Origin of the sequence: [Scytonema hofmanni] UTEX 2349 (genome assembly GCF_000582685.1) — a bacterium.
Taxonomy (GTDB): Bacteria; Cyanobacteriota; Cyanobacteriia; order Cyanobacteriales; family Nostocaceae; genus Hassallia; species Hassallia hofmanni.
The window spans coordinates 5349273-5395923 of sequence record NZ_KK073768.1 but is presented as its reverse complement, the minus strand read 5'-3'; the positions used below and the strand labels follow the sequence as shown (position 1 = coordinate 5395923).

At 41.8% G+C, this 46651-nt stretch carries 42 protein-coding genes and 1 pseudogene (1 of these 43 running past the window's edge); 21 read left to right on the top strand and 22 right to left on the bottom strand.

The window, feature by feature from the left end; all coding sequences use genetic code 11:
• Positions 1–359 (bottom strand): annotated as a pseudogene (locus TOL9009_RS47945) (tyrosine-type recombinase/integrase); the annotation flags it as partial.
• A 214-nt stretch (positions 360–573) separates the two neighbouring features.
• Here TOL9009_RS47945 and TOL9009_RS0129650 point away from each other — a divergent pair.
• Genes TOL9009_RS0129650 through TOL9009_RS0129600 form a run of 11 tightly spaced genes read left to right on the top strand, consistent with a single transcriptional unit; the run spans position 574 to position 8277 of the window.
• Positions 574–903 carry a hypothetical protein gene (locus TOL9009_RS0129650; RefSeq protein ID WP_029637036.1) on the top strand — a complete coding sequence of 110 codons (330 nt, stop codon included), beginning with the start codon at positions 574–576 and terminating at the stop codon, positions 901–903.
• A 2-nt stretch (positions 904–905) separates the two neighbouring features.
• Positions 906–1253: a hypothetical protein gene (locus TOL9009_RS0129645; RefSeq protein ID WP_029637035.1), complete on the top strand. Its 348-nt coding sequence runs from the start codon at positions 906–908 to the stop codon at positions 1251–1253.
• Positions 1240–1911 carry a hypothetical protein gene (locus TOL9009_RS0129640; RefSeq protein WP_029637034.1) on the top strand — a complete coding sequence of 224 codons (672 nt, stop codon included), beginning with the start codon at positions 1240–1242 and terminating at the stop codon, positions 1909–1911. The genes TOL9009_RS0129645 and TOL9009_RS0129640 overlap by 14 nt, the downstream gene beginning before the upstream one ends.
• A gap of 1 nt (position 1912) precedes the next feature.
• On the top strand, positions 1913–2533 hold the full coding sequence (locus TOL9009_RS0129635; protein ID WP_029637032.1) for a hypothetical protein: 621 nt from the start codon (positions 1913–1915) through the stop codon (positions 2531–2533).
• Positions 2526–5003: a collagen-like protein gene (locus TOL9009_RS42370; RefSeq protein ID WP_051503068.1), complete on the top strand. Its 2478-nt coding sequence runs from the start codon at positions 2526–2528 to the stop codon at positions 5001–5003. The genes TOL9009_RS0129635 and TOL9009_RS42370 overlap by 8 nt, the downstream gene beginning before the upstream one ends.
• Positions 5000–6040 (top strand): hypothetical protein, encoded by a 1041-nt coding sequence (locus TOL9009_RS0129625; RefSeq protein WP_029637031.1) that lies wholly within the window; start codon positions 5000–5002, stop codon positions 6038–6040. The genes TOL9009_RS42370 and TOL9009_RS0129625 overlap by 4 nt, the downstream gene beginning before the upstream one ends.
• Before the next feature lie 38 nt (positions 6041–6078).
• A complete protein-coding gene (locus tag TOL9009_RS0129620) occupies positions 6079–6513 on the top strand; it encodes a hypothetical protein (RefSeq protein ID WP_029637029.1) in 435 nt (144 codons plus the stop codon).
• Positions 6510–6944 (top strand): hypothetical protein, encoded by a 435-nt coding sequence (locus TOL9009_RS0129615; RefSeq protein WP_029637027.1) that lies wholly within the window; start codon positions 6510–6512, stop codon positions 6942–6944. The genes TOL9009_RS0129620 and TOL9009_RS0129615 overlap by 4 nt, the downstream gene beginning before the upstream one ends.
• Complete coding sequence (locus TOL9009_RS0129610) at positions 6931–7734, top strand: collagen-like triple helix repeat-containing protein (RefSeq protein ID WP_029637025.1); 804 nt, start codon at positions 6931–6933, stop codon at positions 7732–7734. The genes TOL9009_RS0129615 and TOL9009_RS0129610 overlap by 14 nt, the downstream gene beginning before the upstream one ends.
• Positions 7731–8096: a hypothetical protein gene (locus TOL9009_RS0129605; RefSeq protein ID WP_029637023.1), complete on the top strand. Its 366-nt coding sequence runs from the start codon at positions 7731–7733 to the stop codon at positions 8094–8096. The genes TOL9009_RS0129610 and TOL9009_RS0129605 overlap by 4 nt, the downstream gene beginning before the upstream one ends.
• Positions 8083–8277: a hypothetical protein gene (locus TOL9009_RS0129600; RefSeq protein WP_144238370.1), complete on the top strand. Its 195-nt coding sequence runs from the start codon at positions 8083–8085 to the stop codon at positions 8275–8277. Before TOL9009_RS0129605 ends, TOL9009_RS0129600 begins: the two co-directional genes overlap by 14 nt.
• A 157-nt stretch (positions 8278–8434) precedes the next feature.
• Here the strand turns inward: TOL9009_RS0129600 and TOL9009_RS47940 are convergent, their stop codons facing one another.
• The 6 genes from TOL9009_RS47940 to TOL9009_RS0129575 all read right to left on the bottom strand — a co-directional run bounded on the left by TOL9009_RS47940 (position 8435) and on the right by TOL9009_RS0129575 (position 14416).
• Entirely contained in the window at positions 8435–8575 is a 141-nt protein-coding gene (locus TOL9009_RS47940) for a hypothetical protein (RefSeq protein WP_186227679.1), read from the bottom strand.
• Positions 8576–8723: 148 nt separating this feature from the next.
• Positions 8724–9632 (bottom strand): hypothetical protein, encoded by a 909-nt coding sequence (locus tag TOL9009_RS0129595; protein WP_029637021.1) that lies wholly within the window; start codon positions 9630–9632, stop codon positions 8724–8726.
• A 420-nt stretch (positions 9633–10052) separates the two neighbouring features.
• The gene (gene psbA / locus TOL9009_RS0129590; RefSeq protein WP_029637019.1) at positions 10053–11135 is read right to left on the bottom strand and encodes a photosystem II q(b) protein; all 1083 of its coding nucleotides are present in this window, start codon (positions 11133–11135) and stop codon (positions 10053–10055) included.
• A gap of 972 nt (positions 11136–12107) precedes the next feature.
• Positions 12108–12953, bottom strand: coding sequence for a class I SAM-dependent methyltransferase (locus tag TOL9009_RS0129585; protein ID WP_051503067.1), 846 nt, complete (start codon positions 12951–12953; stop codon positions 12108–12110).
• A 202-nt stretch (positions 12954–13155) separates the two neighbouring features.
• Complete coding sequence (gene trxA, locus TOL9009_RS0129580) at positions 13156–13473, bottom strand: thioredoxin (RefSeq protein WP_029637016.1); 318 nt, start codon at positions 13471–13473, stop codon at positions 13156–13158.
• Between the two features lie 250 nt (positions 13474–13723).
• Positions 13724–14416, bottom strand: a complete 693-nt coding sequence (locus tag TOL9009_RS0129575) for a TIGR02117 family protein (RefSeq protein WP_029637015.1) — start codon at positions 14414–14416, stop codon at positions 13724–13726.
• Between the two features lie 90 nt (positions 14417–14506).
• Here TOL9009_RS0129575 and TOL9009_RS0129570 point away from each other — a divergent pair, with 90 nt between their 5' ends.
• Positions 14507–15391, top strand: coding sequence for a lipid kinase (locus TOL9009_RS0129570; protein WP_029637014.1), 885 nt, complete (start codon positions 14507–14509; stop codon positions 15389–15391).
• 188 nt (positions 15392–15579) lie between these two features.
• Complete coding sequence (locus TOL9009_RS0129565; protein ID WP_038296689.1) at positions 15580–16212, top strand: exopolysaccharide biosynthesis protein; 633 nt, start codon at positions 15580–15582, stop codon at positions 16210–16212.
• 337 nt (positions 16213–16549) lie between these two features.
• On the opposite strand, the gene TOL9009_RS0129560 is transcribed toward TOL9009_RS0129565, so the two are convergent.
• The 7 genes from TOL9009_RS0129560 to TOL9009_RS40895 all read right to left on the bottom strand — a co-directional run bounded on the left by TOL9009_RS0129560 (position 16550) and on the right by TOL9009_RS40895 (position 27779).
• Complete coding sequence (locus TOL9009_RS0129560; RefSeq protein ID WP_029637010.1) at positions 16550–16768, bottom strand: hypothetical protein; 219 nt, start codon at positions 16766–16768, stop codon at positions 16550–16552.
• 313 nt (positions 16769–17081) lie between these two features.
• Positions 17082–19940, bottom strand: a complete 2859-nt coding sequence (locus TOL9009_RS0129555) for a CHAT domain-containing protein (RefSeq protein WP_063628710.1) — start codon at positions 19938–19940, stop codon at positions 17082–17084.
• A gap of 369 nt (positions 19941–20309) precedes the next feature.
• Entirely contained in the window at positions 20310–22526 is a 2217-nt protein-coding gene (locus tag TOL9009_RS0129550; protein WP_029637006.1) for a xanthine dehydrogenase family protein molybdopterin-binding subunit, read from the bottom strand.
• On the bottom strand, positions 22523–23506 hold the full coding sequence (locus TOL9009_RS0129545) for an FAD binding domain-containing protein (protein WP_029637005.1): 984 nt from the start codon (positions 23504–23506) through the stop codon (positions 22523–22525). Before TOL9009_RS0129545 ends, TOL9009_RS0129550 begins: the two co-directional genes overlap by 4 nt.
• A 296-nt stretch (positions 23507–23802) precedes the next feature.
• The gene (locus tag TOL9009_RS0129535; protein ID WP_038296687.1) at positions 23803–24315 is read right to left on the bottom strand and encodes a (2Fe-2S)-binding protein; all 513 of its coding nucleotides are present in this window, start codon (positions 24313–24315) and stop codon (positions 23803–23805) included.
• A gap of 277 nt (positions 24316–24592) precedes the next feature.
• Entirely contained in the window at positions 24593–27019 is a 2427-nt protein-coding gene (locus TOL9009_RS0129530; RefSeq protein ID WP_029637001.1) for a two-partner secretion domain-containing protein, read from the bottom strand.
• Between the two features lie 451 nt (positions 27020–27470).
• Complete coding sequence (locus tag TOL9009_RS40895) at positions 27471–27779, bottom strand: hypothetical protein (protein WP_038296685.1); 309 nt, start codon at positions 27777–27779, stop codon at positions 27471–27473.
• Positions 27780–28019: 240 nt separating this feature from the next.
• Between TOL9009_RS40895 and TOL9009_RS47930 the strand changes: the two genes are divergently transcribed.
• Entirely contained in the window at positions 28020–28184 is a 165-nt protein-coding gene (locus tag TOL9009_RS47930; RefSeq protein ID WP_186227677.1) for a hypothetical protein, read from the top strand.
• Here TOL9009_RS47930 and TOL9009_RS0129520 read toward each other — a convergent pair.
• Positions 28152–30038, bottom strand: coding sequence for a GTPase family protein (locus TOL9009_RS0129520; RefSeq protein ID WP_029636999.1), 1887 nt, complete (start codon positions 30036–30038; stop codon positions 28152–28154). The two genes, TOL9009_RS47930 and TOL9009_RS0129520, sit on opposite strands and share 33 nt — an antisense overlap.
• Positions 30039–30115: 77 nt before the next feature.
• Here TOL9009_RS0129520 and TOL9009_RS0129515 point away from each other — a divergent pair, with 77 nt between their 5' ends.
• Positions 30116–30868, top strand: coding sequence for a thioesterase II family protein (locus tag TOL9009_RS0129515; RefSeq protein ID WP_029636997.1), 753 nt, complete (start codon positions 30116–30118; stop codon positions 30866–30868).
• Between the two features lie 722 nt (positions 30869–31590).
• Here the strand turns inward: TOL9009_RS0129515 and TOL9009_RS0129510 are convergent.
• Positions 31591–31995 carry an ExbD/TolR family protein gene (locus TOL9009_RS0129510; protein ID WP_029636995.1) on the bottom strand — a complete coding sequence of 135 codons (405 nt, stop codon included), beginning with the start codon at positions 31993–31995 and terminating at the stop codon, positions 31591–31593.
• Positions 31979–32632: a MotA/TolQ/ExbB proton channel family protein gene (locus TOL9009_RS0129505; RefSeq protein ID WP_029636993.1), complete on the bottom strand. Its 654-nt coding sequence runs from the start codon at positions 32630–32632 to the stop codon at positions 31979–31981. The genes TOL9009_RS0129510 and TOL9009_RS0129505 overlap by 17 nt, the downstream gene beginning before the upstream one ends.
• Positions 32633–32943: 311 nt before the next feature.
• Here TOL9009_RS0129505 and TOL9009_RS0129500 point away from each other — a divergent pair, with 311 nt between their 5' ends.
• Entirely contained in the window at positions 32944–34794 is a 1851-nt protein-coding gene (locus tag TOL9009_RS0129500) for a TonB family protein (protein WP_029636991.1), read from the top strand.
• A gap of 73 nt (positions 34795–34867) precedes the next feature.
• Here TOL9009_RS0129500 and TOL9009_RS40890 read toward each other — a convergent pair whose 3' ends face one another.
• Complete coding sequence (locus TOL9009_RS40890; RefSeq protein ID WP_260675991.1) at positions 34868–35185, bottom strand: type II toxin-antitoxin system RelE/ParE family toxin; 318 nt, start codon at positions 35183–35185, stop codon at positions 34868–34870.
• 176 nt (positions 35186–35361) lie between these two features.
• The gene (ggt, locus tag TOL9009_RS0129490; protein ID WP_029636990.1) at positions 35362–37230 is read right to left on the bottom strand and encodes a gamma-glutamyltransferase; all 1869 of its coding nucleotides are present in this window, start codon (positions 37228–37230) and stop codon (positions 35362–35364) included.
• Between the two features lie 286 nt (positions 37231–37516).
• Between ggt and TOL9009_RS46355 the strand changes: the two genes are divergently transcribed.
• Positions 37517–37738: a hypothetical protein gene (locus TOL9009_RS46355; RefSeq protein ID WP_144238369.1), complete on the top strand. Its 222-nt coding sequence runs from the start codon at positions 37517–37519 to the stop codon at positions 37736–37738.
• Between the two features lie 33 nt (positions 37739–37771).
• A complete protein-coding gene (gene grrM / locus TOL9009_RS0129485) occupies positions 37772–38899 on the top strand; it encodes a cyclophane-forming radical SAM/SPASM peptide maturase GrrM/OscB (RefSeq protein ID WP_029636989.1) in 1128 nt (375 codons plus the stop codon).
• Between the two features lie 46 nt (positions 38900–38945).
• Here grrM and TOL9009_RS0129480 read toward each other — a convergent pair whose 3' ends face one another.
• Positions 38946–39989: a DMT family transporter gene (locus TOL9009_RS0129480; protein ID WP_051503064.1), complete on the bottom strand. Its 1044-nt coding sequence runs from the start codon at positions 39987–39989 to the stop codon at positions 38946–38948.
• 1624 nt (positions 39990–41613) lie between these two features.
• Here TOL9009_RS0129480 and TOL9009_RS0129475 point away from each other — a divergent pair.
• The 3 genes from TOL9009_RS0129475 (at position 41614) to TOL9009_RS0129465 (ending at position 45429) form a co-directional block, all read left to right on the top strand.
• Positions 41614–43338, top strand: a complete 1725-nt coding sequence (locus tag TOL9009_RS0129475; protein WP_029636985.1) for an efflux RND transporter periplasmic adaptor subunit — start codon at positions 41614–41616, stop codon at positions 43336–43338.
• A gap of 24 nt (positions 43339–43362) precedes the next feature.
• Positions 43363–44634: an ABC transporter permease gene (locus tag TOL9009_RS0129470; protein ID WP_029636983.1), complete on the top strand. Its 1272-nt coding sequence runs from the start codon at positions 43363–43365 to the stop codon at positions 44632–44634.
• A gap of 123 nt (positions 44635–44757) precedes the next feature.
• Complete coding sequence (locus tag TOL9009_RS0129465) at positions 44758–45429, top strand: ABC transporter ATP-binding protein (protein WP_029636982.1); 672 nt, start codon at positions 44758–44760, stop codon at positions 45427–45429.
• Between the two features lie 148 nt (positions 45430–45577).
• On the opposite strand, the gene TOL9009_RS0129460 is transcribed toward TOL9009_RS0129465, so the two are convergent.
• Together TOL9009_RS0129460 and TOL9009_RS40885 are read right to left on the bottom strand one after the other, a co-directional pair.
• Positions 45578–46318 (bottom strand): phytochelatin synthase family protein, encoded by a 741-nt coding sequence (locus TOL9009_RS0129460; protein ID WP_029636980.1) that lies wholly within the window; start codon positions 46316–46318, stop codon positions 45578–45580.
• A 142-nt stretch (positions 46319–46460) separates the two neighbouring features.
• Positions 46461–46651: the 3' portion of a glycine betaine ABC transporter substrate-binding protein gene (locus tag TOL9009_RS40885; protein WP_051503063.1), read on the bottom strand. It continues 769 nt past the right edge of the window; only the last 191 of its 960 coding nucleotides appear in the window; its start codon lies off the right edge, out of view; it ends in the stop codon at positions 46461–46463.

Sequence of the window (46651 nt, the reverse complement as noted above, 5' to 3'; positions counted from 1 at the left end):
CTGAGGGTTATAGGCTTGTCCCCAGTGCGATCGGGAAACATATAAATCGATTCGCTGTCCGGGTTGTAAGCGCTTAACACCTCACTAAGCGTTTGATGTGTGGGGACTTGGCGCGTTTCATGCGTCCCGTCTGGGGATGCTTTGCGAGTTTCAGCAGCAAAGTTGATGTAAGCCTTTGGCTTTCCCTCAAAATAGCAATCACTTATTTTTAATTGCACCAGCGCCCCCCATCTTTCGCCGGTGTACCAAGCTAGGTCTAAAAGTAATTTATATTTTTGACTTTTGATATGACTACGAACTTTTGAATATTCTAAGTTCGACAAAATATATCCTTGTCCCTGCCGATTATTTTTAGCCATTCTTTTTAATGAAAGCGAGTTCCGGTTTTACCCCTCACACTGATAAAACCGGAACAATCGTGTAAATTGCTGTCAGTGAAAGCAGGCTCTAATCTAATCCCAGCAATTGTTGTAGCGCATCCGTAAATGTTCTGGTTTTACATATAACCGGAATATTGGCATTGTTTTAATTGCTGATTACAACTGATTTATTCACTTCAAGAAAATCAGTTTTATGGCGGAACCAACTTTAGTTCAAGTTTTTGGCGCCGGTGCTACTCAGACAGCAACCACAATCACAATTGCTAAAGCCGATTTACCAGGATTAACCGCATCAGCCACAAATAGAGCTGAAGCTTTGATTGCTGGAATTCTTCTAAAAGCTAAGGCAGCATTACTCAAAACAACCTTTGACGCAGAACTAGATCAAAGCGTTTACATTGAATCGGGCTATCCTACCTTCACTTTTCGCGGGGATAACAACGATTCCTATAGGGTAGATCAGCTAACTGTAAACTTTGCCAAAATAGACACTTCAGCAGTAATTGACCCTGACGACTACTAAAAATGGAATCGCTTTCTATTACTCAAATATTTGGGGCGGGGGCATTTCAAAATGAAAATAATTTAGTTATTCAAAAATCTTCATTACTGAAATTAACCCCAAAACTCAATAACACCGCTGAAAGTTTACTTATTGCCATACTGATTACTGCATCTCGCAACTTTCAAGGAACTGTCACAGATGAACTTAACCGGACAATTACAAATCAAAGTAATCAGTCTATCTTCTTTGATAACTCTGAAGCCTTTGAACTTATAAAGATGATTGAATGGAAACCTTTTAGAATTACGAGAAATAATATCCCCTACATCTGTCACCAAATCATTATTAAGAGCTATGCTCAAAATTAACGAATTTCCAGAATTAGCAACACTTGCAGATAATGACCTTTTACTAATTTGGGATACCAGTGCAAATATAACTGCTAAAGTGCAACTATCCACTTTAAAGGCTTTTTTAGGTACTACTGGAGGTACTACTGGAAATACTCCTACAACTACTAAAGAATTAACTTACGCTAGTAATGGCGACACTAACGGACTAGCTTATTTTATTGGAACCCAAGAGGGTACTGTAGCTTGGCAGAACCCCCACAACAACGGTTTAAGCATGTCTGCAAGCGATATTGCAGCAGGCACTATAGATTCTTTGGTTGATAGGCAACCCTCAGAATTTTACACATCAAGTATTGATAATAGCTGGGTTGAATTAATAATTTCTAGCGGTTCTTTGAAGTGCAACTACTATTCAATAAGAAATAGAAGTAATGTAGATCACTACTTAAGAAACTGGAAGTTCCAGGGTAGTAATGATGGTTCAGTTTGGGCTGATTTAGACGTTCGTACCAACAATATAACTTTAAGTAGTCCTTCTCAATGGTTATCTTTCCCCATAACTACAACTAATTTTTATACGCAATTCCGGCTACTGCAAAATGGCTTAAATAGTGCTGGTTACGCTTATCTCTGTTTAGGTGAGATTGAATTATACGGAACTTACACTTATTAATATGGCTTTTGAATGTAGCGGAACTGCTTATTGTCAAAATTCAGATAGTGCTGTGGTATCTATTAAGTTTCAAGGTAGTGAGCTAGAAACTTTGCGTTACGATAACGCTCCAATTTGTATTGTAATTGATGATTCTACAACACAAAATAAATGTTATAGATTCGCTGGTAAAGATATATATAATATTAACTTTTTTGAAATATTTTTATGTGGAACCAATCCCGGTTATGTCGCCGCTGCTGGTGGTGTTACACCTGCTTTTAATGGTGTTGCTGTTTTTGGAGGTGGCGAATATCGCTACTTATCTAGCACGGCATCCATTACACAAGTTACTGGTGAAATTAACCGTAACCCTAGCACTCCTTACTCAGCGGGTGATTGTGCTGGATGTTTGATTAGTGCCGAAACCGTCAAGGTAACGATAACTGATAAAAACAATAATAAATTGTATGAAAAATCAGGAGTATCACCACAAATTAAAGTTGCGTGTGATGGTTGCGCTCCAGGCGAAATAAAGTGCGCTTGTGAGGCTTACCCCGGTTATTGTTGTATTCCTTGTTCTGAAATTATCAGCGGAATTAAAAGCGTTAGAGCCACAGTTAGGAGTTTGAGCAATGGCTGATTGTTGTGCTGAAATTAGAGCGGAATTGGCTGGATTAAAGGCAGAAGTTGCACGTTTAAATCGCAGCAATAATAATGTTGATGAGTATGCTAGACAACTAGCCAAAGAAGCATTAAAAACTGCTTATCAAGCTGATTCTAGGGCGTATGAAGCTTTAGCAGGAGTTGAAAATGTTCGCGCTGAATTAAAGGAATTAAAAGCCATCCTTGTGGGGTTGGCTGCAATTGCAGCACTGGCAGCGGCGGCAATGGCAGCAGCTACAACAGCAGCAGCATCAGCGGCTACAGCAGTTTCTACCGCATCAAATGCGTTAAGCAAAATAGCGGGAGTTTTGGAGAAAGTTGATAAAGTATTGAGTGCAATTGACGCGCTTTTGTATCTTAAGCAATTAGTTGCAGAAATTCAATCTGGGCAATTATCTTTAGAAACTACTGTTAACGGGTTGCAAATGGCGGTAGGTGCATTGCGTGGGAAAATTGGCGAGGCGGGAAGACCGGGAAGGGATGGACAACCCGGAAGACCCGGACAGAATGGACAACCAGGAAGACGTGGCTTCGACGGACAACCAGGAAGACCCGGACGCGACGGAGGGCAAGGACAAAGGGGTTTACCCGGAGGGCAAGGACAACGCGGTTTACCCGGAGGGCAAGGACAGCGCGGTTTACCCGGAGGGCAAGGACAGCGCGGTTTACCCGGAGGACAAGGACAACGGGGTTTACCTGGAGGGCAAGGACAAAGGGGTTTACCCGGAGGGCAAGGACAGCGCGGTTTACCAGGTGGGACAGGTCAGACTGGTAGAAGCGGTACTGATGGTAGAAATGGCGTTAACGGTCGCGATGGCACTGTTGGCAGAAACGGTACTGATGGCAGAAGTGGCGTTAATGGTCGCGATGGCACTGTTGGCAGAAGCGGTACTGATGGCAGAAATGGCGTTAATGGTCGCGATGGCACTGTTGGTAGAAACGGCACTGATGGCAGAAACGGCGTTAACGGTCGCGATGGCACTGTTGGTAGAAACGGCACTGATGGCAGAAATGGCGTTAACGGTCGCGATGGCACTGTTGGTAGAAACGGCACTGATGGCAGGAATGGCGTTAATGGTCGCGATGGTGAATATAAAACCATTGAAGTTACGAAAGTTGAAACCATCATGCGAGAGGTTCAAGTTGCCGGTCCCGCGCCGATCGTCATTCATGGAAAAAATGGCACGGACGGTCGCAACGGTGTTGACGGTCGCAACGGTGTTGATGCGGTTTTAAAACCTTACCCAATTCCTAGAAACGGCACAGACGGGCGTAATGGCACAGACGGGCGTATCGGGCTAGCAGGTCGTGACGGACTTCGCGGTTTACCGGGAACTAACGGGCGTAACGGTACCGACGGACGGACTGGGTTAAACGGGCGCAACGGCACCGACGGACGGACTGGGTTAAACGGGCGTAACGGCACCGACGGACGGACTGGGTTAAACGGGCGTAACGGGGTTGATGGACGGACTGGGTTAAACGGGCGCAACGGCACCGACGGACGGACTGGGTTAAACGGGCGTAACGGGGTTGATGGACGGACTGGGTTAAACGGACGTAACGGCACCGACGGTCGAACTGGGTTAAACGGGCGTAACGGGGTTGATGGACGGACTGGGTTAAACGGGCGCAACGGCACCGACGGTCGAACTGGGTTAAACGGGCGTAACGGTACCGACGGTCGAACTGGGTTAAACGGGCGTAACGGCACCGACGGTCGAACTGGCGTTGACGGTCGCAACGGCGTTGATGGGAAAGAAGGAAAACAAGGTAAAGAAGGGGAGGACGCTGATGTGAAGTTTATATCAATTAAGGTTCCTGTTTGCCAATGCTCTCTAAATGCTAAGGGAGAATGGGAATCCAAAAAAGCATATGAAAATGTTAAAGCTATATCTAATAAAGCGGGTACAGCTAACAATTCTTTAACAATTATTGGGGAATATGAAGAACTTTATAAAGCAAATGCCGAACTGTGTTTAGCCAAAAACAAAGAAATGGAAGCTTATGTTTCTGTCCCTGACTATTGGCAAACCCGCAGCTTTCAAAAACCTCAACTGGCTATTCAATATGCTGAAAACTTGGGTAATGGAAAGATTGGGCGCAGTCGATGGACTTTAATAATCCCACACTATAGGTATGGGGAAACTCACAAGCCAAGCTTTCCAAGTTATCAAAAAGGCAGTTGTAGGGGTGTTCAAGTGCTAAATGATAATTCTAAAATTATTATTTGGTGTAAAACAGATACTGAGTGTTTACGGGTTTTAAATGCATTAAAACAATATGTTAACCCTGATTTTTTGAAAAATATTGAGCCGCCACAAACAACTAAAACAAATGGCTTTCTTAAAGAAGTCTCAGTAACGCCGGTACTGTGTCAGTTTTTCCCACTAGGTCAAAAAGATACTGTACCAAATTGGAGTAAAAAGCTAAGAGATAAGAAATGAGAATAGTAGAGCTTGATGCAGTTTTCGTTGTCAATGGTAGGTTGGCTATTAAATTAATTACCTTTGCAAGACTTCTCCATTATTCAAATGATTATTTGTTGCAGATGATTAAAAAACTGCTTAAAAAAGGAATTAGGATAGGTTTTAAATGGAAACGAAACTGGTATATATTCCTGCCAAGCACTTCTATTAAAAAAATCGTTCAAAATAAGAATGGCGGTGGTAGTAGCGGCAGTGGCAACGGTGATAATGATTCTGCCACAACTCCATCAGGCGACAGTATTGAGACTGATTGGGATACAGCTATTGAGGAGCTCCCACCTGCTATTGTTGATAGCTTAGAGCGGACAAATTTTAACGTCGTAACGGTAAACAACAGGCTTGTTATTCCTATCTCATCAACGCAACAACTCTCTTCGACATTAATCCCAAAGAGAGGACTTGAATTTATTCCCCCTAATCTGGGAAGTTTTCCGGCTACAACAGATTACAGATACGGATACTACATTTTTTACACCGAGGACAGTATGAGTAGCTTTGATCCAGGAACTTCCGGGACGCTTAAATCCACCCAAATTCCCGCAGCTTTTTTTGAAGTATGTCGCGCTCTAGATGCAGCCGAAAACTTAAGGAATGGATCTAACCCAGGTTTACCACCGCGCCGAAATTTGTCTACTACAGTCAGCTTTGACACTGGAACTATTTCTGTAGCTGCTACTATCCCTGTAACTGTTAGTATCGAAACCGACGGTGCGATTCAAATAGTCGCCAGCGATTATTTAGGATCTACTTATTCAGCTTTTTTAAATGGCGGGGGTGATTTACTATCTAATACCCTTCCTGAAGCATTGCTAGAAATAAGCAGTATCTTGGCGGCTGCGGAAAAAACTGTAGTTCCAACTGAAAATCAACCGAACAACGTTCAAATTCAATTTGATAACGAAACCGGTTCTGCAACAATTTCAGCTAACTTGCCTTTTAGTACGATGGCAGCTACTAGCGGGGACGTGAGTATTCACGCGATCGATTATCTCTAATTTTTAAATTCTACAAAAGCAGGAGGTAATTGATTACTATGGCAAAAAAAGGACAAAAGCTCGGTCCACGAGCAACTGTAGTTTTTGGAACAATAAAAACCGTTAATCCAGCTAACAAAAGCGGAACTGGTCGTAGTGTCCAATACTCCTATATGCGTAAAAGCACGGCAGAGTTTTTTGGACTAAAACCAGCGCCGGATGCTAAAGGAGTAAAAGGCAAAAACGGGAGACAAGTATCAGTAAAAGGCTCGAAAGGGTCTGGAAGTATTAAGATTCCGGTTGGTTCTGGCACTGGTGCAACTCCTGCCGCAAAAGCGGGTAAGGGAAAAATTGTTTACAAATCAATTCCTGTTCCATCCGGAGCTAATATTGATTCCATTAAAAAGTTTATTGGAACTTTTACCAAAAACAAGCCAGACTCTTTTGTTACGAAAGACGGGCAAACATGGCCAGTAGGTACTAAGACTAAGTGATTCAAACACAATTAGTTTTTCGACATGAGTACAGATTTGATTTAAAAAAAATTGAATCTGTAATCATTCCTTACTTGTTCAATAACGATACCAGCTTAATTATCAGCGTTGATGCCAAAAACCCGAAAAACTACAAAAGCGCGGGAAGAATCGACCAGTCATTGATTGATTATCCTGGTAAGTTAATCGCTAGCTCCCATGTTGTTAGGTTTGGCAATCAAGAACTTGAATTTCCTCAAAAAGGAAAATTCCAACTTGTTTTTTATCCTAATTATTATTTGGGTAAAACGACAATTAAGGTATCAAAATTAATTTTACCGCAAAACGTGACTACAAGTTTTGAACAAACTACACTTGATACTTTAAATAGAGTTGAAGCAAAACTTGATAATTTAGATAATTTTGAAATAACTGAAGATGCCGATACTTGACGATCAGGACAATCCTGCTAGTAGTAATACTAAGCTTACTTTGGCAGAGGTTTTAAATAGTTTCGCTTTTTTATTAAAAAATATTACTGGGAAAGACTCTTGGAAAATTCCACCGGGTGTTTCCCTTGCTGATCTGGCTCAAAATCAAGGATTGCCTGGAGAAACCGGACCGCAAGGCATCCAGGGCGAGAAAGGGGAGAAGGGAGATCCAGGAGAACCGGCGCCGCTGGATCATCAACACGCGATCGCCGACGTTTCGGGACTGCAAACAGCGCTTGATAGCAAGTCTTTTAAGGAAATTATTACGAGTGCATCTGCGCCAAACAATCCCACACAGGGATTAATTTGGAATGAGCTAGATAGTAGCAATAATTTAATTGAAACTTGGGCGTATAGCGGTACTAGCTGGGTAAGCGCTTTAAAGAATTTATCTGTAGGGGTTCACATTTTGAGTGGAGGCACTCAAAATGTTAGAACCAACTTTTGTTTTAATCAAAACTACAACATTTTTATCAAAAAATGGACAGTTAATTTAATATCTCTAGTTGCGCTTAGTAATACAAATTATCTTGCTTGTTATCTCCTAAAGAATCTAACCACTAGTCTAAATCAGCTTACGATTAATCCTCTGGCAGCCAATACTCCCTACAGTAATACCGTTGACATTAATCAACTTTTTACCTTTGCAAGTCCTAATTTCAACCTTTTTGAATTTCGGGTTTTTGTTGCTGCGTCTCCGGTGAGCTTTTTTGCGGCGAGTAATATTTCTTATAATTTGATTAGAAAATGAAAATCGATATTAACAATGCGCTCACGATTATCTTGGGATTAATCGCTGTTATTGGGGCAATTTATCGGCTGGCTCAAATAGAAGCCCAAATCAATGCGAGAATTACCAATGTACAATCTGTTTTGCTGGATGCAATTGATTCTCTTAAAGACAACCTTGCAGAGAGGTTGTATATAAACGAGAAAAAGCTAGAAGTACATTTAACGGAGTATACAGAAAAGAAATTATTTTCTGAATACAGGCACAATGCAACTGATAAGCAACTTGAACACAAATTCAATCGACTTCGCGGACTTATTAAGCAGCTTGCAGGCTTTTTAAATAAGGAATCTGGGTTTATCTTGCGCGATGATGAATACTAAGATGTTGCCAAAAATTAGTGTTCGGTCTGTAGTTGTAATTATTTTGGTAATTGGGGCGTTTGTGCTGGCGATCGCAGACCATAACTTTCGCCCTACCTTTGGGGACTTAGCGAAAGTCGGTGTCGGTGGGTACTTGGGTCAGATGCTGCCAGAGGCTAAACGAACTGGGGATTCATTGTAGCGATGTGAATCTATAATTTTAGTTTGACTTTTTAAGTATTCCTTTGACTTAGTGTATCGAAAACTTATTTGAAACACACGCATGTAACCTAAACCAAGTCACAATTAACATATAGACTACTAAAATCTAAACAATAATTTTACAGAACACTCAACAATCAGCAGTCAAATAAAAACTCAATCATCACACTACTAGTTGTCTCACCTACCTCATCTTTCCTCGCTCGTAAATCCTCAGAATTTCCTACGTTTGGCTTTTTCTTTAAGCGATCGCCTGCGGACAAGTTAGGAAATTCCACAATCCCTAGTTAAGGCAGATGCCAGAAGCGCAAGTGCGGCTCCCGATGAGAATACAATCGCGGATGATAAAAAACTCCACCCACAATTCGATTGAGTTTTTGGGCATGGGGAAGAAGTTACACTTGAATCTAATTCTTTAGTTTCAGCTTATTTAATACTTTGGTCATAAACTTCTTCCAAGAAATCAAAGAAGAATATATAGCATTCTTGAGTAATACTTTTGGCTAAATTGTATTCCTCTAGTGTTAAGTTTTGGCTTAAAAATTGTTCTTCATTATCACCTTCAAGATGTAATCCTCCTGGTTCATATCCTAAATGAATTGAACCAAAATATTTACTTTCATGTCCATCTATTCTACATTTGTGTGAAATTGAAAAAAAGGCATTACCTAATTCTTCTATGGTACGAATTAGACAGTATCTTATTCGTGGATCTGAAGCTATTTGCGTTACTTTTGCAATTCCAAACCCAACCATACGGCTATTCTTAATATTATCATTCCACAAAAAAGTTAAATAATCAGAAAAACTAAAATTATTAAATTTTGCTTGAAATAATTGCGTATCATCATTAAATAAAATATTATGGGATTCATCTTCTTCCATGTGTTTATTAAGTTTTTTCTTTAGTCCTAGTTCATCTTTTTCAAGTTCTGTATCATTGTAAGGCAATATATACTTGTTTAAGTCGGAAAATGAGTTGACAAAATAAGCAAAATAAGGAGCAAAGTCTAATTTTCTGATATTAGAAATAGTTTCATCCTGCATATATTTAAGCAGTTTAGTTTGTTCTAATTGTTTTTTTAAAGAAAAAATATAAGGAATTACATCAGCTACTTGATACAAATCTTTTTGTTCTTTGATTGGTTGATTCTCTCCATCAAAACCGCCAACAACAACCTCAATGTCTTTTGTCGTCATTTCAATCATCACTGCGGCATTCCCATCCACCGCTGCTGATGATTTAGAGTCTAGTTCGGGTGTAGAAAAGACATGAGATTGCCTCAGGTTGTTGGATAGAGCGAAACTATTATTTTTCAGTTTTTTGGCTTTCATTTTGAACCTCTTTTTATTTTCCGGAGTAGTGGCGGGCTTTGGCTGTATTACAAGCTTTGGTATTTAAGCAAGTCAAAAATGAGAGGAAAGTGTGATTAATCGGTCTGCTGATCATAATAACTCACAACCTTTGCTTAATTAACTCTTGGTGAAAAGCGGCGACTTTGTGATTAAAAGCCTGTAAAGCAAAGCGATCGCCATTGTGCGATCGCCACTTCTCCAACTGCGACTCTGCGCCACAACCACGCAGATATGTTGTGCGATCGCTCTATAATGCCTGTTCTCAAATCCTGTCGGCATTATTGGATCTTGGGGCTAGATGGATTAAATCTTACCCTACCTGCTAAAACACTCATGCGCCCCCGATATATCAGGAGCGCATGAGTGTTGTTTATTTAAGTTAAGCTTGTCAAACCAGTATTAACCGTTGATAGCAGGTGCAGTCATTGCTACAGGAGCGAAGTCAGCAGCAGCCAAATCTAGAGGGAAGTTGTGAGCGTTGCGCTCGTGCATTACTTCCATACCCAAGTTAGCGCGGTTGATTACGTCAGCCCATGTGTTGATAACGCGACCGCTTGAATCAATTACTGATTGGTTGAAGTTGAAACCGTTCAGGTTGAAAGCCATTGTGCTTACACCCAAGCTGGTGAACCAGATGCCAACTACTGGCCATGCTGCCAAGAAGAAGTGCAAAGAGCGGCTGTTGTTGAATGAAGCGTATTGGAAGATTAAGCGACCGAAATAACCGTGTGCTGCAACAATGTTGTAGGTTTCTTCTTCTTGACCGAATTTGTAACCGTAGTTTTGTGATTCGGTTTCGGTTGTTTCACGAACCAAGGAAGAGGTTACTAGGCTTCCGTGCATTGCAGAGAATAGGCTACCACCGAATACACCAGCTACACCTAATTGGTGGAAGGGGTGCATCAAGATGTTGTGTTCTGCTTGGAACACAATCATGAAGTTGAAGGTTCCAGAGATACCCAAAGGCATACCGTCAGAGAATGAACCTTGTCCGATTGGGTAGATTAAGAATACTGCGGTTGCTGCTGCTACTGGAGCAGAGAATGCTAGGCAAATCCAAGGACGCATACCTAAACGGTAAGAAAGTTCCCATTCACGACCGAGGTAGCAGAATACGCCGATTAGAAAATGGAATACTACCAATTGGTAGGGACCACCGTTGTACAACCACTCATCTAAGGAAGCTGCTTCCCAAATTGGGTAGAAGTGCAAGCCAATTGCGTTAGAAGAAGGAACAACTGCACCAGAGATAATGTTGTTTCCGTAAATCAAGGAACCAGCTACGGGTTCGCGGATACCATCGATGTCTACTGGAGGTGCTGCGATGAACGCAATGATGAAGCAGGTGGTTGCAGCTAGCAAGGTGGGGATCATCAATACACCGAACCAACCGATGTATAGACGGTTTTCTGTGCTGGTGATCCAGGTACAGAAGCGCTCCCAAACGTTGGCGCTTTGGCGCTGTTGTAAGGTTGTGGTCATGAGTTTATGATTGCGGTTAAAACAAAGATGTATGTATCAGTCGGTGTTTAGTCGGCTGTATTCATATATTAAGACACTTTACAAATTGTTACAAGCTTTTTAACTTCAGTAATTCTTACCTAAGCAATTAGCTTTACTTATCAGTGGGGGTTTATTGACATCCTCCCCGGCTTGAACAGGGTGTGGGGGGTGGCTGAGTGGGGTGTAGGGCGTAGAAGAAGGGGTGTGGGGTGTGGGGTGTGGGGAAAGAAATATAGAGTTACTTGAACTTTCTCCGTATTTTATTTCCACACCCTACCCCCAACACCCTACACCCTTCTTCTGGGGATTTGGACCCCACAAGAGCCGTAGACACCGCACTTTTTCGGTGGGGTCTTGAACCCAATTGCACTCATAATGTGGGGTGTTCCCAATCTTCACTTACATTCCCCACACCCCACACCCAGGAGCGAAGCGACGATAAATGCACGGGGATTCCTAAGACTCACGACTTAGGTTTCTGTTTCTTTCCCCTAAGGGTTTTACGCTCTTTATTCCCTTTAACCTTCAGGTCATCAGGTCTTATGTTCGCTCCACAGACTGACACGGCAAGCCCCGCCGCCAAAATATTCTTACTGGCGTTGATATCGCGATCGTGTTCCGAAGAAGTTTAAAGCCCTGGTGATGCAAACGCCGGTCGTTATGAAAGCCTGATATCAACGATATTGGATGCGATCGCTAAAAAAATTTCTTCCCAAGATTCTTCATTCGATTACGAATAGGAACATTTATTTTCTAGTCATAAAAATCTGGAATTATCCCCGCTTAATTCTCTTAAAGAGATGCAATATTTTTTGTTGTTTTAAACAGGAAGTATCTAAACATGCTTATTCTACCGTACAGCAAAGCTATGTTTGCGGTCAGGCGATCGCTTTTCAGAAAGTAGTGATGTAGCGCTAACGCACGCTACCAATACTTAGATTTTTTCACAAATCAAATATGATTCCTATATATTTTTCGGGCAATATGAAAACCTGAAAGATATGAAACCTCAATACTCTCACCACATTTTTTCTCTAACGCTTCTCTTAAACCCGCAAACAAAGAATCCCGCTTCTGTAGTTCTAATGCGATGTACGGTGAATAAGTAGTTAAAAGCATCAAATAATCATCAATGGTATAAGTAGCTTCACACCACAACTCTTGAGTGACTAAATTCTGGAATCTACCTGAGTTAATAGCAAAATTTCCAAAGCTTCTAAAATTCTTTTCCTGAGTTTCTCTGGTTTCATATTGCCCTAAAGATGGAGCATGTATCTGATAAACTTGATGCAAAACTTGGTAAACTTCGTAATCAGGTTGAATTTGCATATTCAACATCAAAACCAGAGAACCGTTGTCTTTTAATGCATCAGCAGCTTTCGGATAGCCAATCTCTGCGGGAATCCAATGAAAAGCACTCGCTGAAAGTACCGCATTAAATTTCCCAGGCTCCAACTCCCACTCTTCAAATGTGGTATTCTTAAATTCTACCTTTGGATATTGAGCACAGTTTTGTCGTGCTAACTCGCAAGCTGCTAAACTTGGCTCAACACAAATCATTGAAAAACCCAATTTAGCAAACGAACTTGTTGCAGTTCCCGGACCACATCCCACCTCAAGAATAATTGCGTCTTGATCAAGTTCAGCTAATTCTACAACAGGAGAAACAAGCTGCATCGGATAGCGTGGTCTTGCCCGGTTGTAAGCATCTGCTACCTCACTGTAACAACTTCTTCTTTCTTCGAGAGTGTAAGTATTTCCGTTAGTATACCAAGTTATTTTTTCTTCGGATTCCATAGTAGCGCTCAATTGAACAGCCTAATTATCAGAGCAGTGCATTCTTATACAATTGTATGGGTGATTGGTAATCGCAATATTACCAATCACCCATAATATCATGTCCGTTTTATTAAAATAAAAATATCGCAACCGTCGTAGAGACGTTCCGTCGGAACGTCTTTACAATATGCGTGATTTGTCGGGCATGATAATATATTTGTTAAATCACCGTTTCTAGATACTGAACTAATTGCGGTGCGCTCATTGCACCCTCAATACGATCAACAGGCTTACCCTTTTTAAATAGTACTAACGTCGGTAGAGCGGAAATTTCATATGCAGTCGCTAACTCCGGGTATTTTTCTGTATCAATTTTAACGACTTTCATCTTTCCGGTGAGTTGAGCATTGACTTGCTCTAAAATCGGCACCATCATTTGACATGGACCGCACCAGTCAGCATAAAAATCTACCAACACCGGTAAATCAGAACCTGACAGCATCTCCTCAAAGCTATTGAATTCCTTTTTCGTTGACATATAACACACCAGTTTTTACTATTTGATTTTAATGGTAGTTCTTGTCCATTGAAATCGGTGTAACAACTTTTTGCTTTTATTGGTGCAAAAAGATATCATCTCCGAAGCGCTACATGTTTGGTAATGCATTACATGCTGTCTTAACATTGCCAGAAGTAAGACAGCATCAGGATTATGAACCAAAGCATTAGACTTATTACAAAAGTTATAACTTTAGGTTGTTTCTCTGCATCAGCCAAAAAATACATAATTATTTACAGTTGCTTTTCAAATGGAACATAATTGCAGATGAAACTCCACTCCAAAGAGGAGTATTTATATCAGCTTTTGTTAAACCTTCGGCTGTCCAAGAATTACAATTTCTCAATATCGAGTAACTGCCTTTTGCTGCATAAAATCCAGCATTATCAGTGTGACCATTACCTAAACGAATTTGTCTGCCATTGGCATCAAGTTGAAAACTAGATTCAATAAAATTTATTAACTGCAAGTAATCGGTTTGATTAATTTTAATACATTTTACTTCTAAATAATTGGGTATTGTTTGGTAGCCTTTAACGTACAACACAGAAGGAGTGGGAAGAAATAGCGCTTTGAAGGTAGTAGAAAGTTTGAGATTTGCCAAAGAAGGAGTTGACATATAAAAATCGCGATCGCCCCAACCAAAGCTCAAATAATTATAATTTGTAGCATTATCTATACCAATCTCATCTATAGATAAATATTTATGCCAATCAAAAACTTTATTTTCAGTTGGTACTATAATATTAGTGTGAATACCAGTATTAGAAACACAAACTTTTATTTCGCAATGATGTTTTGAGTGATTACCCCATTTAGCAGGTATCAAGACAGCGCAACATAGGAAAGCTAAACTAAAAAAGATAGTAGCAAAACAACGGTATAATGAGCGTGGTAAGTTCAGATTTTTCACATATTTCATAACAGCCCCAGCACGGTTAGAGAGAAAAGTTCAACCAGATGAACGGGAAAAGAGGATAATTCTAGATATAAACTATAAATTATTAAACAAATGAATCCCCGCGCACTACTGTTAGTAAATCCTCATGCCCGCCAAGGACAAAATAGTTTGTCGGAAGCAAGGGATTATCTGAAAAAACTCGGCTTTGATTTGCTGGAAAAGTCTACAGAAAATGCCGAGCAAATACCGGAAGTTATCCGACGGCATCAACATGAAGTTGACTTGGCGATCGTTGGTGGTGGAGATGGCACTTTAAACGCGGCAGTCGATGCTTTAGTAACTAGCCAGTTGCCCTTGGGAATCTTGCCTTTGGGAACTGCTAACGACTTAGCAAGAACTTTAGGAATTCCCAACTCTCTAACCAAAGCTTGTGATATTATCGCTCATGGTGAAGTGCGACGCATCGATTTGGGGTGTGTGAACGGCAAGTACTTTTTCAACGTTGCGAGTCTGGGGCTGAGTGTAAAAATTACTCAGCGACTTACCAAAGAAGCCAAGCGTCGATGGGGAGTGTTTGCTTACGCTGCTACCGCATTACAAGTAATTTGGGAATCTCGACCTTTTAGTGCAGAAATTCGTGTCAACGGCGAATCGATAAAGGTGCAAACAGTGCAAATTGCCGTGGGTAACGGTCGTTATTACGGTGGTGGGATGGCGGTAGTTCACGATGCTTCAATCGAAGACCAAAGGCTAGACCTCTACAGTTTAGAGATTAAACATTGGTGGCAAATTATTCTTTTATTGCCCGGTATGCGACTAGGACGACACATTAATTCGCGGAATGTCCGCACCCTTAATGGTCAAGAAATTGAAGTGTATACTCGCAAGCCTCGTCCCATCAATACCGATGGTGAAATCACCACTTACACTCCTGCCCACTTCCGCGTTATCCCTCAAGCATTAGCTGTTTTAATGCCACCAAGCCAACAGTTATGATAATTGGGGATTTGAAGAGGGGGAAAGGGGAAAGGGGAAAAAATTATTACCAATGCCGAATGTCCAATAATCTACTTTTTAATTGAAGCCTTGCGGTAGATGAAAATTTGAGGTTTAATGAAATATCTTGAATTGTAATTGTATTTGTAACTAATCAAATTGTTTTAGTTAAATTTAAATAGGATATTGTGGCAAATCACATCAAATCAAGCCAAATACATTTAAGATTTTCTCAAGATATTAAGTTACTTCTGCAACGGTTAGCGGAACAGCCGTTGACTTTGGGGGATATTTTGGCAGAAACCTCGGAACGGGGTTTTAGTTTAACGATCGCATTATTAGTTTTACCCTTTTTGTTTCCCATGCCACCTGGGTTGACGGGTCCTTTTGCTGGTACTTGTTTGCTATTGTCAGTACAGATGGTTTTAGGTAGGCGATCGCCTTGGCTACCTCAAAAAATCATCAATTACAAATTTCCTCGCGTTTTTGCTCAGACACTTTTGCAAAATCTGCGACGTGTCACTAAAATATTAGAGAAAATTACCCGTCCCAGGTTGGTGAAAATAGCTGATAATCCTTTAACTTGGCGATTAAATGGGCTTTGTATCTCTTGGTTGGCAATATTGTTAATTTTACCTGTTCCCCTTACCAATCCCATCCCCACGGTCGGAATCTTGCTATTAGCAGTTGCCAATATAGAATCTGATGGTTTGCTGATGTGTGTCAGCTATATATTTACTGCTTTGACTAGCTTACTATTTGCATTCATTGTTTATGCAGTGTGGATCGCTCCCAGTTTACTACCTGCGATATTTAGATAATAAAAAAGCCCTCATATCATGTCCGTTTAATTAACATTAACGGTATTTAGACATTTTTTGTGGTCAAAAAAGCCTCAAAGCTATACAGGAATACAGTTCAGTTAAGCCCAAAATACCAGTGTAGAGACGCGTTAGCGAAGCGGGACGAAGTTCAATTTTGCGTCTCTACAGGTCTAAAATCAGTACTAAAAATCCTTAACACCAAGCGTAGTAAGAACATAATTTTTAGGCTAGAGTCCGTTTTAACCCTAGCCTAAAAATTATTAGATACACTCTACTGATAAATGTAAAAACTCAATAAAGTCCGTAGAAGCTTAAGTATCGATATCTTATTCTTCTAAAGACCACCTAATAAACCACCTACTATTGGCAAACCACCTAATAAACCACCTGTTGAACCATTAGCACCACCTATTGAGCCATTTGCGCCACCGATTGAACCATTAGCACCACCGATTGAACCCTCAGCACCTCCTGTAACTACCGCTAAATCAGCGTCATTCACTTCTTGAAACAAATCTGTAGATTGCAATTCAACTTTTTTGGTGTTATTCATGATTATCCTAAGTAACCGTAAAGAAACATTACGCTCTCGCGTACTTGATATAGTTTATACATTTATTTTCAAATAGCAATCAATCCATAGTAAGTTGATAACTATTGAAATTTATGATACGGACTTAAATGCTTCTAAAAGCACAAAAAGGTTAAGTATATTTACTAAAGCCTACGCTTTACCAAGATGCTAGAGGGACTAATCGCGCTGCTAGGTGTGGGAATGCTTATAGGACAAGGTTTTTAGCCAGAATCTACAAATCAGACAGAAATCGAAAAATCAATAATGTGAGTCACATCTGCGGAACATGATATTAAAGCCAATTTCCGACCAAAACATAAGGCACCCAAAAATAAGGAGTTTGATATTTATCTAATAACTCAAGTTGAGCGTGACGCAGAGCTTCCGCTTTAGTTTCGCCTTGTGCTAACTTTTGATAAAATTGATTCATTAATTCGGCACTTGATTGGTCTTCTACCGACCATAAAGTTGCTAAAGTACTGCGGGTGCCTGCTCGCACGGCTATTCCCGCTAACCCTAAAGTAGCTCGCTTGTCACCACTAGCGGTTTGACAAGCACTGAGGACAAGTAATTCAATTGCGCGATCGCTTGGATTCCGAAGTCGCAATAATTTATCAAAATCTTTTACTTTCAATAGCCCTTCCCAAGTGAGAATAAAGGTTTTATCAGCGTTAGAACTAAACTCACCGTGAGTCGCTATGTGAATTACACGAAATGGCGCTTTTTTAATTTTATTTTGGACATTTATTTTTGTAAAAGTGTGATTGAAAAGTTTTTGACTTTTGGGGATCAATGAGTGAACTTTATCTAATTCCAGTTCCACGTTTTTGAGTGGAGCAAATGAGCGACCTTCGATTTGACGTTGTTCGCTAATTCCAGCAATTAAAAGATTTAATTCTCGTCGTTGCAAAGGTTTTGGGTCAATAAGTTGCAAACCAGGAGCTAAAGCGATCGCATACTTTTGGATTAAATATTGTTTCTGTTTCTCGTCATAAAGAACACCCATCGGAATATTTCGCAAAGAACCATCTAGGACAAATACTAAGGTTTTTATTTTCAACTTTGCTAAATCAACTTCCAGCGGTTTAATCAACCAACTATACAGTTCTTGGGAGAGTTTATGAACATCATTAATCCGGTCGGGTTCTCTCAGAGATTTCCCTAATTTATCTAGTTTTAGTTCAACTTCTTTTGCTTCTTTGTAAGTTGTATAGTGGCTAAGTTGACTTTGACTTGGCATCTTGAGAATAATTTCTATACGGTCTTTTAAAATAATTGGATAAATAACAGCTGCTGTTTGATCAATTTTGTCAACTACGTCATCAATTTGTTTTGGCTTCGCTTGTAAACAAGCTTCCCGAAAAAAGTTTTCTAGTTCACTTAATTGCAAAGCTTCAATCACATTCCGCGCTTGCTTTAAGTTATCTTGACTAACTGTAAATTGGGCATTGGGCAATGGGCAATGGGCATTGGGTAATGGGCATTGGGCATCTTGTCCCCCTTGTCTCCCCCTCCCCTTGTCCCCCCCTCCCCTTGTCCCCCCCTCCCCCGCTCCTCCTACGGGTTGCAAGAGTAAATCAACTAATTGCCGATACACAGGTTCTACATTATCTCGAAAGCTAAATTGCACATCTGTGTTTAGGGAAATCAAATCATTGCGTAAAAATGTTAGGGTATCTACAGCTTGAGTATAGAAGGCGATCGCCCCGCTGATATCGCCTTTAATTTTGAGTATCTGTCCTAATTGCCATTGCCAAAGATAAGCAATATCCTGAGCTTTAATTGCCTGAGCTTGTATCAAAGCTTGCTGGGTCAACTTTTCGGCGTTAGGTATATCTTGGGTTTTCAGATACAATCCACCAAGGGCACCCAGACCGTAAGCTTCAGAACGCTTATCGTCAATGCTTCTAGCTTGTTGAATGGCTGTTGCCAAACTTTGAGCAATTTCTTTCCACGATGGAATATCTGCATTGATAGTTTGTTTTAAGTATACCAAACTCTGAGCCAAGTTAATTTGGGCAGAAATTGCCGTCTTGCTTGGTGGTATTTTCGTCAGCTTTAACTGTATCTCAGACGATAATTGTTGTGCTTGCGACCATTTTTGTAGTTCCAACAACATACTCAGTCGATTTAGTTGTGCTTGAATTTGCCCAAGTGGTGAAGTAGATGTGTTAGCAGCTTCTAAATAATATTGCGCTGCTTGTTGGTAAAATTTGATAGCTCCTGGGTCTTTAGTGAAAACAGATGTGCTTACATAGTAAAGGGGCGTATACTCTTCAATAGTTGTGGTATCTTGGTGCGATTCTCTGTTACCGAAAGCTGCGTAAATGTTACCTAAACTGAGCAAAGCAGCGCTTATTTCTGGAGGAGATTGTAATTTTTCGGCTATGTTTCGACTTTCGAGCAAAACTTTTAAGGATAGTTTTAAATCACCAATTAATTGCACCACATCACCCAGGCTACGTAAAGCGGTAGCTTTAACTAATGAGTCTGGTTGCTTTTCTAGACGGTGGTACATCTGCTCTAATGTCGTGTAAGACAGTACGTATTGCCCTAAAGCTTGTTGGGCAATGCTTTGGTTAATTAGACTGCGAGTTTTGCCAACTTCATCACCTGTTTTTGCATAGATATTTTCAGCTTGTTTCCATGTGTTTAAAGCAAGTTCTGGTTTACCTAGTTCTAATTGCAGATTTCCCTGAACTTCTAATGTTTGCGCGAAAACTGATGCTGAATTTGGGGTATTTTGTGAGGTTGTTAAGATTTGCAGGCTTTGAGCGATCGCCATTTCTGCTTTTTCCCATTGTCCAAGTTGCTTAAAGGCTAAGGAGAGATTACTTAAAGCGATCGCTTCTCCTAGTTTATCTCCTTGAGTTCGCAAAGCGTCTGCTGCTTGTTGCAAAATCATCACCGCTGTTGATAACTCTCCACCATTATAGAGTTTTCGACCTTGTTCAATCAATACTTGACCATTTGCCGGTTGCGCTTGAGAAAACACTGGTGATGAAATTATCCCCGAAGCGATAAATAACGCTATTAAAAAGAGGGGAAGGGGGAAAGATTTTTTGTGACGTTTTTTCCTAATTTCTGCAAGAAGTTTATTCTTGATAAAACGTCGTACCTCTACAATAAATCGCCAGCGTTTTCTTGTCATTTCATGTCCGCGCTTATTACATACGTTGTAGAGACGTACCAATGCTACGTCTCTTCGGATTTTTTTATTAATCTCAATTAAACGGACATAATATCATTAACCGTAAAACCCTGGTAAAGACGTTCCGGCGGAACGTCTCTACAATATATGTGATATGATGTCCGGCAAATCAACCATAATCAAAAACTGTAAAACCCTGGTAAAGACGTTCCGGCGGAACGTCTCTACAATAATATATGTGAAACATCGACCTAATCTAAATATCCGTTATCCAGAACCTTTAGAGACGTAGCAGTGCTACGTCTCTACATTTATTTTCACGACTATGTGTGGGAATTAGGCGGATTTTCCTTTCCCCTTTTCCCCTCTTTATAGCAGCTTGTCTGGCGTAATTGGTAAATCGCGGATGCGCTTGCCTGTCGCATGATATACAGCGTTTGCCACAGCTGCCGCTACTCCAGTAATGCCAATTTCCCCGATACCTTTAGCACCGATCGCATTGACGTGGGGGTCTTCTTCTTCGACAAAATAAGCCTCAATTGCCGGAACATCGGCGTTTACAGGGACATGATATTCCCCCAAATTGGAGTTAATAATCCGCCCAAATTTATGATCGGTGACAGTTTCTTCAAATAGTGCCATGCCTAACCCCATAGTAATACCGCCAATCATTTGCGATCGCGCTGTTTTCAAATTCAGTACCCGTCCGGTACCAAAAGCACCAACAAACCGTCTCACACGCACTTCCCCTAAGTCTTGATCGACACGCACCTCGACAAATTGTGCGCCAAAGGAGTGCATTGAGTGCTTCTTATTTTCTTCGTCAAACTGAATATCAAAGTTAGCTTCCACCAAATTGAGATTTTGCCGCTTCAATATATCTGCGTAACTTTCCCTTTTTGCTTTATCGCTTTTGACAAATATCTGTCCATCTTCAAAGGCGATTTCTGTATCGGGGATATTGTAAAGAGGCGATCGCTTATCTGCACGTGCAATATCCAGTACTTTTGCACGTGCAGCTTTTGTGGCACCGGCAACTGCACTACCCACTGACGCAACTGTCCCCGAACCGCCAGAAACGGGCGCTTTCGGGAAATTAGTATCACCGAGTTCAAATCGCACCCGCTCTACAGACACACCCAACACATCGGCGATAACTTGCGCCATCACTGTTGCCGTACCCGTACCCATCTCATGGGTGCTGCTTTGCACCACAACGCTACCATCAAGCATAATTTTGGCTACAGCGCTGGCAGGAAAGCGATACACCGGATAGGTAGCTGTTGCCATGCCCATACCAATTAAATAACGCCCATCCTGCATCGAACGCGGTGTAGGGTTACGTTGCGACCAGCCGAATTTCTCCGCACCGAGTTGGTAACATTCCTTCAGCGACTTGCTCGACCAGGGCAAGTTTGTATCTGGATTTATTTCCGCGTAATTACGCAACCGCAACTCAATGGGGTCTAAATTTAACTTGTAGGCGAGTTCATCCATCGCCGATTCTAACGCAAAAGTTCCCGGAGCTTCCCCAGGAGCACGCATAAATGTTGGCTGCCCTTTGTTAACCTTGACAACCCGCTGTGAGGTTTGCAAGTTCTGGGTAGCATATAATAAGTGTGTTGCCACGGTGAAGGGTTCGACGAATTCACCTACAGCGTCTTCACAACTGTGGGAAATGCCTTTATGAGCGATCGCCGTCAAGCGCCCATCACGTTTTGCCCCCAGTATAATTTGCTGCTCTGTTTCCGCTCGATGTCCCACATTGGTAAACATCTGTTGACGTGTTAAAACTAACTTCACCGGACGTTCCACGAAACGCGCAGCAAGAGCAGTAAGGGGAACATGCGACCACATACCACCTTTACAGCCAAACGCCCCACCGATAAAATGACAGACGATACGTACATTTTCTTCCGGAATGCCAAAGCCTATCGCCAAGGTTTTCTGCTGACCAAATGTAAACTGGGTTGCATCGTATACGGTGAGTTTATCACCCGACCACACAGCAGTTGTCGCATGGGTTTCTATCGGGTTGTGATTTTCGGTGGGTGTGGTGTAGGTTTCTTCTATCCGCACCTCAGCTTCAGCTAAACCTTGTTCTAAATTGCCCCGTGCGATGTCTGCTGGTCTGAAGCCAACCGGACCGGTTGGCATAACCGCTTTTTCGCGCTCCATCTCAGTTACAAATGGTTGCTCTTGGTAAGCGACACAGACCAAAGATGCCGCGTAGGTAGCACGTTCTAATGTATCAGCAACTACAAGCCCAATATATTGTCCATTGTGATATATATTGCCATCTACTAAGGGGAGGCGGACTTCGGCTGCGGCTCCACCTGTCATGATCAAAGGCATTTCTTTCAATTTAGGCGCATTGAGATGCGTGATAATGGCGATTACCCCTGGTAATTTTTCTGCTGCACTTGCATCAATACTTTTAATAGTTCCACGGCTAATATTACTGCCAATTAGTACTGCGTGGACGAGATTTTCCAGCGGGAATTCAGCCGAGTAATGTGCTGCACCTGTCACCTTCAAGCGTCCATCAACTCGGTCTATGGGTTTACCAACTACTTCAGTACTCATGCCATTTCTCCTACAATAGTAAGTGCGCGGACGATCGCCCGCTTCGCCATTTCAACTTTGAATTTGTTGTACTTTTGCGGTTTGGCTTCTTGTAGAGTTACTTCCGCTGCTGCTTTGAATGTCTCTTCGTTCGGTTTGGCACCAATTAGAATGTTCTCAGCTTCGAGCGATCGCCACGGTTTATGTGCGACACCACCCATTGCAATTCGCGCCCCCTTGATGGTACCGTTGTCAATATCTAAAGCTGCGGCAACGGAAACCAAAGCAAAAGCATAAGAAGCGCGATCGCGTACTTTGAGATAATGCGATCGCTTTGCAAAGGGTGAATCAGGCAAATCAACAGACACAATCAACTCACCTTGCTGCAACACCGTATCAATTTCAGGTGTCTCCCCTGGTAAAACATGAAACTCTGCTATGGGGATTGTACGTATCCCGTCCGCTACTTGAATGCGGATAGTAGCATCCAACGCTGCCAATGCCACACACATATCAGAAGGATGAGTAGCAATACATTTGTCACTTGCACCCAAGATAGCGTGAATCCGATTATATCCTTCAATTGCCGCACAACCTGAACCGGGTTGGCGTTTATTACAAGGCATCAAGATATCGGTAAAATAATAGCAGCGCGTTCTTTGCAGCAAATTTCCCCCCACACTTGCCATGTTTCGCAGTTGTGGTGAAGCACCTGCAAGAAAAGCTTGGGAAAGTAAAGGATATCTTTCTTGAATCAGTTGATTATTTGCCACATCGCTGTTTTTAGCCAATGCACCAATCCGCACCCCACCTGGTATCACCTCAATTAAAGTTAATGGCAATCGCGTAATATCAACAAGCTGTGAAGGTTGCGTCACACCTTCTTTCATCAAATCAAGCAAGTTAGTTCCACCGGCAATAAACTTTGCTTCTGTGTTACTTGCAACCGTTTGAATAGCTGCACCTTCTTCTGTAGCGCGAGTGTAAGCAAATGGTTTCATATTTCATTCCTGTCAATGGTCAAAAGTCAATAGTCAATAGTCAAAAGTCAAGAGTCAATGGTCAAAAGTCAAGAGTTATTCCAATACGGTTCGGATAAGGTTTTTTGATGAAAATCATAGATTACAAAGACGCGATAAATCGCCGTCTTTACAATAATCAGTCCTTTGTAGAGACGGCGATTTATCGCGTCTCTTGCCTTAACACCAAGCGTATTGATAGTTATTCTCCTTGTCCCCCTTGTCCCCTTGTCCCCCTTGTCCCCCTTCCCGCTTCCCCTTTCCCCCTCCGACATCTCCTATTGAGAAGTGCGAACTTCTTGCACAGCAGCGACGATACCAGGATAAGCACCGCAACGACAAATATTCCCACTCATACACTCTCTAATGCCTTCATCCGATGTTGGGCATCCTTCTGTTAAAAGAGCTACAGCGGACATGATTTGACCCGGTGTACAATAACCGCACTGAAACCCGTCGTGCTTGATAAATGCCGCTTGTACCGGATGAAGTTCATCACCACTAGCCAGTCCTTCAATCGTGGTAATTTCAACATCATCGTACATGATGGCTAACGACAAACAAGAGTTAATTCTGCGTCCGTCAGCCAGGACAGTACAAGCACCACATTGTCCGTGGTCGCAACCTTTTTTACTACCAGTCAGTCCAATGTATTCTCGTAGAGCATCAAGTAGAGTGACACGCGGTTCAATTTGTAAAGTGTGTGCTGTACCGTTGACTTGCAGCGTCACGCTTATAGTATCTGATATTTGCGGTGTTAGGTTGGGAGCTTTGATTTGAGCTTGTGCCATAGTAATCCTCCTTGCAAAATTAGCGATCGCATCTATTACTGTACTTAACAATCATTATTTGACCAAACTTGCGACATCTGAGCCTAAGCTTCATCTATATTGCTCCATAATTCAGTTTTTATTGAGTAAAAATACTAACTCCTCTCGTCAAATACCTCAAAATATTCTTCTAATCACAATACAAGCTCATCTGCTTATAGTGTCTCTGTCGCAAGATTGATGCCATGTAGAGACGTTCCAGTGGAACGTCTTTACAAGGGTTTCAGGTAACGCATAATTAATTTTGGTCGATGTTCACTCCAGGGCAAGTAGTTGGAGTTAAGCTTTGAAAAGTAGTGTTAGCAGAAGCAATCAAAGTCACATCCCCGTTGTCGTTAATTACCCAACCAGTAGCAGGCACAATTTGATTTGGTAACTTCGAGTCACTTACCTTAGTTATTTTCTCCTCCTCTCCCCCTCTCCTCCTCTCCCCCTGCGTGACCCAATTGACAGTTGCAGTCTGATTACTACGCAGTGCTTCATTTGGTAAAGGTGGTAAACCCCCACGTCCGGTGATGATAAATACATCGCCTCGATTTGCTGGGCAACCTTGGGTAATTAAATGACTTTGATCAACAAGATCGCTGGATAATTTTAATAATCCACGAGTGGGGTCTAGATCAGGTGTATTGATTTGCACATTACCACTTAAGGAAGGATTTGCTCCAGTAGCCGTGATTTCACTTTCTAGAGTAGCTGCATTCCGGAACTGAGTACCAAAAATACCAGTGGCATTAATAGTTACATTTCCGCCCCGAAAATCAGCAGAGTTGGCACTGATATCGCTATTTTCACTCTTGACAGCGACGATGAAACCATTGTTGGCATCAATGTTGATGTTGCCGCCTGTGATATTATTGCCTGTGGCGTTGGTGGTGATAGCACTGCCTCGGCGCAATATTAAATTAAGAGAGCGCAGGTTGATATTTCCCTCTCCTGCTTGAGTATTAGCCGTGAGTTTTCCTTGATTGTCCAGCAATATCAGACCAGAAGTAATCTCTAAGTTGCCAGCATTCCCAAAGCCAGTACTCGCTACACTAATTGCTGCCCCATCCTGGACAGTCAATTTGTTAGTATTAACTCTTAAATCACCAGCATTACCAAAACCATCGCTTGCAGCTAGCAAGGTACTACGAACAATCTGACCATTGCCATCAATACCGGTGCCAGTAACTGTTACAGAGTTCGAGGCATTTATATCTAATCTCCCTGCCTGACCTCTACTACCGTTAATCGCAGCAGTGGAGATGCTTGCACCGTTTTGGACAAGCAAACGTTGTGTGTTGATTATTAAATCCCCCCCGTTGCCAGTCGCTGGGATGAATACTTTGCTACTTCTGGTTGTGGTCTCAGCAAGCAGACCACTAGGTAAATTCCTATCTAGTACGGATATGCCGCTGGCTTCTACAGATTCAGAGGCATCTATTCTCAAAGTCCCTGCATTACCTGAACCAATGGTACTAGTTAATATTCGCCCTCCATCACGGAGAATTAATTTCCCGGTGGAAATATTCACTGTTCCAGCATTCCCAGCATTATTGTTGCGACCGAGACTCTGAGTTCCTAAGCTTGTATAAAATCCATTTCCCAGTAACTGTACAGATTCCGAAGCATTTACTGTTATGTTCCCTCCCGCTCCCGAACCAAAGGTAGACGCGTCTATAAATGCACCATCACGGACAATCAACCGTTTCGTTTCAATTTCTATGTCACTCGCTGGTCTGTTTTGCCCAGTCGCAGTAAGTAACTGGCTGTTGTTACTTATTTCTACAGTTTCAGATGCTTTGATTACCAGAGGTTGACCTGGTTTGTTTCCCAGAGTAAACCTCGCTATTTGTGAATTGTCAGCGATCGCAATATCTCTGCCACGCAACTGAATACCACCACTGCCTTCACCACTTGTATTAATCAAAGCTCTTTGGGATAGTTGAATATCTTGGAAATTCTGCACCCCTTCATATCCAAATGCCGAGCCTTCGGAAATTGGATTCAGGCTGACGAGACTGTTAGGGGCAACACTCCCTATGTCAATTCGTCCTCCTGGTGCAATCAGTCTGCCACCTTTAACTAATACATCACCACCTAAGATAGCCAAGGTATTACCAGGCACAACTTGTTCTAGCGTAGACCCATAAATTTGAATCGGTTGAGCAATTTGCCCAAATTGCAAACCGATGGGAACACTTACAGTTAGTAGTGGTGGTGTTTGGAGATTAGTAGCACTAAATTGTGTGCCATCAGCAAATATGATATTATTCGCTGTACTCACGAAGAAAGAGCCATTAATGTTTAACGAGGCATTCTGACCAAAAATAATGCCGTTGGGGTTAATCAGAAAAAGATTAGCAGAACCGTTAGTTTTGAGTAAGCCATCTATATTAGAGATTGAGCCACCCGTCACCCGGCTAATAATGTTTTGAACATTCAAGTCATTACTAAAAAAAGCCGACCCACCTGTGGGTACAGACAATTCTCTAAAACTATGAAAAAGATTGTTTCCAACTCTATTTCCATTAATAATAGTAAAGTCGAGATTATTGGTGGTTAAAACCTCAGTAGATAAAGTCCTATCTGACGTGATTTGTGCCTGAATTAAATCAATTTTAGTCAGAAAGCATAAAAACCCTAAACCAGCAATCCAAAAATAGTTAGTTTGTTTTCTCATCAATCCTTAATAAAAATTAAATTAGGCGTTGTTGATTAGATGTATGAATTTTGGTGTAGAGAAGAAGCATGTGCAACGTCTCTTTGAAATCACGGAAAATCATTTTCATGCCTTGAATTCAGCAACGCCTTCAGGACTTATATGATGTCCGGTCAAACAGCCATAATAAAAGAACCCCTCCCCAACCCTCCCCGCAAGCAGGGAGGGTGCCACAGGCAGGTGGGGTTCTTCATGAATTCTGGATGATTGCGCGGACATGATATTACGCAAGGACTACATATTTCCGTCCCTATCGACGTGAGGAAGCACCTATCTAAGTCTTGTTTTTTGGTAACGAGTGCGTAAGTCCTAGCCTTAAATTTAGTACAAATTACCTGTTTATAGTTAAGTAGGCAAAAGCTTTATTAAAACACTGTTTAACTGGTTCTGCCTAATTTATGACTGAATTATCTTAGTTACAATTTGGTAGGCATATTTGTTCGTGCTGAGTTATATACGACCAACGTCCCCAGCCACCATCTGGACATATGACGCAAGCCTTGGTTGATATCCCCGGTTTATCAATAGCCGGAACTTTAACCTCTACTTGTGATGGTGAATCTGCTTTGTTTGCATCTTGCGGGGTTTCAACGACTTTTAGCTCAACCGATTCGGATATGGTAGCTATCTGAAAGTTCGTCTCCTCAGCGATCGCAATGGGGCTAAACATCAACAAAAATGATACAAATAAAGCGATGACAAGAGAAATTTTCCGTTTCATGATTTATCTCCTTAGTAAATAAGTTTAAGTTTTTTCCTCATCTCTTACCGGAACAAGGGAAAAGAAATGAAAACCAAGAGTTATTTAAGTATGCGCCCTTCATTTTTGTTACCGACAATAAAATTCAACTCTTAGCCTTTTCTTGACTATACCGCTATTGGAAGCTAGTTGGATTAGAAAATACTTATCTAAAGAAAATAGTATTTTATACCTTGAGATAGATGCGAAAAAATAAATTACTTGCAATGTAAAGACGTTCCGCCGGAACGTCTCTACAATATAGCCGAACGTCTCTACAATATAGCCGAACGTCTCTACCTGAAACCAACAGACGTAGCAGTGCTACGTCTCTACATTGTGTATGAAATGGTATTATATGAGATAATATTCAAAGCGCTGCCGTAGTTGTTCAACTGTCAAATTCTGAGTCCAATATTCTACCAAAGCGTGACCAAATGCCCAAGCATTGCGCTCTGGTTCAGCTTTATTTTCCAGCAGTAACGACCACAAAGATAGTAAATCAAAGTTGCGTGAATTAGCGTTGTCAGTACTCAAAAGTGAGAAAAGGTCATAAGCCATTTGCAATTTGCCGATTACTACAGGTAACTGTTCTACGGGAATTTTATCTGTTAGCAGATATGCTAAATTAGGCGATCCGGTTGAGAGGGTGGAAATGAATTGAAGGACGGGACTTTTGAGGAATGCAGTCAGTCCTTGAGTAGTTGCCATTTGAAAGGTATAATGGTCAATGATTTTCGCAGCAGCGACGGTGCGAGCTTCGAGGTTACGCAAAAAGCGAGCAAGACGCACTTGTTTTGCTGGTACGATCGCCTCCAATAATCCCAACGATAGCGCGTCTACACCCCAAGCAACGCGATTTGTTTGCAGATCACTGGTGACGACAGGTAAAATTAAATCGCAGAATTCACCTAAAAGTTCACTACGATATTCCGTAGCATGACGAATCGCAACTTCTTTTGGGCGATCGCCTTCAACCCAATTATAAGGTGGTTCCCACTCCCGAATCGGACGCAAACGATCCACTTGGGTGACAACTCCAATCATCGGTAAGTCGGCAACATCTGCCTTCATATCTGCGATAAAGTCTACATCCATTTGTAGAGATGGATCGAGGGCGGGAGTAACTAACAGCAGTAAATCAGCATTTCTTGCATAATCTAGGACAATATCTCTAAAGTCGGTACGGTTGACTTGTTCATAACCTGGTGTATCCAAAAGCGTCAAAGTTTCCCCGCTTTTGCTTTGCCATTGGTAATTTTGAATGCGATCGGTACTGGGTAACACATCGACTGCGGCAAGTTCGGCTTGAAACAACGTGTTAATCAAGCTGCTTTTTCCCGAACCGGTTCGCCCGACCAAAAGAATATTAACAGGTTTTTGCTCAACTGCGGTGGGGGGTTCAGCAGATTCGAGAATTTCTCGTAAAGTTTGAGTTTTCGTCTTTGGTAGCGTTGGCGTCGGCAAAGCTTCTGAAACTGGGATTGTGCTACCTCCGTAAAGGGCTACAACTCGCTGACATAAGCTTCTCAAGGCAGTTTCCCGCAGCATTTGACTCAAATTGCCCAAAAGTTGTTCAGTTGCGCGATTACTGTAACCTTGACTGGCTTTTTTCGCCACTGCCGCAACTGGGTTTAACAGCCACTGTGCCCAATTAAATACCCGCAAAAGTTTACGCGCAGATGGTTCCAATTTCTGGTAAACTTCATAGGCTTGGTATGCTTGGGCGATTGTCACCTGATTGAGCGCAGGAGATAACTTTTGCATCCAGCGATCTACATCATCCAGGGTTCCCCGAATTAGCGCGTAAGCTTGGGGAACGTAAATGTTGAGTAGGGGATATTTTACCTCCGGATGATAGATTTGGGAAACTGCGACAATTAGATCCTGACATCGTTGCCAAAAGGTTTGCCAATCTTCCCAAATTGGGCGATCGCTTTGAGATGCATTGAGAATTTGTTCCAATATTGCTTCAGTTTTGTCAATGGTGGTTGTATTCTCTGCCACAGATTTCAGTTCTTTATTTACCTCTGTGACAACCGCTTCTATCTGCATTACTTGCGGTTGAGTCCATTTTACTAGTAGAATACGCCAGCCGACAAACACCAGTGTGAACACAGCCCAAATCCAGTTAATCCGCCATTCGTGGATTTGCAAACCTGCGGATACAAGTAAGAAAGTGATGATACAAGCGATCGGTGTTGCTAAAATTACCCATTGCCACAGTTTTAAGCGTATCATTGCTTCATCCCTGCCTTAATTAAAGTTCTTCTACCGCTATTGTGGATAGAATTGCTAAGTAGTTAGACACTTCGACTATGCAAACCACACAAATATTTAATTGCGTTACTTGTCCCTATCCAAATCCTGATGCTTCGCTGCGTTTATTCTGCTTTCCCTACGCAGGAGGTAGTTCTCTGATTTTTCGCTCGTGGTTGACAAGTCTACCTACAACTATCGAAGTTTGTCCCATCGAACTTCCTGGACGGGGATTGCAAATGAGGTTAACTCCTTTCTCACGGTTACAACCGTTGATTACAACTTTAGCTTCTGCCCTCAAACCATATTTAGACAAACCATTTGCTTTCTTCGGTCATAGTCTTGGTGGGTTGGTCAGTTTTGAACTTACTCGTCAACTTCGTAGAGACTACAATCTTAATCCAGTTCACCTATTTGTTTCTGCTAGCCGCGCTCCTCACATCCGCTTACCAAAGCCACCTATTCACGCACTACCAGACGCTGAGTTTATTGAAGAACTGCACCGTCTCAATGGTACACCAGATTCAGTGTTGGAGAATGCCGAATTAATGCAACTGCTTATCCCCATACTACGGGCAGATTTTGCAGTGTTGGAAACTTATGTTTACACCCAAGAACCGCCACTAGAATGTCCAATTACTGTTTTTGGTGGGTTACAAGACGAAGAAGTAAGTCTTGAAGGATTGGAAGCATGGCGATCGCACACCATAGCTTCTTACAATTTACAGATGTTCAACGGGGATCATTTTTTCATCCAATCCGAACAACCACTTTTACTTCAAACCTTAGCACAGCTTTGCCTAAAATCATAGCGTTTTTAAATAGACATAGGAGTGAAAAAAAATGTAGAGACGTAGCACTGCTACGTCTAATCAAGGGTTTTGGGTAACGGATAGTTCATAAGACCTCGCGGTATGCGGGAAACTCAGTCACGAAGAGTGCGCTCGTGGGAAGCGACACGAGCGAATGAGAGTCGCAGTGGTATTTATGTTAAAATTGGATCGTGAGTAAGAACAAAAACATCTACGTTTTGAAGCATCCTAGTATCGGAGAAATCCCGGCTCCCGTGAAACAACGGTTAGGTTTTCTAACGGCAGTATGACAAGAAAGAGCAAATAATGGCAGGTTGTGGAGCGTACCACGTCTTGGCTTAGTGATGGATTCTGAAAGCATTGGAAAAAATAAAAGTAGCTAGAAACCTAAGCTTGACTTAGAGTGACTAGGTAGACGACGTTTGACGGTCGTAGCGAGAGTTTTACTCTGTCTGTAGAATCTCAGTGTCTTTAGACCTGAGAGTGTCAATGTATGGAGATATTTAATGCATTAACAATGCAAGCCGATGCATTCACAATGCAGGGGGTATTGCCTTTCTTTAATTCGCGCTCCTATTGAAATCCTGTACTTAGCTCAACATTAGACATCTGGTAGAAACTAATTATGCGTTGCCCGAAACCCTTGATTAGACGTAGCAGTGCTACGTCTCTACGTCTTTTTTGGAAATGTCTATTGCAATTTTTGCTTGATTCAAAACCTGCTATTGTTTTTGAGTAGCGATCGCCAATTTTGCACCTTTTACCTGACGCACTTTGTCCATTACTGATACTACCTTACCGTGTTCTACACCTTCATCGGCATTAATTACTACTACCGCTTCCGGGTTTGCACCAACTAAACCACGCACTTGTTCAGTCAGCGCATCAATAGTTGTCGGCTTTTTGTTTAAGCTTACCTGTGCTTGCGAATCGATCGTCACAGTGATTCTTGTGGGAACTTGGGATTGTTGAGATGTGGCAGCTTTCGGCAAGTTTACAGGTAAGCCTTCTTGTCGAGTTAAAAACAGCGTTGACATGATAAAAAACGTTAAAATCGCAAATATCACATCAATCATCGGCACAATATTTATTTGTGCTGGAATATCAGGTTCATCTGGTAGTCGCATATGATTTCTCTCCTCGTTCGTAACGACGGCGATAAAGTAGTTCTAATTGTCCGCCATATTCTTGCATAAAGGCGATTTGGCGTTGATACAGTCCTCGAAATGTATTGGCAAACATCAACGTAAAAATAGCTACAACCAATCCTGATGCAGTCGATACGAGCGCTTCACTGATACCTGCTGTGACGCTTCCAGTTTTACTACCACCAACATCGCCGATATTTAAAGAAGCAAAGGAAGTTATTAAGCCTAATACTGTACCAAGCAATCCTAGCAAAGGAGCAAGGGAGATGATTGTCTCAAAGATATTATTAAACCGTTTGAGTACAGGTATTTCTGCTTGAGCCTCACTTTCCAACGCTAAACGAAACTCCTCTGGAGTAGGTTGTTCTAATTCTAAAGCCGAGAGAAACATTCTGGCGATCGGTAAATCTGCATTCTTTCGCAGCTTATCTAGGGCACCCACAACATTATCCAAGCGATATAAATTCAAAATTTCCCGTACTACCCGACTTTGACGTTGATTGATCCGATACCAAAAACGAATCCGTTCGATAATTAAAGCGATCGCAGCCACACTAAAAGCCAATAGGGGAAGCATCACCACGCCCCCAGCGACAAACAGCTCAATTATTCCCATGTTTTGCCCTTAACCAGTATGAATTTACCATTAACATCGACAACTAGTCATAGTATTGAAACTAGTTTTCAACAAACAGTAGAATAGAATCAGTCTTCATGTCAATCCTATTTAATGCTTAATGACATAAGTTTTTATTATTCTTGGCGAGTGAATTATACCAGAAGTGAATAGAAGCTACTGTCTACATGTGTTTTGGCAAAATAATGTCTGACACAGCTAGTGAATAAAACATTTATCTAACTAGTTTACTTTTGCAACCAAAAGTTTTATTGTAGAAAAGCAATAGTGAAAATAAGTAGCAATAGTTTATGAGTTTCTCCAGTATTGCGATCGACCAGCGAGAGAAAGAAATCAAAGCGCTAAAAACTTTCTTAGTTTACAGCACAGTCGGCTCCTTGGTGCTGCACGTCGCGGTACTGGCATCTGGTATTGGTAATTTTTTGACGCGAGCACCAGAACTGGAGAATGAACCGATTGAAATGACTTTTGTTGAGCCGGAAGTTAAGGAAACACCAATAAAGGAAGAAAAAAAGCCCTCACCTGAAGATAATAAATTGGGTGCAGGAGAAATTTTGACATCATCAGGAGGTTCATCTGGGGGAAGTTCATCTCCTCAAATTCAAGCGCAACTTCCCGTAACCGTTCAGGCTTTACCACAAGCACCTGTGCGAGTATCCAAGCCTATTGAAAAGCCAATCGTACCCCAAGCATTTACTCCCGTACAGAAGCAAGTTGAGAGGCAGGAACGGCAATCTGTCACTCCACCACAACCGCAGAAGGAAGATCCAGTAGTTTCCAAGGAACCGCAAAAGCTAGTAAATAATATACCAAAGGAAACAACCTCAGTTCAAAAGCCTGTTGAAAGAACTCAGCCCCAAGAATCACAAAGTTCTACGAAAGTCGCAACTAATAATACTTCCGTACAATCATCGACTAGCACCCAAGAAAGTAGCGAAAACTTGAGAAACACGCTAGGTAATATTAGAGATTCAAGAGCTACTCAACCAGGTTCCGGTAATGGTTCTTCTGATAGTACCGGAGGTGGTGGCAATTCCACCATTGCTTCGGGTTCTGGTACAGGTACGGGAAATGGTAGCGGTACCGGAAGTGGTAGCGGTACCGGAAGTGGTAGCGGTACAGGAAATGGTACTGGTACAGGAAGTGGTAGCGGTACCGGAAGTGGTAGCGGTACAGGAAGTGGTAGCGGTACCGGAAGCGGCAGAGGGGAAATAGCGATCGCACCAACACAACCAAAGATACCAACACAAATAAAAACCCCCCAAGGCAACGGTGGATCTGGAGGCTCTGGGGATGGTCGAGCCGCTTGTAAAGACTGTAAAGTTAAATACTCAGAAGGTGCTAGAAGGCGAAATGCAGAAGGAAGAGTAGAAGTAGCTGTTGATACAGATAAAGATGGTAATGTTACTAATGTGCGGTTGGCTCGTTCCAGTGGCGATCGCGAGTTGGATGAAGAACATCTCAGACAAGCGCAGCAGTGGAAATTAAAACCTGCCCAACAAGGAAGGCAAGGGGTTAATATAGCTACAGAATACTCGATGGCAGGTTCTCGCCGTAACCGAGAAGTGCGAGAAAGGCAGCGACAACGAGAAGAACGAGAAAGACAGCGGCAAGTTGCAGCAGCTTCTTCAGATAACAATAATTCTGGGAATGAAACACCAAGACGCAGAAAAAGAAATCTAGAAGCATCTGTTGGTAACAATACTGATGTATCTGCGTCTTCTGGCAGAAGACAGCGAAATCTGGAATCATCAAGGGAAAGTGCATCTTCTAATCAAGAATCAAGAAGTAGTAGGCTAACTCAACGCTTGCGACGACGTGCAGAAGTTAGTGCATCCAGGAACGAAGATCAAACACCGAGACGACGGGTAAGAAATTCTGAACAAACTTCTATTGGTAGTCGCTTACGTCGTCGCGTACAAAATAATTCAGGAGAAGCTACATCAACACCCCGCAAACGTAGGGAAGTAACTGCTGATGTCAGAACATCAGGAGAACAGCAAGCACCTACTAGAAGAAGGAGACGGGAATTGAATCAATCAAATCAGTCTTCAGATAGTGGTAGTCGTTTGCGTAGTGTGCTGCGTCGCAGTCGGCAACCTGCACCTGCTGCACCTAGTAGTAGTGGAGAGGGTGAATAAAGAAATTTTCAGACGGGGATTTAAACCCCGACTGATACTGAGACTACCCCTTGTTCATGTTGACCAGAAAAAATCACTCCTCCTGCTCAGTATCCCTAGAGGGATAGCGTAAAAACTCTTCCCGTGTCATCCACTGCTGGGCAGTATGTCGGATGTGATAAATCATCACGGTGTCATCCTCAACACAAAACAAAATCCGGTAGCGTTTCATATAAAGTAGACAGCGGATTTCTTCCCCGACTATATCTGCTTCCGGTGCTACCGGACAACGCCGAGGCAGAGAAGCAAGCGTCTCAATCACGTCGAATAAGCCATTGAACCATTTAGCAGCCCTGGCAGGCGAATCTTCCGCGATCCACAGGTACAATCCTTCGGCATCCGCTAACGCTATCGGTTTCAGAAGGCAGAAGGCAGGAGGCAGAAGGCAGAAGGCAACCCACCCTTACTCATAGTGGGATTGAAACAAGGACGTTTTATACCTCGCTGCAAGCAGTCAAGGGTAGAAATCTAAGATTTTCGATAAACATTTACCCCTCTTAAAATAGCCTATTGCCCAACTTTCATTTTTCAAAAGCCTCTGGGGGAACCTTCACCACGGGGATCGGCAGCTCCTTCTAAGGTTCCATCTTGGGTGACAACGATCGCATTACCATTACCCCAAGGAGTAGTTTCCTTAATATTTTGTCCGCGACGCCGTAATTCTTGCACTGTCAAAGCATCCAAACCCCAAGGTTCAGTTCGCAACTCATCGGGAAGCCATTGATGATGTATGCGTGGCACAGAAACAGCTGCACCTGCATCCATGTTGTATTCCAAGACATTGAGAATAACTTGCAGCACTTGGGTAATGATGGTACCACCTCCCGGCGCACCTACCACCATGCGGAGGCGATTATTTTCGGTAATAATTGTCGGAGCCATGCTGGATAAAGGAGTTTTGCGGGGTGCGATCGCGTTCGCTTCATTACCCACCAAACCAAACGCATTTGGTACCCCTGGTGCAGCTGCAAAATCATCCATTTCATCATTCAGCAAAATACCAGTTCCCGACGCCACCACCCCAGAACCAAAACCATAGTTTACCGTAAAAGTCAAGCTAATCGCGTTACGCTGTTCATCCACAACGTTAATGTGGGTAGTTTCCGGAGACTCGTAGCGAAGACGAGGGGATGAGGTGACAGGGTGACAAGGGGATGAGGTGACAGGGTGACAAGGTGACAAGGGGACTAAAAAAGAATTTCTCCCCCTCTCCTTGTCTCCCCCTCTCCTTGTCTCCCCCTCTCCTTGTCCCCCCCTCTCTCCCCATCTCCCCATCTCCCCTGGCTTAACTTCAGTGGAGGGTTTAGCGCGATCCATCGTGATTTGCGCTCGTCGCATTTTGGCGTATGCTGGGCTGATAAGTTGTTGTACAGGCACTTTGACAAAATCGGGATCGCCTAAATATACAGAGCGATCAGCGTAGGCAATTTTCATTGCTTCTGTCATTAAATGTAAAGCATCTGGGTGATGCCATCCCAAAGATTTTAAATCTGTGTCCCCAATAATGTTTAAAATCTCTAATAGGTGAACACCTCCCGATGAAGGTGGTGGCATTGAGCAAATTTTAGAAGAGCGGAAGTTACCGCAAACCGGTGTGCGCCAAATTGGTTTATAAGATTTTAAATCTTCAAGAGTAATTAAACCATTGTTTTTTGCCATATCGGAGGCGATCGCCCGCGCAATATTTCCGGTATAAAAATCTTGGGGATTTTTGGCAATTGCTGATAAAGTGTTTCCTAAGTCGCGTTGTATTAACCTTTCCCCTGGTTGATAAAACTCGCCGTTGCGAGTGAAAATTGCTCGTGCTGCTGGATTAGCGAGAATTGCTTGTTTGCGTTCTTGGTATGCTTGCAGAGAACGCCAAGTAGGTTGTTGACTGAGGATGAAGCCATTCTTTGCTAGAGCGATCGCAGGTTTAACAACTTCTTGCCAAGGTAGTTTACCATAACGACGATGTAATTCATACAATCCCGCTACTGTTCCTGGTGTTGCTACTGCCAAATAACCGTTAATACTGGCATTTGGACGCACCTTACCTTGAGCATCCAAATACATATTTTTGGTAGCTTTTAATGGTGCGCGTTCGCGAAAATCGAGGGCTTTCATCTCCCCAGTTTGCGCTGAATGCATGAGCAAAAATCCGCCACCACCAATTCCTGCTGAAAAAGGTTCTACTACAGAAATAGCAAAAGTTGTGGCAACTGCGGCATCAACTGCGTTACCTTTCTTTTGTAACATTTCTAACCCGGCTTCACTTCCTAAGGGATTAGCCGAAATCACCATTGCCTTTTTGGTGCGTAAAGGTAATGTTACGGTGGCTGATACTATTTGGTTGTTAAATACAATACTGATAAAAAAGATTGCAGATGCTAGTTGTTTATATTTGCTGTTACGCATTTGGATGTAATTTTTTTGATATTTATTAGACTACCGCCTAAGAATGCATTTTATACGTAATTATCTTTAAATGCGATCGCTTGATTATTGGCAGCTTTGACACAAGCGATCGCTTTCATCCGATGAACCTTTCTTGCAGCTCAATGCGATGAATGCAAGTCGGGATATCGCGGAATGTGGGTTATAAATGCTCTCTTACGGTGTTATTGCTGCTTAATTTTGTCTGTTGTCTGAGGTATTGATTTATGATATGGTTCATCTAGAACTTTATTTTGGATAAAATCCTATGCCTAAACACTGTTCCAGTCAAATTGAAGCGAAATCTCTCAACGATAGAATCGCTGCTATCAGAGCAAAAGCAAACGAAATTGGCTTTAATCAGCCAGAATGTACTTCCTCTCCAACTACGATGGTATATCCATTTCATTCCTCTCCAACTACGATGGTATATCCATTTCATTCCTCTCCAACTACGATGGTATATCCATTTCATTCCTCTCCAAACTAGGGTGTATCCATTCAATAGTTTCAGTCAAAACTAATGGATTTTAAGACTAACTTAGTTGTTATTCAGAGTACTCCGCTTTGCAACATAGACTGTAGATATTGCTACTTACCTGACCGTTCTGAAAAGAAGCGTTTATCTATGGAGACTTTACAACGCATAGCGGAGTCATTTTTTGATTCTCCTTACGTTTCAAATGAGGAGATCACATTTTTATGGCACGCTGGTGAACCTCTTGCAGTTCCTCCAGATTTTTATGAAGAAGCCTTTGAAATAGTTAGAAGGGCTAACATCAATAATGCTGAGGTGGTTCACACATTTCAAACAAATGCAACACTGATTAATCAAAAGTGGTGCGACTTAATCAAGAGATGGAATGTTCGTATTGGTGTAAGTGTTGATGGACCTAAATATATTCATGATGCTAACAGAGTAGATAAAGCAGGGAAAGGAACTTTCGATAGTGTCATACGTGGCATTGATATTTTGCACAAGCATGATATACCAATTACTACTATCACAGTTGTGACAAAAAACTCTGTTGAGAAGCCCGATGAATTGTGGCGCTTTTTTGTGAAAAATAATATACGCAGTATTGCTTTCAATCCAGAAGAAGTCGATGGATGTAACAAATTCTCGACGTTGAATGAAGATGATTCAGCAAAAAGGTATAAAGCTTTTCTTGAGCGAATTGCCTTTCTTCGGGATACAGAAAAGCCTGATATGCTTATTAGAGAAGCTGATGCCTTCACAGAAAGGATCACGCAGAGTCATGATTTGGCATACTCTATGCTGAACAATCCATTTTGCACTCTTAGCTTTGATTGCGAAGGAAATGTTTCTACTTTCTGTCCTGAGTTATTAACATCGCGGAATGAGCGATTTGGAGATTTCACTTTCGGCAACGTTTGGAATAGTTCCTTGGAAGATATCTTTAGCCAAAGCCAAAAGTTTCAAAAAATCTACTCAGAAATTGAATTAGGAAAGCAAAAATGTAAAGAAACCTGTGAGTATTTCTCAGTCTGTGGTGGTGGGAATCCATCTAATAAGTTCTCAGAAACCACTAGATTTGATGTAACGGAAACAGAGTATTGTCGTATTGCGGTAAAAGCAACTTGTGATGCGATGCTTAATCATCTAGAGAGAAAGTTAGCTGTTAGTTGAGGTTTTCAACAATTTAAAACGTCTTATAAAGGTTATCAGGCTTACATTAAGCCTCAAACACGTTTTCTTCAACAGCAGTTGACTTTAGAGATCCCTTTGCTGAGATGGCAAGATAAATTCCAACCAAAACTCCAATCAAAGAAACTAAATTGAGAGGTGTCAATTTTTCCGCAAAGATAATCCAACCGAGTAAAGCCGTAATCAATGGATCAATTAAGAGACATACAGCGGCAAAACTGGAAGACACATATTTAAGGCTATAGGTTAAAAGACCATGTCCGAAAACTTGAACAATAATCCCTAAAGCAAGTACAGAAAGCCAAGCCGATTGGGTAACAGGGAAAAAACGCTCTTCTGTCATTAAAATTAATCCGAGAGCTAAGACGGCTCTTAGGAAGCAACTATATAAAAGGATTGTGCTAGCTGAGTATTTATTGCGTAAGGATTCACGAGTTAAAAATCCGCCAGCATATAAAACCGAAGAAAGTAGAGCTAATATATCTCCAGTAAAGTTGCTAGTACTAATAAACCAATCTTCAAACCCAATACAACTGGAAGCTAATATGGCAATAAGCATACCAACCAGAAAGCGATTGTCAAATCGCTGATTTAGCAACAACCAACCGCCTAGAGTTGTAAAAAGAGGAGTCATGTTGTGCAACAAATTGGCATTGGCTACACTTGTTTGGGTGAGTGAAATAGCCCACAAGGATATACAACCAAAACTCATTAGAGATTCTGTTGCAAAAAAAATTATATCATTAAACGTAACATCCTCTGATGGTTTGTCCTCTGGCTCAGTTTTGCGAGCAAATACGAACTTGCTGCTTTGCCATAAACTTAACGTAACCGCAGCAATCCAATATCGGTTAAATACAGTTGCGCCCGGTCTAAGGTCAAATTCAGTCAGCCTGATTAGGATAGCAGCAAATGAAAGGATAATGGTAGCCGTTAGTAGTGCCAAGTAAGGCAGCAACAAAGACGTTTTGTTGATGGGAATCGCTGCCTGATCGGGTACTGTATTCATTTGAGATCCTTCTAGAAATAAAATATTTTGTTCGTTTAGATCCGCTCGGTTAAACTTACCCAAAACTACCTAAATCTAGACTTAACTGGACAAAAGTAGTTTTGGTGTTAACTTCCTGTTTTATCGCGGTCTTAGAATGACTTCTAAGAGGTTTATCCGCTCCGCAGGCAATCTCGGTAGAGCTTACCGTTTCTGACCGTTCAGGGACGTGAATATCCTCAAACCATCGGTCTATAATAGCTAGGACTTACGCATTTTGACGAAAAACTGTCATTTTGAACGGAGCGCAAGCGTAGTGAAGAATCTTTGAGATACTTCACTAGACTTCGTTTCGCTCAGTATGACAAAAATATTTTGCGTAAGTACTGTGTAGCATTTGTTAATAGCCGTTGAACGAAGGCGATCGCTCAATCTAATATAATTGGCAAGGTGAGGGTAAACGCTGTTTGACTGTTCGATGTTGAGTCAAGGGTGAGGTCGCCATGATGTGCGCGGGCAGTTTCACGAGCTAGGCTGAGTCCCAAGTAGAATTTTTAAATGCATAACGAGTCGATGCATTAACATAACGAGTCGATGCATTAACATAACGAGTCGATGCATTAACATAACGAGTCGATGCATTGGCATAACGACTTAGGCAAAAATCTCTGCAACACTTATTCCTTCTCCTGTCGGAGACGCCTTCATGGGAACGCGGTTTGTTATTATTTGACACTCTGCGGTCTAAAGACACGCAGATTCTCTAAGACTCGCTTAAAAGGGATAGTCAAATATCCCCCTACACGCTCAAAACAACTACCAGTACTATCGGTATTGTAATTGCGCTTACTTTTTATTTTCTCCGCGATCCTACGTCCACCACAACGCCAGTTCGGTACGCTCCATGTTTTCCCATTACAAGAAAGGCAGAAGTTCGAGGGCAGAAGGCACTTATGTTAGGAGTATCAATTAAAACTTACTTTGTGGGTTTAAAGCCCAGTTTAAACAAATAATTATACCGAGACTGCTTGCAGCGAGGTATAAAACGTCCTTGTTTCAATCCCACTATGAGTAAGGGTGGGTTGCCTTCTGCCTTCTGCCTCCTGCCTTCTGCCTTCTGAATTGTTTACCCAGAGTCGCACTCGTAGTGCGGGTGCGAGGTAAATCAGGGGTCACTCCTCACAAAACACTTCAACGCGTAGATGGTTATTCTTACTCACACTTCAATTTTATCATTTTTCACGGTGGTTAAAACCACCCGTGGCGTGTTTCCTCCACGCATCTGTTGCCAAGTGGCGCATCCTCTCGACCCGCGAGTTTTTTGTGAAAGAGTGCGTCAGTCATAGGCATAACGAGTCATTGAAGGCGATCGCCCATTTAAATAGTCCTGAAACCCCTATTATTACGTTATTTATTGAAAGTTTGCGATCAAGCTGAAAATGTAGAGAGCAAAATTCGTGACTAAGGTCATGGATGAGTTTAGAACTTCCGATACATATGATTGTTTAAGTTAATTTTATATGATGAATACCAAAAGTATTCATGCAAAAGCAAAAACAACAACTACAAAAAATGTGTGAGGGTATGCAGTCTTGATGAAAACACTACAGATTAAAAAACCTTAATACAAAATTATCATACTATAGTTAATTTAAGTTTTTACAACAATGTCTCTCGGTAGCCGTTACTTATACACCGGAAATTAAAAATGAAATTAGACACATCGCAGTCAGTAGATCCCACGCATTTTTTACCAGAAGAAAAGAAAGAGAAAAAGAAAAAGGGCAGAATTAACTGGATACCTTGGCTAGTTGTATTTAGTCTTTTTGGGGGGGGTGGTTACGTAGTTTATAACCAGCTGGTCGTTGTTCAGAAACAAGAAGCACAGCGAAAAGTTTTGACACAACCTGTATCTCGTCAAAATTTAACTATTAGGATTTCGGCGAACGGAACTGTTAAACCCGAAAAGTCGATTAACGTCAGTCCTAAACAATCAGGCATACTAAAAAAACTGTTGGTGAAGGAAGGCGATACAGTTAAAGAGGGTCAGGTACTTGCGAATATGGATGATTCAAATTTGCAAGGACAACTCACCCAAGCCAGAGGGCAAATAGCACAACAAGAGGCAAATTTACAAAAAGCGATCGCTGGTAATCGTCCTCAAGATATTGCTTCAGCCCAAGCATCATTAGACGAAGCTCAAGCAAATTTGCAAAAGGCACAAGCAGGTAATCGTTCTCAAGATATTGCATCTGCCCAAGCATCATTAGACGAAGCTCAAGCAAATTTGCAAAAGATACAAACAGGTAATCGTTCTCAAGATATTGGTCAAGCACAGGCACGTTTACAAAGCGCTCAAGCCACTTTAAGTAAAGCCGAAGATAATTTACGCCGCAATCAGCAACTTTACACTTCCGGAGCCATTTCTCTTCAAACTGTAAACCAAAGCCGTGCAGATCGTGACAGTGCCCAAGGTCAAGTAAATGAGGCACAGCAAGCATTAGGATTGCAAAAAGCCGGTTCGCGTCCAGAAGATATTCAACAAGCGCAAGCTGTAGTCAGGCAGAGACAGCAAGCTCTAGCACTTTTGAAAGCCGGTTCGCGTCCAGAAGATATTCAGCAAGCACAAGCTGTAGTTAGGCAGAGACAGCAAGCTCTAGCACTTTTGAAAGCGGGAACCCGCTCAGAAGATATTGACCAAGCACGCGCTCAGGTGGCTTCCGCTCGCGGTTCCCTGCAAACAATTCAAACTCAAATCAATGACACCGTACTTCGCGCCCCTTTTGATGGTGTTATAACTCAAAAGTATGCTGACCCAGGCGCTTTTGTGACACCAACTACTTCAGGTAGTGCTGTAAGTAGTGCAACATCTTCTTCAATCGTATCCTTGGCTTCGACAAATCAGATTGTAGCAAACATCGCGGAAGTAAATATTGCTAAAATCCGCCTTGGTCAGAAAGTCACAATTACGGCAGATGCCTATCCAGGAAAAACCTTTGAAGGTAAAGTCAGTCAAATTGCTGCTCAAGCGATCGTAGAGCAAAATGTTACCAGCTTTCAAGTGAAGGTAGCCATTGTCTCAGATGCCGAAAAGCTCTTGCGGTCTGGGATGAATGTAACAACAGATTTCCAAGTGGGTCAATTGGAAAATGTGCTTGTAGTGCCAACAGCAGCAGTTGTGCGCCGGGAAAAATCTACAGGTGTGTTTGTACCAGGAGAAGATAATAAACCTGTATTTACTCGCATTCAGACTGGCGTTACAGTAGATAAATATACTGAAGTTAAATCTGGATTGAAAGGAAACGAAAGGGTATTACTCAGCTTTCCCCCAGGATCGCGACCGCAATCAACACCGCGAGGCGGAATTCTTCCTGGTGTGGGAGGTGGTGGTGGCGGTGGTCGAGGTGGCGGCGGTCGAGGTGGTCCGCGTTAAAAATTTAGTTATAAATATGACAATATGCTTAAGGTTTTTTCTAAACAGAAAAGGAGCTCTACTGTCTCACTGCTAGAAATATTGACAATGGCGGTGGAGACACTTTGGAGTAACAAATTACGCACAGGATTAACGATGCTGGGGGTAATTATTGGGATTTCCTCAGTAATTGCCATTACATCTGTTGGGCAGGGTGTACAAAAAGGAACCGAGCAACAGATACAAGCTTTGGGTCCAGATGTGCTTTCGGTGTTTTCTGGTGCAGCTAGAAGCGGAAATATCCGTCAAGGAATTGGTTCTAGTAGTACATTAACTTGGGATGATGCGAAAGCGATCGCCCAACAAGCACCATCTGCCCAAATTGTCTCTGCCTACCTCCAACGAAATGCACAAATTGTTTATGCAGGTCAGAACAGCTCAACACCAATTTATGGTACAGATTTAAATTACCCCCAAGTTAGAGATATCCAAATCCAAAATGGGAGATTTTTTAATCAAGAAGAATTAGATACAGCGAGAGAAGTTGCTGTTATTGGACCGACGGTTGAAAGTACTTTATTTAACGATGGTAGCGATCCCATAGGTAAGAGAATCCGAATTCAAGGAGAAGCTTATGAAGTGATTGGGGTCACGCAGTCTAAAGGTTCTCAAGGAGGGATGGATCGAGATGATTTAGTTTTTCTACCTCTTAGTAGTATGTCAGCAAGACTAGTTGGTAACAATGCTTTATCTGGTGTTTCTGTAAATGCAATTTTAATTAAAGCTGGAAATCAAGAACAGTTAGAGGCTGTTCAGTTTCAAGTTACAAATCTATTACGTTTGCGTCACAATATCTATCCACCGCAAGCTGATGATTTTCGGATTACTAACCAAGCTGATATTATTAGCACCTTTACAAATATTGTCGGTTTATTTACAGTAATGGTGGTAGCGATCGCTGGCATTTCATTAGTCGTTGGCGGAATAGGAATTGCCAATATTATGTTGGTTTCTGTTGTCGAAAGAACGCGGGAAATTGGAGTTCGCAAAGCAGTAGGGGCGACAAATTCAGCTATTCTCAATCAATTTTTAGCGGAAGCGATCGTAATTTCTACAGCTGGCGGAGGTATTGGTATCGGAAGTGGTATTTTGATTGCTTTGGTGGCAGCAACTGTTTTCAAGTTTCCATTTGTGGTTTCTTTCTGGTCAGTAATTGTCGGGTTTGGACTTTCGTTAAGTGTTGGTTTACTCGCGGGGGTAATTCCCGCACGGAATGCTTCTAAATTAGATCCAATTACCGCTTTAAGAAGTGATTAATATTAAATGTTGGTTGATAGTTGATAGTTGATAGTTGTTAAGAGTAAGGAGTGAACTAACAACCAACAATTAACAACCAACAACCAACAACTATCAACCAACAACTAACAACTTTAAATCAATATGCCAACAATGATTTGGATGGAATCGATTACGAAAACTTACCATTTAGGAGAAGTTAGTGTTCCCATACTTAAGGGAATTCAACTCTCTATAGAAGAAGGTGAATATGTCTCGATTATGGGTGCGTCAGGTTCGGGTAAATCTACGCTGATGAATATTGTCGGTTGTTTGGATCGTCCGACAACTGGAAACTATATTTTTGAAGGTAGAAACCTGACTACTTTTGATGATGATGAATTAGCGTATATTCGCAACCAAAGAATCGGTTTTGTTTTCCAACAATTTAACCTTCTAGCGCGTGCAACTGCTTTAGATAATGTTATGTTACCAATGGTTTATGCGAACCTGCCAAAGCCACAACGCCGTAAAAGGGCATTAGAAGCTTTGAGAAAGGTGGGATTAGGCGATCGCATTTCCAACCGTCCCAGCCAACTTTCTGGGGGACAACAACAACGAGTAGCGATCGCGCGTGCTTTAGTTAATAAACCTGCATTAGTTTTAGCAGATGAACCAACGGGAGCTTTAGATACTGAAACTTCTTATGAGGTGATGAATTTGTTAACAGAACTTAATGAGCAAGGGATCACAATTGTGATTGTGACTCATGAACCAGATATCGCGGCTCAAACCAAAAGGATTATTCGAGTTCAGGATGGTTTAATTGTAAGTTAGTTTTTTAACCTAAAATAAACATTTCTGTAGCAAGCGCAGAAAACGCTCTCTGCGCTTACTACTAGACATCGACGGAAGTTAAATATGCGTTATCCAAAACCCCTAGAGACGTTCCACCGGAACGTCTCTACATTGTTTCTATGTCTATTTAAGAACCTTTGCTGACAAATACAAATCCCCGTGTCTTGCCTGACTCAGAATCAGTGGTTGACATTGCCTTCCACAAATCTGCTGTTTTGACCCACACAGGGGGATATTTGTAACGCGAAACATCCAAGATTAAAAATCTATCTGTCTGCTCATTGTACGCCGCCAAGGGTGAGATATGTCCGCCTTTTTCTTGCCCAATTTCTTTGCGTAAATAGTTAATTAAAATGAAATTTCCCGGCTGTTTTAAATTCTCTGCTGCTAAAGAACGAAACTTTTCTAAACTACTGTCAGCAGCATGATAAACATTAACTTTTACACCATAACTTGCCAATAATCCACCAATTTGGTTTAAAGTCATCCCTTTACGAGAGACAACCTCAGCAGTAATCACTTCTTTAGTTTTTTCATTGCTGAAAAAGTTCTCTTGAGTAAACACTCGATAAGGCTTATATTGTGGTGCTTCTGGTGCAGGGATTCCTAAACTATTTAACACCATAACAATACTAGCTACCCCACAATAGGTTTGATTATTTTGAGTAATAAACTGCGTACTGAGGGGAAAAAAATCTTCTCTAGATTTACTATCAATTAATAACTTTTCTCCTTCATCTGAATTGAAGCCAATCAAATTAGGAGAAAGAGGTAAAGTTTGAGAAAGAACACTTCCACTCGCGACACAAAACCAAACAATACCAGCTTGAACAGATGTTTTGATAACTTCGCGTAAATTACTATTCATAAATTACCGTCTGAAAAAAATTAATTTCGTAGTATAGCGATTCCTACATTCATGAGGTACAGAATATTGAATTAACCGCAGATGAAGATAGATAAACGCTGATGGACGCAGATAAATTTCTACCTCAGCAGACTAGGAAATGCTATAAGCACGAAGAGTGCTTTCTTATAACCGAATTGCTAATATTATCCTTAAACGAAGCCAAACCCTTAGATTTACGAAACTGCCGCACAACATCTTTAATATCTTGTAATTCACCTTCAACCAGATAATTTAATCGTCGCATTTCATCAGCAGTAATTCTACCAGAAAGTTGAGCGATCGCTTTTCTTA

Coding starts and splice junctions, on each gene's coding strand:
- TOL9009_RS0129505 (WP_029636993.1), bottom strand. CDS start 32,632: ATGGGAATAATTGAGCTGTTTGTCGCTGGGGGCGTGGTGATGCTTCCC.
- TOL9009_RS0129500 (WP_029636991.1), top strand. CDS start 32,944: ATGAGTTTCTCCAGTATTGCGATCGACCAGCGAGAGAAAGAAATCAAA.
- TOL9009_RS0129570 (WP_029637014.1), top strand. CDS start 14,507: ATGAATCCCCGCGCACTACTGTTAGTAAATCCTCATGCCCGCCAAGGA.
- TOL9009_RS0129600 (WP_144238370.1), top strand. CDS start 8,083: ATGATGAATACTAAGATGTTGCCAAAAATTAGTGTTCGGTCTGTAGTT.
- TOL9009_RS46355 (WP_144238369.1), top strand. CDS start 37,517: ATGCCTAAACACTGTTCCAGTCAAATTGAAGCGAAATCTCTCAACGAT.
- TOL9009_RS0129645 (WP_029637035.1), top strand. CDS start 906: ATGGAATCGCTTTCTATTACTCAAATATTTGGGGCGGGGGCATTTCAA.
- TOL9009_RS0129515 (WP_029636997.1), top strand. CDS start 30,116: ATGCAAACCACACAAATATTTAATTGCGTTACTTGTCCCTATCCAAAT.
- TOL9009_RS0129520 (WP_029636999.1), bottom strand. CDS start 30,038: ATGATACGCTTAAAACTGTGGCAATGGGTAATTTTAGCAACACCGATC.
- TOL9009_RS0129550 (WP_029637006.1), bottom strand. CDS start 22,526: ATGAGTACTGAAGTAGTTGGTAAACCCATAGACCGAGTTGATGGACGC.
- TOL9009_RS0129595 (WP_029637021.1), bottom strand. CDS start 9,632: ATGAAAGCCAAAAAACTGAAAAATAATAGTTTCGCTCTATCCAACAAC.
- TOL9009_RS0129475 (WP_029636985.1), top strand. CDS start 41,614: ATGAAATTAGACACATCGCAGTCAGTAGATCCCACGCATTTTTTACCA.
- TOL9009_RS0129585 (WP_051503067.1), bottom strand. CDS start 12,953: ATGGAATCCGAAGAAAAAATAACTTGGTATACTAACGGAAATACTTAC.
- TOL9009_RS0129625 (WP_029637031.1), top strand. CDS start 5,000: ATGAGAATAGTAGAGCTTGATGCAGTTTTCGTTGTCAATGGTAGGTTG.
- TOL9009_RS0129510 (WP_029636995.1), bottom strand. CDS start 31,995: ATGCGACTACCAGATGAACCTGATATTCCAGCACAAATAAATATTGTG.
- TOL9009_RS0129560 (WP_029637010.1), bottom strand. CDS start 16,768: ATGAATAACACCAAAAAAGTTGAATTGCAATCTACAGATTTGTTTCAA.
- TOL9009_RS0129635 (WP_029637032.1), top strand. CDS start 1,913: ATGGCTTTTGAATGTAGCGGAACTGCTTATTGTCAAAATTCAGATAGT.
- TOL9009_RS0129640 (WP_029637034.1), top strand. CDS start 1,240: ATGCTCAAAATTAACGAATTTCCAGAATTAGCAACACTTGCAGATAAT.
- TOL9009_RS0129465 (WP_029636982.1), top strand. CDS start 44,758: ATGCCAACAATGATTTGGATGGAATCGATTACGAAAACTTACCATTTA.
- psbA (WP_029637019.1), bottom strand. CDS start 11,135: ATGACCACAACCTTACAACAGCGCCAAAGCGCCAACGTTTGGGAGCGC.
- TOL9009_RS0129460 (WP_029636980.1), bottom strand. CDS start 46,318: ATGAATAGTAATTTACGCGAAGTTATCAAAACATCTGTTCAAGCTGGT.
- TOL9009_RS0129610 (WP_029637025.1), top strand. CDS start 6,931: ATGCCGATACTTGACGATCAGGACAATCCTGCTAGTAGTAATACTAAG.
- TOL9009_RS0129605 (WP_029637023.1), top strand. CDS start 7,731: ATGAAAATCGATATTAACAATGCGCTCACGATTATCTTGGGATTAATC.
- TOL9009_RS0129575 (WP_029637015.1), bottom strand. CDS start 14,416: ATGAAATATGTGAAAAATCTGAACTTACCACGCTCATTATACCGTTGT.
- TOL9009_RS0129555 (WP_063628710.1), bottom strand. CDS start 19,940: ATGACAAGAAAACGCTGGCGATTTATTGTAGAGGTACGACGTTTTATC.
- grrM (WP_029636989.1), top strand. CDS start 37,772: ATGGATTTTAAGACTAACTTAGTTGTTATTCAGAGTACTCCGCTTTGC.
- TOL9009_RS40895 (WP_038296685.1), bottom strand. CDS start 27,779: ATGAAACGGAAAATTTCTCTTGTCATCGCTTTATTTGTATCATTTTTG.
- TOL9009_RS0129650 (WP_029637036.1), top strand. CDS start 574: ATGGCGGAACCAACTTTAGTTCAAGTTTTTGGCGCCGGTGCTACTCAG.
- TOL9009_RS0129470 (WP_029636983.1), top strand. CDS start 43,363: ATGCTTAAGGTTTTTTCTAAACAGAAAAGGAGCTCTACTGTCTCACTG.
- TOL9009_RS0129620 (WP_029637029.1), top strand. CDS start 6,079: ATGGCAAAAAAAGGACAAAAGCTCGGTCCACGAGCAACTGTAGTTTTT.
- ggt (WP_029636990.1), bottom strand. CDS start 37,230: ATGCGTAACAGCAAATATAAACAACTAGCATCTGCAATCTTTTTTATC.
- TOL9009_RS42370 (WP_051503068.1), top strand. CDS start 2,526: ATGGCTGATTGTTGTGCTGAAATTAGAGCGGAATTGGCTGGATTAAAG.
- TOL9009_RS0129530 (WP_029637001.1), bottom strand. CDS start 27,019: ATGAGAAAACAAACTAACTATTTTTGGATTGCTGGTTTAGGGTTTTTA.
- TOL9009_RS0129545 (WP_029637005.1), bottom strand. CDS start 23,506: ATGAAACCATTTGCTTACACTCGCGCTACAGAAGAAGGTGCAGCTATT.
- trxA (WP_029637016.1), bottom strand. CDS start 13,473: ATGTCAACGAAAAAGGAATTCAATAGCTTTGAGGAGATGCTGTCAGGT.
- TOL9009_RS0129535 (WP_038296687.1), bottom strand. CDS start 24,315: ATGGCACAAGCTCAAATCAAAGCTCCCAACCTAACACCGCAAATATCA.